General features: G+C 30.3%; 46 protein-coding genes and 1 other annotated feature. Of the genes, 42 read left to right on the top strand and 4 right to left on the bottom strand.

What is annotated here, in order from left to right:
* Window positions 1-218: 218 nt before the first annotated feature.
* The 16 genes from DWZ53_RS07365 (at window position 219) to DWZ53_RS07295 (ending at window position 18,187) form a co-directional block, all read left to right on the top strand.
* Window positions 219-2,939, top strand: a complete 2,721-nt coding sequence (locus tag DWZ53_RS07365; RefSeq protein ID WP_118433072.1) for a vWA domain-containing protein — start codon at window positions 219-221, stop codon at window positions 2,937-2,939.
* Window positions 2,940-3,127: 188 nt separating this feature from the next.
* Entirely contained in the window at window positions 3,128-3,253 is a 126-nt protein-coding gene (locus DWZ53_RS11430) for a hypothetical protein (protein ID WP_255415314.1), read from the top strand.
* Window positions 3,254-3,268: 15 nt separating this feature from the next.
* Window positions 3,269-4,588, top strand: coding sequence for a sensor domain-containing diguanylate cyclase (locus DWZ53_RS07360; protein WP_118433070.1), 1,320 nt, complete (start codon window positions 3,269-3,271; stop codon window positions 4,586-4,588).
* Between the two features lie 84 nt (window positions 4,589-4,672).
* Window positions 4,673-6,616 carry a hypothetical protein gene (locus DWZ53_RS07355; RefSeq protein ID WP_118433068.1) on the top strand — a complete coding sequence of 648 codons (1,944 nt, stop codon included), beginning with the start codon at window positions 4,673-4,675 and terminating at the stop codon, window positions 6,614-6,616.
* Window positions 6,617-6,664: 48 nt separating this feature from the next.
* Window positions 6,665-7,489, top strand: coding sequence for an RluA family pseudouridine synthase (locus tag DWZ53_RS07350; protein ID WP_118433066.1), 825 nt, complete (start codon window positions 6,665-6,667; stop codon window positions 7,487-7,489).
* Between the two features lie 65 nt (window positions 7,490-7,554).
* Window positions 7,555-7,676, top strand: a sequence feature (ribosomal protein L20 leader region).
* Window positions 7,677-7,683: 7 nt separating this feature from the next.
* On the top strand, window positions 7,684-8,241 hold the full coding sequence (gene infC, locus DWZ53_RS07345) for a translation initiation factor IF-3 (RefSeq protein WP_118433064.1): 558 nt from the start codon (window positions 7,684-7,686) through the stop codon (window positions 8,239-8,241).
* Window positions 8,242-8,259: 18 nt separating this feature from the next.
* Window positions 8,260-8,454, top strand: coding sequence for a 50S ribosomal protein L35 (gene rpmI, locus DWZ53_RS07340; protein WP_118433062.1), 195 nt, complete (start codon window positions 8,260-8,262; stop codon window positions 8,452-8,454).
* A gap of 24 nt (window positions 8,455-8,478) precedes the next feature.
* The gene (gene rplT, locus DWZ53_RS07335; protein ID WP_118433060.1) at window positions 8,479-8,838 is read left to right on the top strand and encodes a 50S ribosomal protein L20; all 360 of its coding nucleotides are present in this window, start codon (window positions 8,479-8,481) and stop codon (window positions 8,836-8,838) included.
* Between the two features lie 105 nt (window positions 8,839-8,943).
* Complete coding sequence (locus DWZ53_RS07330) at window positions 8,944-9,363, top strand: PPC domain-containing DNA-binding protein (RefSeq protein ID WP_118433058.1); 420 nt, start codon at window positions 8,944-8,946, stop codon at window positions 9,361-9,363.
* An 8-nt stretch (window positions 9,364-9,371) separates the two neighbouring features.
* The gene (locus tag DWZ53_RS07325; RefSeq protein WP_118433056.1) at window positions 9,372-10,292 is read left to right on the top strand and encodes an aldo/keto reductase family oxidoreductase; all 921 of its coding nucleotides are present in this window, start codon (window positions 9,372-9,374) and stop codon (window positions 10,290-10,292) included.
* Window positions 10,293-10,371: 79 nt separating this feature from the next.
* Window positions 10,372-11,829, top strand: a complete 1,458-nt coding sequence (locus DWZ53_RS07320) for a hypothetical protein (protein WP_118433054.1) — start codon at window positions 10,372-10,374, stop codon at window positions 11,827-11,829.
* Window positions 11,830-11,917: 88 nt separating this feature from the next.
* Entirely contained in the window at window positions 11,918-12,355 is a 438-nt protein-coding gene (locus tag DWZ53_RS07315) for a MarR family winged helix-turn-helix transcriptional regulator (RefSeq protein ID WP_118433052.1), read from the top strand.
* 84 nt (window positions 12,356-12,439) lie between these two features.
* Window positions 12,440-14,170 (top strand): ABC transporter ATP-binding protein, encoded by a 1,731-nt coding sequence (locus tag DWZ53_RS07310; protein ID WP_118433050.1) that lies wholly within the window; start codon window positions 12,440-12,442, stop codon window positions 14,168-14,170.
* Window positions 14,170-16,020, top strand: coding sequence for an ABC transporter ATP-binding protein (locus DWZ53_RS07305; RefSeq protein WP_118433048.1), 1,851 nt, complete (start codon window positions 14,170-14,172; stop codon window positions 16,018-16,020). Before DWZ53_RS07310 ends, DWZ53_RS07305 begins: the two co-directional genes overlap by 1 nt.
* 100 nt (window positions 16,021-16,120) lie before the next feature.
* Window positions 16,121-17,416, top strand: coding sequence for an FtsX-like permease family protein (locus tag DWZ53_RS07300; RefSeq protein WP_118433046.1), 1,296 nt, complete (start codon window positions 16,121-16,123; stop codon window positions 17,414-17,416).
* Between the two features lie 3 nt (window positions 17,417-17,419).
* Window positions 17,420-18,187: an ABC transporter ATP-binding protein gene (locus DWZ53_RS07295; protein ID WP_118433044.1), complete on the top strand. Its 768-nt coding sequence runs from the start codon at window positions 17,420-17,422 to the stop codon at window positions 18,185-18,187.
* 33 nt (window positions 18,188-18,220) lie between these two features.
* On the opposite strand, the gene DWZ53_RS07290 is transcribed toward DWZ53_RS07295, so the two are convergent.
* Both DWZ53_RS07290 and DWZ53_RS07285 read right to left on the bottom strand, forming a co-directional pair.
* Window positions 18,221-18,469, bottom strand: a complete 249-nt coding sequence (locus DWZ53_RS07290; RefSeq protein ID WP_118433042.1) for a hypothetical protein — start codon at window positions 18,467-18,469, stop codon at window positions 18,221-18,223.
* Window positions 18,470-18,508: 39 nt separating this feature from the next.
* A complete protein-coding gene (locus DWZ53_RS07285) occupies window positions 18,509-19,036 on the bottom strand; it encodes a metallophosphoesterase (protein WP_118433040.1) in 528 nt (175 codons plus the stop codon).
* A 75-nt stretch (window positions 19,037-19,111) separates the two neighbouring features.
* On the opposite strand from DWZ53_RS07285, the gene DWZ53_RS07280 reads away from it, so the two are divergent.
* From DWZ53_RS07280 to DWZ53_RS07225, 12 genes are all read left to right on the top strand, one after another.
* The gene (locus DWZ53_RS07280; RefSeq protein WP_118433038.1) at window positions 19,112-19,816 is read left to right on the top strand and encodes an ABC transporter ATP-binding protein; all 705 of its coding nucleotides are present in this window, start codon (window positions 19,112-19,114) and stop codon (window positions 19,814-19,816) included.
* Window positions 19,817-19,818: 2 nt separating this feature from the next.
* Window positions 19,819-23,052 (top strand): FtsX-like permease family protein, encoded by a 3,234-nt coding sequence (locus DWZ53_RS07275; protein WP_118433036.1) that lies wholly within the window; start codon window positions 19,819-19,821, stop codon window positions 23,050-23,052.
* 405 nt (window positions 23,053-23,457) lie between these two features.
* Window positions 23,458-24,915 carry an immunoglobulin-like domain-containing protein gene (locus DWZ53_RS07270; protein ID WP_118433034.1) on the top strand — a complete coding sequence of 486 codons (1,458 nt, stop codon included), beginning with the start codon at window positions 23,458-23,460 and terminating at the stop codon, window positions 24,913-24,915.
* Between the two features lie 122 nt (window positions 24,916-25,037).
* A complete protein-coding gene (locus DWZ53_RS07265; RefSeq protein WP_118433033.1) occupies window positions 25,038-26,456 on the top strand; it encodes a C40 family peptidase in 1,419 nt (472 codons plus the stop codon).
* A gap of 64 nt (window positions 26,457-26,520) precedes the next feature.
* Window positions 26,521-27,990, top strand: coding sequence for an NAD(P)H-hydrate dehydratase (locus tag DWZ53_RS07260; protein WP_118433032.1), 1,470 nt, complete (start codon window positions 26,521-26,523; stop codon window positions 27,988-27,990).
* A gap of 164 nt (window positions 27,991-28,154) precedes the next feature.
* Complete coding sequence (locus DWZ53_RS07255) at window positions 28,155-28,844, top strand: N-acetylmannosamine-6-phosphate 2-epimerase (RefSeq protein WP_118433031.1); 690 nt, start codon at window positions 28,155-28,157, stop codon at window positions 28,842-28,844.
* Window positions 28,844-30,133 (top strand): PTS sugar transporter subunit IIC, encoded by a 1,290-nt coding sequence (locus DWZ53_RS07250; protein ID WP_118433030.1) that lies wholly within the window; start codon window positions 28,844-28,846, stop codon window positions 30,131-30,133. The genes DWZ53_RS07255 and DWZ53_RS07250 overlap by 1 nt, the downstream gene beginning before the upstream one ends.
* Window positions 30,134-30,874 (top strand): HAD-IIB family hydrolase, encoded by a 741-nt coding sequence (locus tag DWZ53_RS07245; RefSeq protein ID WP_118433029.1) that lies wholly within the window; start codon window positions 30,134-30,136, stop codon window positions 30,872-30,874. It abuts the gene before it with no gap.
* Between the two features lies 1 nt (window position 30,875).
* Entirely contained in the window at window positions 30,876-32,354 is a 1,479-nt protein-coding gene (locus DWZ53_RS07240; RefSeq protein ID WP_118433028.1) for a DUF4127 family protein, read from the top strand.
* On the top strand, window positions 32,351-32,992 hold the full coding sequence (locus tag DWZ53_RS07235; RefSeq protein WP_118433027.1) for a GDSL-type esterase/lipase family protein: 642 nt from the start codon (window positions 32,351-32,353) through the stop codon (window positions 32,990-32,992). The genes DWZ53_RS07240 and DWZ53_RS07235 overlap by 4 nt, the downstream gene beginning before the upstream one ends.
* 30 nt (window positions 32,993-33,022) lie before the next feature.
* Window positions 33,023-33,841, top strand: a complete 819-nt coding sequence (locus DWZ53_RS07230) for a MurR/RpiR family transcriptional regulator (RefSeq protein ID WP_118433026.1) — start codon at window positions 33,023-33,025, stop codon at window positions 33,839-33,841.
* 8 nt (window positions 33,842-33,849) lie between these two features.
* Window positions 33,850-35,241, top strand: a complete 1,392-nt coding sequence (locus DWZ53_RS07225; RefSeq protein WP_118433025.1) for a sialate O-acetylesterase — start codon at window positions 33,850-33,852, stop codon at window positions 35,239-35,241.
* A gap of 16 nt (window positions 35,242-35,257) precedes the next feature.
* Here the strand turns inward: DWZ53_RS07225 and pgeF are convergent, their stop codons facing one another.
* A complete protein-coding gene (gene pgeF / locus DWZ53_RS07220) occupies window positions 35,258-36,001 on the bottom strand; it encodes a peptidoglycan editing factor PgeF (RefSeq protein WP_118433024.1) in 744 nt (247 codons plus the stop codon).
* 152 nt (window positions 36,002-36,153) lie between these two features.
* Here pgeF and DWZ53_RS07215 point away from each other — a divergent pair, with 152 nt between their 5' ends.
* From DWZ53_RS07215 to DWZ53_RS07205, 3 genes are all read left to right on the top strand, one after another.
* A complete protein-coding gene (locus tag DWZ53_RS07215; protein ID WP_118433023.1) occupies window positions 36,154-37,356 on the top strand; it encodes an OFA family MFS transporter in 1,203 nt (400 codons plus the stop codon).
* A 2-nt stretch (window positions 37,357-37,358) separates the two neighbouring features.
* Window positions 37,359-38,339, top strand: a complete 981-nt coding sequence (locus DWZ53_RS07210; protein ID WP_118433022.1) for an aldo/keto reductase — start codon at window positions 37,359-37,361, stop codon at window positions 38,337-38,339.
* 80 nt (window positions 38,340-38,419) lie between these two features.
* Window positions 38,420-38,749: a hypothetical protein gene (locus DWZ53_RS07205; protein ID WP_118433021.1), complete on the top strand. Its 330-nt coding sequence runs from the start codon at window positions 38,420-38,422 to the stop codon at window positions 38,747-38,749.
* A gap of 19 nt (window positions 38,750-38,768) precedes the next feature.
* Here DWZ53_RS07205 and DWZ53_RS07200 read toward each other — a convergent pair whose 3' ends face one another.
* Window positions 38,769-40,412, bottom strand: coding sequence for an NFACT family protein (locus tag DWZ53_RS07200; protein ID WP_199589131.1), 1,644 nt, complete (start codon window positions 40,410-40,412; stop codon window positions 38,769-38,771).
* 99 nt (window positions 40,413-40,511) lie between these two features.
* Here DWZ53_RS07200 and gmk point away from each other — a divergent pair, with 99 nt between their 5' ends.
* The 11 genes from gmk to DWZ53_RS07145 all read left to right on the top strand — a co-directional run bounded on the left by gmk (window position 40,512) and on the right by DWZ53_RS07145 (window position 51,387).
* Window positions 40,512-41,075 carry a guanylate kinase gene (gmk, locus tag DWZ53_RS07195; protein WP_118433020.1) on the top strand — a complete coding sequence of 188 codons (564 nt, stop codon included), beginning with the start codon at window positions 40,512-40,514 and terminating at the stop codon, window positions 41,073-41,075.
* Window positions 41,076-41,127: 52 nt separating this feature from the next.
* Complete coding sequence (priA, locus tag DWZ53_RS07190; RefSeq protein WP_118433019.1) at window positions 41,128-43,317, top strand: primosomal protein N'; 2,190 nt, start codon at window positions 41,128-41,130, stop codon at window positions 43,315-43,317.
* 2 nt (window positions 43,318-43,319) lie between these two features.
* Entirely contained in the window at window positions 43,320-44,564 is a 1,245-nt protein-coding gene (gene rsmB, locus DWZ53_RS07185; RefSeq protein ID WP_118433018.1) for a 16S rRNA (cytosine(967)-C(5))-methyltransferase RsmB, read from the top strand.
* Window positions 44,565-44,569: 5 nt separating this feature from the next.
* Window positions 44,570-45,598 carry a 23S rRNA (adenine(2503)-C(2))-methyltransferase RlmN gene (rlmN, locus tag DWZ53_RS07180; protein ID WP_118433017.1) on the top strand — a complete coding sequence of 343 codons (1,029 nt, stop codon included), beginning with the start codon at window positions 44,570-44,572 and terminating at the stop codon, window positions 45,596-45,598.
* A complete protein-coding gene (locus DWZ53_RS07175) occupies window positions 45,598-46,344 on the top strand; it encodes a Stp1/IreP family PP2C-type Ser/Thr phosphatase (protein WP_118433016.1) in 747 nt (248 codons plus the stop codon). Before rlmN ends, DWZ53_RS07175 begins: the two co-directional genes overlap by 1 nt.
* Window positions 46,337-48,238, top strand: coding sequence for a Stk1 family PASTA domain-containing Ser/Thr kinase (pknB, locus tag DWZ53_RS07170; protein ID WP_118433015.1), 1,902 nt, complete (start codon window positions 46,337-46,339; stop codon window positions 48,236-48,238). The genes DWZ53_RS07175 and pknB overlap by 8 nt, the downstream gene beginning before the upstream one ends.
* Window positions 48,239-48,240: 2 nt before the next feature.
* Window positions 48,241-49,116 (top strand): ribosome small subunit-dependent GTPase A, encoded by an 876-nt coding sequence (rsgA, locus tag DWZ53_RS07165; protein WP_118433014.1) that lies wholly within the window; start codon window positions 48,241-48,243, stop codon window positions 49,114-49,116.
* Window positions 49,109-49,759, top strand: coding sequence for a ribulose-phosphate 3-epimerase (rpe, locus tag DWZ53_RS07160; RefSeq protein WP_118433013.1), 651 nt, complete (start codon window positions 49,109-49,111; stop codon window positions 49,757-49,759). The genes rsgA and rpe overlap by 8 nt, the downstream gene beginning before the upstream one ends.
* Window positions 49,756-50,352, top strand: a complete 597-nt coding sequence (locus DWZ53_RS07155; RefSeq protein WP_118433012.1) for a thiamine diphosphokinase — start codon at window positions 49,756-49,758, stop codon at window positions 50,350-50,352. The genes rpe and DWZ53_RS07155 overlap by 4 nt, the downstream gene beginning before the upstream one ends.
* Complete coding sequence (gene crcB, locus DWZ53_RS07150) at window positions 50,352-50,714, top strand: fluoride efflux transporter CrcB (RefSeq protein WP_118433011.1); 363 nt, start codon at window positions 50,352-50,354, stop codon at window positions 50,712-50,714. Before DWZ53_RS07155 ends, crcB begins: the two co-directional genes overlap by 1 nt.
* A gap of 115 nt (window positions 50,715-50,829) precedes the next feature.
* On the top strand, window positions 50,830-51,387 hold the full coding sequence (locus DWZ53_RS07145; protein WP_118433010.1) for a ferritin family protein: 558 nt from the start codon (window positions 50,830-50,832) through the stop codon (window positions 51,385-51,387).
* Window positions 51,388-51,611: the final 224 nt, after the last annotated feature.

Genomic DNA, 51,611 nt, shown 5'->3' with positions numbered 1-51,611 from the left:
ACAAATTTTAAAAAGACTGTCGATAGTCAATTTGTCAACAGTCTGAAGGAACAATCAATTATAGATTGTTCCTTTTGTTCTTTTGCATTTCGCACCCTAAAAACGACATTTCGCGCCAATCATTAAAAATGATTATGGTAGATAGTAAAATAAGAGTGTAATCAGTTTTATGTTTACCAAATAACTTGAAATATAGAGAAAAGAAGAGGGAAAGGAACATGAAAATATATAAAAAACTAATAGCAAGCATACTTACAATGATGATGATTTTTGCTCAAGTGTCTGTAAATGTATTTGCGGATAATGAAGAAGCTAAAATACCATTAGATATTGTACTTGTTTTAGATGTATCCGGGAGCATGGATGATCCTATAGGTAATAGTGGTGTTAAAAGAATTAAGATATTGCAAGATTCAATTAATCAGTTTATTGAAGCCTTTGCAACTAGTAATTCAAACAAAAGTGATAAAAATAAACAAAGTAGAATTTCGATTATTAAATTTGCAGGTAAGAAATGTGATCCAGAAACTAAAGAAGGAAATAACACATACCATGATGGGGCATATAGTTACAATTATACTCAAATTGTAAGTCATTATTTTACAGTAACAAACGAAAATAAAAATCAATTAAAAGATAAAGTAAATGCGATTAGTCCAGCTGGAGCAACACGTAGTGATTACGGTATGGAATTAGCGCAATCATTAATCAATGGTAGTGTTAATGACAATGCAAGAAAAAACGCAAAAAGAGTTGTTCTCTTTTTAACAGATGGTAATCCAACAGATTTTAATAGTTTTAATGGCGAGGTTGCCAATGGAGCTATTAAAGCTTCAAAAGAAATAAAAAAATATGCAGAAGTTTATTCAATTGGTATGTTTACTGAAACAGATCCATCAATTACAGGACCTAAAGGTAATGGTAATTGGACAGAAGAAGTGGCATTCAATGCTTATATGCATGGTGTCTCTAGCAATTATCCAGATGCTGTAGACTATAAAACATTAGGAGATAGAGCAAATGATAGCGGTTACTATATGGGTGTTAAAAATTCTAATGATGCGAATGTAGTATTCAGTAATATTATAAAGGGTTTATTTAGCATGAGCTATCCTAAAGCAGATTATTCTAAGGTAGATAATGCGATAGCCAATGTACCAAGTGATTTAAATAATTATACAGAAGAATCAGTAAATGTATTACAAATTGCGGTTGATGCTGTTATTAGAGAGAAAGATATTACTGAACAAGATATTGTTGATAGTTATGCCGAAGCCATTAACAAGGCCATTACTGGTCTGGTGTTAAAAGGAGCGGATTATACAAAAGTAGATGAAGCAATCACAAAAGCCAATACTCTTAATAAGGATAATTATGTAGACTTTACAAAAGTAACAGAAGCTATCAATGCAGTAAAGCGTGATAAAAAGATTACTCAACAATCTGAAGTTGATGCAATGGCAAATGCTATCAATGCTGCTGTTGGAAATTTAGTCTTAAAAGGGGCTGACTATACAGAAGTAAATAATGCGATAGCTAAAGTACCAAGTGATTTAGAAAACTATACAGAGGAAACTGTAAGAGTACTACAAGATGCACTTAAAGCAGTAAAAAAAGGAAAGAACATAACAGAACAAGAAACAGTAAATAATTATGCTGATGCCATCAATGCAGCTATCAATGGATTGAAATTAAAACCAGCGGATTATAGCAAGGTGCAAGAAGCAAAAGAGAAAGTACCAAGTGATTTAAGTATCTATACAGATGAAACAGTAAATGTATTACAAAATGCACTTAAAGCAGTAAAAGAAGGAAAGAACATAACAGAACAAGAAACAGTAAATAATTATGCTGAAGCGATTAACAATGCTATCGCTGGTTTGGTATTAAAAGGAGCAGATTATACAAAGGTAAATGAAGCAATCACAAAAGCCAATACTCTTAATAAGGATAATTATGTAGACTTTACAAAAGTAACAGAAGCTATCAATGCAGTTGAGCGTAATAAAAATATTATAGAACAGGTAATAGTTGATGGTTATGCAGAGATGATTAACAATGCTATCGCTGGTTTGGTATTAAAAGGAGCAGATTATACAAAGGTAAATGAAGCAATCACAAAAGCCAATACTCTTAATAAGGATAATTATGTAGACTTTACAAAAGTAACAGAAGCTATCAATGCAGTAAATCGTGATAAAAAGATTACTCAACAATCTGAAGTTGATGATATGGCAAAGGTTATCAATGCTGCTATTGATAATTTGATCTTAAAAGGAGCAGATTATACAAAGGTAAATGAAGCAATCGCAAAAGCAAATATGCTTAACAAAGATGATTATGTTGATTTTACAAAAGTAATAGAAGCTATCAATGCAGTAGATCGTAATAAAAACATAACAGAACAGGCAATAGTAGATGATTATGCAAAATCAATTAATAATGCCATTGATGAGCTTGTTAAGAAAAAGAATGATTACAAAATTATAGATGGAGCAAATTCTGTATTTATTAAAAAGAGTGGAAAAATAATAGCACTTAGAATTAATCATGAATTTACAAATAATATAAAAGTGGCTGTAGATGAACAAGAAATAGATAAAGCAAATTATCAAATAACAGAAGGATCAACTATTGTTACTTTTAATGATGAATATTTAAATACATTAACTGTAGGAACGCATGTTGTTAAGATAATATTTATAGATGGAACAGTAACAACTTATTTGACTATAAAAGATAAAGAAACAATAAGTGATGAACAAAAGGATAATAAAACACCAACTGATTCATCAAATAAACAAGAAACAGTTGAAAAGAAAAAAGAAACGAAGAAAGTACAAACTGGTGATAATACTAATAGTATGATGTTTATAAGTTTATTTAGTATAAGCTTGTTAGGAATTTACTGTTTTGTAATGAAAAAATATATTTGTTAAGATAAGGTAAAAAGCAGATTTCATCAATTTGTGAAAATCTGCTTTTGATTTTAAGAATAATTAAGTTAAGATATTATATTTTTATTGATATTTGATTAAAAGAGGTATATATTTTTGATGAAAATTGTCAAAATAAAGGTTTAGGTAAATCAAAAGTGTTAAAATAAAGATGTAATGGGGTGGAAGTTATGAAAAGACAAATCGTTTATAGAACTTCATTTAAATCTTATTTAAAAGTAATGATTGTTTTTGTTGCTTTTATTCTTGTTTGTTCTTTTTCGTTTTTCTTTTATGTTCAAAATGATATTAAATAAAAATCTGTTGACAAAGTGGTAACGAGTACTGAAAAACAAACAGAAAGTTTTAAGTCTTATATTAACGTGCAATATCGTTATTTAGAGGGCATTGGTAATTATATGAGTAGTCAAGATTTATTTTGTGATAATAATCTTAAGTTGCTAAAATCTGTTAAGGAATATACAAAGTTAGAAAATATAGCGATTATTGATCTTAATGGTGAAAGTCATTATGACAATGGTGCAACAAAGAACGTGGCTCATCGTCAATATTTTCAAGAAGCAATTAAAGGAAACAGAGTATTAAGTGATCCTCTTTCTAGTTCTGTTTCTTCTAAGACGCGTGTTATTTTAGCTGTACCTATTTATGATCAACAAAAACAAATTGTTGGTGTTTTAGGTGGTAGCTATGATATAGGAGATCTTAATAAAATCATATTTAAAGAAGTATATGATGGTCAAGGAACAGCTTGTATTATTTCTAAAGATGGTGAATTAATATCTTATGAAGCTATCAATAGCAAAAAATTTATTAACTCATCAAATGTATATGATTATTTTAAACAATATCAAGTTTTATCTTCAAAACAGTTGAGCCGATTTAAGAATAATTTTACTAGTCAAAAAGGTGGCTATGTTGTTATTGAAGGAAATAATAAGAAGAGTTATATGGCTTATTATCCGTTAAAAATAAATGATTGGATGATGTGTTATAGCGTGGATGTGAATAAAGCGAAAGAGCCTTATACATTTATTATTCAAGCAGAATATCAATTGCTAGCAATTGTTATTGTTGCAGTACTGGTATTATTATTTACAATATTTAAACTAAATAATAAGCACCAAAAGAAATTGATTCATATTGCTAAGATGGATGCTTTAACAGGAATAAAAAATAAAGAGACTTTAAAAAGTGAGATATCTACATATTTAATGAGTAATAAAGAAAAAACCAAAGGTGCTTTATTTATGATTGATGTAGATAATTTTAAAACAGTAAACGATTTAAATGGTCATGTTGTTGGTGATGAGGTATTAAAACATTTTGGAACAATTTTAAAAAATTCATTTGATGAACATGATATTGTTGGAAGAGCTGGTGGCGATGAGTTTATTGTCTTTATGAAAAATATAGAAGATGACTCAGTGGTCAAATTAAAGGCAGAAGAACTATGTAATAATATTAGAAGTATTAAAATTCCAAAATTTAAAGGAAATATTTCTTGTAGTATTGGAATTTCACTTTATCCATTGCATGGTTATGATTTTAAAACCCTTTATAGTTTAGCAGATCAAGCATTATATCAAACAAAAGATCATGGCAAAAATGGTTATACATGTTATCAAGAGTAGGGGACATTACGTCCCTTTTATTAATGTGATTTTGAAATTATCATAATTTATGTTAAAATAGACAAATGTAAAAGGAGAAAGATTATGGAACGTGTGTTTTTTATCGGTCAAATTCGTGACGAAGATGAACTGAATAAGTTATCTTTAGCACTTACTGACTTAGAAGAAGTTTCTCATATTAAGGTAGCTAAAAACAGTATTACATTTAATTGTGCACGTCCAGAAAGTGTACAATTACTATTAGATAATTTAAATTATGATTATGTTTTAAAAGAAGAAATTAACTCTAAAAAAAGAAAATATGTTGCACCAGAAAAAAAAGTTGAACAAATCTATATGTTTACTCATCTGGAGACAGAAGAAGAAGCCCAAGAAATTAAAAATGTTTTATCAAAGTATAGTGTTTATGAAAATGTAGAGGTTGATTTTACTAATAAGTTATTAAAATTAACAACAAGCCACAAAAATGCAATTGTTAGAATTAATCGTTTGGTAGAAAAAGTTAATCCTCAAATTAAAGTAGAACAATGGAAAAAACCTTTTAAATCACAAGATTTATTTAATGAAAAATACTTACATAAATATATTCGTATTGCTTTATTAGTAGTAGGAATTGCTTTAGGCGTTGTTGGTAAAACAGATCATGGATTTTTAAGAGGGTTAGGATGGTTAGTTGCTTTAATTGTCATTGGTGAAACAACAATTAAAAGAGCTTTAAAAGATATTAAGAGAAAACGTTATTTAACAGAAAATGTTATTTTAGTCATTGCCTGTTTTGCTGGATGGTTATATCAAGCATATGAAGAAGCTTTATTTGTTGGCGTTTTATACTACGTAGGTAATCAAATTTGTATTCGTGTAATGAATTGGACTATGGATAAGATTGATGATTTGGTTAATACACCGGTGATGGTAAGACGTCGTGACAATAATGAAGATACAATGGTTGATGTAGAAGATATTGATATAGGAGATACGATTGTTGTACGCGTTGGCGAAACTATTCCTCTTGGAGGAACAATTGTTTCAGGTAAAGGAAAGTTAGATGTTTATGCTCTTAATGGAAGTGAAATTCTTCAAGATGTAGAAATAGGACAAGAAGTATTTAGTGGTTCCGTTGTTGAAAAAGGTGAAATCATGGTTAAGGTAGAATATTCATATGAAAGTTCTGCAATGAGCAAAGTTGTTGAAATTGCAACCATGGCTCCACTTACAAAATCACGTACGCACCAGTTAATTGAAAAGGCGTCAGTATTATATACACGTATTTTAGTTGTTCTTGCTCTTATATGCTGTACAATTATTCCATTAATGAATTTACATGATAATATTCATTATTTATATTTAGGAGCGATTATGCTTACTGTCTCAGGAAGTTTTGCATATAAACAAGGAGCTTCATTTAGTGTCCTTGCAGGAATAGGAAAAGCCTTTTCTAAAAAGATCATTATTGAAGAAAATAGTGGGCTTGATGATTTGAATTTATGTCAAACTATTATTTATGATCGATTTGATGGTGTGGAAGTGACACAAGAAGAATTGGATTTATTTGAAAAAATTCAAAATGTGCATAAAAACCTTATTGTTTTTAATGATGGTCCTGTTGACTTGGAAAATAGTCAATATAATATTTACAATAATTTATCTGTAGAAGATAAATTAAAAGTGATGGATGAAGCAAAAGTAATGGGCGAAGTTGCTTATATTGGTGATTGTGATAAAGATATTGCTTTATTACAAAAAGCTTTTGTTGGTATTTCTAGAGGAGGAGTGCATGATAAAAAGGTCATTAAAAATAGTGATATTTTATTAGTTGATTCTACTTTAGAAACAATTATTGATTTATTGAATATTTCTAGAAAACAAAAACATATTATTGTTGAAAATATGATTTTAGGTGTGGTTGTAAGTTTGTTGATTGTAATATGTGGTGTTGTTCAATTTATGCCATGGTGGTTAGCTACAGTCGCTTATGAATTAGAAATCATTCTTATTTTATTGAATACACATCGTCTTATTGAATATTAGAAATCTCTAATGAGATTTCTTTTTTATAAAAAAGGAAATGGAGAAAAGATGAAATATAGAGTAAAAAAAGAAATGGTTTTAATGGATTTTTTGTTAATTCATTATAATCGTAAAAATGTCAAAAACTATTTAAAGTATAAAAATGTATATGTAAATAATCAAAATATAACACAGTTTGATTATTTATTAAAAGTTGATGATACGGTGGAGATAAAAAAAGAGGAATCTTCAGATTTGAAAATATTGTACGAAGATCAAGAATTTGTTGTGATTAATAAACCATCAGGTTTATTAAGTATGTCCGATGGTAAAGAAAAAGAGAAAACAGCGTATCATTTAGTAAGTGAATATGTAAAAAAAGAAAATAAAAAGAATAAGATTTTTATTGTTCATCGTTTGGACCGAGACACTTCAGGTGTATTAATGTTTTGCAAAAATGAAAAGATACGAAATCAATTACAAGAACAATGGAATAAGATTGTTAAAAAAAGAGGATATATAGCTTTAGTTGAGGGTAAATTAAAACAAAAACAAGGTACTATTAAGAATTATTTATCCGAAAGTAAGACCCAGCAAGTTTATATAAGCAGACAAGGTAAACTGGCAATTACTCATTATCGTCAAGTAAAGACAAATGGGAAATATTCATTATTAGAAGTCTTTTTAGATACGGGAAGAAAAAATCAAATTAGAGTGCATCTTTCCTCACTAGGGCATCCTATCGCTGGTGACAAAAAATACGGGGCAACAAGTAATCCAATTAAACGAATGGGACTTCATGCGCATATCTTTTCTTTTCAACATCCAATCAATCACAAGACTTATCAGTTTGAAGCACAAATGCCTGAACAATTCAATCATATTTTTCGTTGATTTTATCATAAAAAACATTGACTTTCATACTATATAGTGATATTATTCATGAGTAAATGAAAAGTAGTGGAAAGAAGAAGTGCCTACTTCTCGCCCGATTGATGATGTCGATGGGCAAATGTCGCTAAGATAATTTATCTTAATGTCAATGTGTGGGTACTTAATGTGCTCACTTTTTATTTAAACTACAAAAAATGGAGGTGGCTATCATTAGCAGATTTGATAACAGAAAACCTAAACAACCTGATGAGTTGGTTAACGAAAAGATTCGTTTCAAAGAGGTTTTAGTCATTGATCAAAACGGAGATCAAGTAGGAGTGAAGTCAAGAAATCAAGCATTAGATATTGCTTATAATGCAAATTTAGATTTAGTATGTGTTGCTCCAGGTGCCAAACCACCGGTTTGTCGTGTTATGGACTTTGGTAAATACCGTTTTGAACAACAAAAGAAAGCAAAAGAAATGAAAAAGAATTCTAAAGTTGTCGCTTTAAAAGAAACACAATTATCAGTAACAATTGATGTTCATGATAAAAATGTTAAATTAAAGAGAACTTTAAAATGGCTAAGTGATGGTAACAAAGTTAAAGTTGCTATTAGATTTAGAGGAAGACAACTTGCACATGTTGATTTAGGTAAAAAGGTTATTGATGACTTTGTTGAAGAATGTGCAGAAGTTGGTCAAATTGAAAAACCAGCTAAATTAGAAGGTCGTACTTTAACAGCTATATTAGCGCCAAAGAAGAAAAAGTAATAGTGGAGGAAATATATTATGCCAAAAATGAAATCACACAGTGGTCTTAAAAAACGTGTAAAAAGAACAGGTAGTGGAAAATTAAAACGTAGCCATGCTTACGTATCTCACTTATCACATAACAAAACTCATAAACAAAAGAAACATTTAGCTAAATCAGGATTAGTAAGTGCTTCAGATTATAAGAGAATTAAATCAAGATTATGTAAATAATCTATCATATAGGAGGAAAATAGAATGGCAAGAGTAAAAGGTGGATATACTACAAGACGTAGAAGAAAAAAAGTATTAAAATTAGCCAAAGGATATTTTGGAGCTAAACATAAATTATACAAAACTGCTCATGAACAAGTAATGCACTCAATGGCATATGCTTACAGAGACAGAAGACAAACTAAAAGAGATATGAGAAAATTATGGATTGCTCGTATCAATGCAGCAGCAAGATTAAATGATATCTCATATTCTAAATTAATGCATGGTTTAAAACTTGCAAATGTTGAAATCAACAGAAAAATGTTATCTGAAATCGCTATTTGTGATCCAAAAGGATTTACACAAATCGTTGAGACAGCAAAAAAAGCTTTAGAAGCTTAAGATAATAAATATATAAATAGGCAATGTATTCAAGGTTAATACATTGCTTTTTTTATTTCATAAATGATTGATAATGTGTAAAATAAAGATAAAGAGGTGAATAAATTGAAATATAAAAGAGTAGATCACACTATTGTTGCTAGAATTGATAAAGGTGAAGAAATTACACAACAGGTAAAAAATATTGCTTTAAAAGAAAATATTAAGTTTGCTCATGTTTCTGCTTTAGGAGCTGTTAATCAATTTACAGTAGGTGTCTTTAAGACAAATGAAAAACAATATCATGCAAATGAATTTGAAGGTAATTATGAAATTGTTTCACTTACGGGAACAATTAATACTTTTAACGGTGAATACTATAGTCACCTTCATATGGCAGCGGGGGATGAACAAGGAAAAGTATATGGTGGTCATCTTAATCGAGCTGTTGTTTCAGCAACTTGTGAGATGATTATACAAATAGTAGACTGTCAAATTGATCGTTTTTATGATGAAGAAACAGGATTAAATTTATTTGATTTGTAGGAGGGTTTATGAAATATTTTACAATACCAAAAACAGATATAAAGGCTTCACGAATTGCTTTAGGATGCATGCGTATTGCTGATAAATCTGTTGAAGAAGTTGAAAAATTAGTACAATGTGCCTTAAACGAAGGTATTAACTTTTTTGATCATGCTGATATTTATGGTGGTGGTAAGTCAGAAGCAATATTTGGTGAAGTTTTGAAAAAACATCCAGAATATCGTAATAAAATGATTATTCAAACTAAATGTGGAATTGTTCCGGGAAAAAGATATGATTTTTCTAAAGAACATATTTTACAGTGTGTCCATGATTCGCTAGAAAGATTACATACGGATTATATTGATATTTTATTACTTCATCGTCCTGATGCTTTATGTGATCCACGAGTTGTTGCTGAAGTATTTGATCAACTGTATCAAGAGGGGAAAGTACGTTGTTTTGGTGTTTCTAACCACACACCATTACAAATTGAACTATTACAGAAATATTCAAAATATCCAATCATAATTAATCAATTACAATTATCTATTGTTCATTCTGTGATGATTGATTCAGGTTTAAATATGAATATGAAAGAGGCTTTTGCTCAAGATAAAGATGGTGGGGTATTAGATTATTGTCGTTTAAATGAAATTACTATTCAACCATGGAGTTCTTTACAAGCCTCTTGGAGCGAAGGAACGTTTATTGATCACCCGAATTATCAAAAATTAAACGATGTTTTATTTAATCTTGCTGATAAGTATCAAACAACAAAATCGGCTATTGCTATTGCTTGGTTATTAAGGCATCCAGCGGGGATGCAGCCTATTGTTGGAACGACTTCAGTTGATCATCTAAGAGAAATTGTAAAAGCAAGTGATATTCAACTTACAAGACAAGAATGGTATGATTTATATTTAGCAAGCGAAAAACCGCTACCTTAAGTAAACGAATATTTCGTTTACTTTCTTTTTTTTTAAGGCAATGTATGATATAGTTAATTTAATACAGGAGGGGAGAAAAATGATGAAATATCTAGAAAAACTAGCGACAAAGAAGAAAATAGTACTCATTTCTACTATTTATAGTGGATTTGTTACGCTTTGCATTTTAATTGGAAACATAAAGACTTCGGGATCAACTTCAAATTTTAATTTATCTGATACTTCTTCTTTAGTTTCGCTAATTGGTTCAGTAGTGACTGTGATTCAAATTATTTTTTATTTATATTTAGTTTTGGCTATCATTATCACAGTGCTATCTGGTTATTATTTCTTTAAAAAGAATAAAAAGGAATATGTAATTTTAACTGAATTTATTTTGAATGCAATTAATACTTTGTTATTATTATTGTCATTAGAGGTATTTAATGCGGCTATTAAAGTGATTAAAATGGCTATAAATGGGAATTACTCGGGATTATTTTCAGCTTATTCATCACTAGGAGCAATGCAAAGCGCAGGACAATATATTCAATATTTTGGTTATATTTCTATTTTAGTATTTATTATTAATGTTTTTGCTATTTTAATGGCAAAAAAAGTGATTAAGGTTAATTTTGTTGATTTTGATTTTAATGAAACAAAGCTTATCGAAACAACTGATGAACCAACTATTTCTGTAGACAGTGAAAAAGCAAAAGAATTAGCTCAAGCTGGTGCCGATCAGGCTAAAGCTGGATTAGAAAAAGTAAAAGAATTTCTTAAGACAAAAAACGGTAAGATTGTTTTAGGAATTGTTGTTGCTGTTGTTGTTTTGTTTGGTGGTTATAAGGTTTATGATAACTATTTTAATAAGACAGCAATTAATATTATGCCTAAAGTTTCATTAGAATATGGGGGAGAAGATGGAACAGGTTATATTAGTGATGTTAATCCAGGAACGATAGATTATGACCACAATGATTATAATGTTCGTTCTTTCGTTAATTCAATCACTTATGATTATGATACATCACATAAGTTAAAAAATGGTGATAAAGTAAAAGTTCACGCTGTATACGATAAAGAAAAAGCGAAAGATTTAAAACTTGATGTAAAAAATGATACGGTCACAGTAAAAGTTAAAGGATTAACTGAAAATTATGCTAAAGCTAAAGATGTACCAGAAAAGATTTTAAAACAAGCTAAAAAAGATATTGAAGCAGAGATGAAAGATAGTTATGAAAATGATTCGTATAGTCAATATCAATATAGTTTAGAATCAGTTTATTTTGCTGGAAGCAAACTAAGAAGTGATCATATTATTGGTATTTATAAAGTAGATGAAACATCAACATTCTTGGATGAAACAGAAACAGAAACTTATTATGTTGCTTGTTATGTAAGTGGTGTTAATTCTGATTATTTAAAAGATGATGATCCATTTGTTTTTGCTGATACTTTATATGATGATTCATTTGAAAAAATAACTGATCCTGCAAAGGTAGAAGATGCCTTAAAGAATAAATTTAAAAATTATGATTTAACAAAATTTAATTAGAATGATGGAAACATCATTCTTTTTCTTTACAAAGATAAAAATATTTGGTAGGATAATGTTCGTAACCGAACAATAAGGAGTGGAAATCATGTATCGTGATCCCGTAGGACATCGTATAAAAACATTAAATAATCTTATTAAGCGCTCTATTGATAAAGTGCTAGGTGGAAGACCAGATCATGCCACAATGATGCATATGTGGATTATTGGTTTTGTACAGGAAAGGCAGGAACAAGGAATAGATACTTTTCAAAAAGATATAGAAAATGAATTTTCTATTAATCGTTCTACTACATCAGAGATGTTGAAACTGATGTGTAAAAAAGGAATGATTAAAAGAGTTCCTGTTGATTATGATGCAAGATTAAAGAAAATTATACTAACAAAACAAAGTTGTGATTTTAATAAACAGTTAGATCAAACAATGCAAGATATTCATCAAAAACTTGTTATTGGTTTAACAGAAGAGGAAATACAAACATTTATTGAAATTACAGATAAAATTATAGAAAATGTAAAACAATAATCAGGATTATCCTGATTATTGTTTACAACAAATAGTTCGTTAACAAACAGTTTGGTTATTTAGGAGAAAAGAGAGGAGAATAATATGGTTCGAACATTAATAAGACAAATAAAAGAATATAAAAAAGATTCGCTACTTACAATGTTATATGCTGCTTTAGAAGTTGTTTTAGAAATTATTATTCCTTTATTAATGGCAAGTTTAATTGACAAAGGAATTGAAGCACAAAATATAAATCAAGTTATAAAATATGGAATAATGATGTTTGTTATTGCAATTGGAACATTATCTTTAGGATTCCTTGCTGGAAATCATGCAGCCAAAGCATCAACTGGTTTTGCTGCTAATTTAAGAGATGCAATGTATACCAATATTCAAACATTCTCTTTTTCAAATATTGATAAATACAGTACAGCCGGTTTAGTGACAAGACTAACAACAGATGTAACAAATGTACAAAATGCATACCAAATGATTATTCGTATGTGTATTCGTGCTCCAATGAGTTTAATATGTGCATTAGCGATGGCTATGATGATTAATTTAAAATTAAGTATGATTTTTGTGGTAGCCATTATTTTTCTTGTAACAGTACTTGTTATTATTATGTATCATGCAACAAAATACTTTAATGATGTTTTTCCTAAGTATGATACTTTAAATGAAAGTGTTCAAGAAAATGTTGTAGGTATTCGCGTTGTTAAATCTTTTGTTAGAGAAAAATATGAAAATGAAAAATTTAAAAAAGCTGCTCAAAATATTTATAAGTTATTTGTAAAAGCTGAATCAGTATTATCTTATAACAATCCAGCTATGTTAGTCGCTGTATATGGATCAATACTTATGCTTTCATGGTTAGGTGCTAAAGCTATTGTAGCTGGTAATTTAACAACAGGTGAATTAACAAGTTTATTTAGTTATATTATGAATATCATGATGTCATTAATGATGTTATCAATGGCTTTTGTTATGATTACGATGTCATTGGCTTCAGGAAGACGTATTGTTGAAGTGATTAATGAACAGTCTGACTTAGTCTCACCAAATCATGCTTTAACTGATGTTAAAGATGGTTCTATTGACTTTAATCATGTTGTTTTTTCTTATAAACATGGTAGTGGAGAACCTGTATTGAAAGATGTTGATTTGCATATTAAAAGTGGTGAAACAATAGGTATCATTGGTGGTACAGGTAGTGCTAAAAGTAGTTTAGTTAATCTTATTTCTCGTTTATATGATGTAGATGAGGGAAGTGTAGAAGTCGGTGGACAAGATGTAAGAAATTATGATCTTGAACTCTTAAGAGATGAAGTTGCTGTTGTTTTACAAAAGAATGTTTTATTTAGTGGTACAATCTTACAAAACTTAAGATGGGGTAATGAATCAGCAAGTGAAGAAGAATGTAAAGAGGCATGTCGACTTGCTTGTGCAGATGAATTTATTGAACGATTTGAAGATGGTTATCAGACTTATCTTGAGCAAGGCGGATCAAATGTATCTGGTGGTCAAAAACAAAGATTATGTATTGCCAGAGCGTTATTGAAAAAACCTAAGATTTTAATTTTAGATGATTCAACAAGTGCAGTAGATACCGCTACTGATGCAAGTATTCAAGAATCATTTAATCAACGTATTCCAGATACAACAAAAATTATCATTTCACAACGTATTTCTTCAGTTCAAAATGCAAGTCGTATTATTGTTTTGAATGATGGTGTTGTAGATGGTTTTGATAGTCATGAACAATTATTAAAGACAAACGAAATTTATCGTACGATTTATGAAACACAAATGAAAGGAAAGGAGGAAGAATAATGAAAGAAGGAACAATGAAACGTTTATTAAAAATGTTATGGAGTCAATATAAAATACATTTAATTATTGTCTTTTTATGTATTGTTGGAAATGCTGTATTTAATGTACAAGGAACAATGTTTATGCAAACTTTAATTGATGATTACATTGTCCCATTATTAAAGAGTTCTTCTCCTGATTTTAGTGGATTACTTCATGCTTTAATAAGAGTAGGATGTTTTTATGGATGTGGAGTTATCTGTGCCTTTTCATTTAACCGTATTATGGTTTATGTAACACAAGGTTTTTTAAGAGATTTAAGAATAAATATGTTTGAACATATGGAATCTTTACCTATTCGTTATTTTGACCGTACACCTCATGGTGATACCATGTCAGTTTATACAAATGATATTGATACTTTAAGACAATTAATCTCTCAATCTATCCCTCAACTTGTATCAAGTTGTATGACAATTTTGACAACATTTATTTCAATGATTATCTTAAATATACCTTTAACAGTATTAAGTGTTGTCATGTTGGGTGTTATGCTTGTTGTTTCTCGTAGACTAGGTTCATTATCTGGAAAATTCTTTGTTAAACAACAAAGTGATTTAGGAAAAGTGAATGGTTATATTGAAGAAATGATTTCTGGACAAAAAGTAGTAAAAGTCTTCAATCATGAAGAAAAAGCAATTGAAGATTTTAGACAACTCAATGATGAATTGAGACAAAGTGCTTATAAAGCTAACAAGTATGCTAATATTTTAATGCCAGTAACAGTACAGTTAGGTAATATTTCTTATATTATTTGTGCAATTGTAGGTGCGATTCTTGCCTTAAATGGTCATTTTGCATTAACGATTGGTACTTTGGTTGCCTTTTTAACTTTAAATAAGAGTTTCAATCAACCAATAGGACAAATTTCTCAACAAATTAATGCAGTTGCCATGGCACAAGCTGGAGCAAAACGTATCTTTGATTTATTAGATCAAGAAAGTGAAGATGATCAAGGAATTGTTACTTTATGTCGTGTAGAAATAGTAGATGGTCAAATGGTTGAAACAAATAAAAGAACTGGACATTGGGCATGGCGTCATCCTCGTAACAACGGTGAAGTACAATTAGTAGAAATGAAAGGTGATATTCGTTTAGAAGGTGTAGACTTTGGTTATTTTGATGATCGTATGGTTTTACACAATGTAGATGTTTATGCTAATCCTGGTGAAAAGATTGCCTTTGTTGGGGCAACAGGTGCAGGAAAAACAACAATTACGAATTTAATTAATCGTTTTTATGATATTCAAAATGGTTCGATTACTTATGATGGTATTGATATTAAATTAATCAAAAAAGATGATTTAAGAAGATCTTTAGGTGTTGTTTTACAAGATACGCATTTGTTTACGGGTACTGTCATGGATAATATTCGTTATGGTCGCTTAGATGCTACTGATGAAGAATGTATAGAAGCAGCTAAGTTAGCCAATGCAGATAGTTTTATTAAACACCTACCTGATGGTTATCAAACTTTATTAAGTGGCGATGGTGCTAATTTATCACAAGGGCAAAGACAGTTATTGGCGATTGCTCGTGCTGCAGTTGCTAATCCACCAGCATTAATCTTAGATGAAGCAACATCATCAATTGATTCACGTACTGAAAAATTAGTACAAGATGGTATGGATAAATTAATGGAAGGCAGAACAACATTAGTTATTGCCCATCGTTTATCAACAATTAAAAATAGTGACTGTATTATGGTTTTAGAACAAGGACATATTATTGAAAGAGGAAACCATCAATCACTTATTAAAGAAAAAGGAAAATACTACCAATTATATACTGGTAAAATAGAAATGGATTAACATAATGAGACTATAATTTAACATATTATAGTCTTTTTTATTTAGTGTTGATTGCGCTTACAAATGATTATATAATGAAAATATGTGTCAGGAGGAAGATATGGGTACTTTTAAGTTTTCGATGACGATATTGAAAAAAGAATTTAAGAAAAGTATTATATTTGGTTTGACTATGCTTTTTTCAATATCGATGTCATTAGTGTTTTTTGATATTATTAATAATCCTCATCTACAAGATACAGTAAAGGCAAATGGGGGAACAACCTTTGCAACAATGCAACTACCTTTTGCTTCTTCATTATCTTTTGTTATTATTTTGTTTTGTGGATTTATGATTTTCTTTGCAAATAATTTTTATTTATCAAAGAAAACAGGAGAGATTGCTATTTTATCAATGTCAGGATTAAGTAGTTTTCAATCAACTTTATATTTAATTTATCAAACCTTTGCTTTAATTTTAATAGCTTTACCTTTAGGTATACTTTTAGGACAAGGTTTAACGATTATTATGCATTATTGGATATATGATTATTTAAATATTCATGCTTCTCTTTTTTATACACCGGTGATGACTTACATTCAAACAGTTATTTTTGTATTGGTGATGATGTTTTTATTGTGTGTACTAGAAAGTGGTTTTATTTATCGACATGATATACAATCTTTATTAATGGAAAATAAGGAAATGGAGTTTAAAGATCGTCGTATTATTAAATTTCCTTATGTTGTTTATGGGATTTGTTATATAGGTGGAATTGTTATGATGTTTACAGAACCTCACCAATCTACCTCTTATATTGTACCGACATTTTTAGGTATTTATGGTGCGATAGGTTTACTTAGATATGTTTTAGCTAAATTTATTAGAAAGTTGAAAGAAGGTCCATTACTTACTAAAAAATATGCTTTGATTTATACATCTAATTTATGTCAGTCAATTCAACAAGCCTATTTACTTGTTGCTTTATTAGTGGGTTCTATTACGTCTATGATGACTATTATTATGTCATGTAGAAATTCATATCGTGAGTTTGTTGTTGCTATTATGGGATATGTAGTTGTGATTGTACTACTTACGGTAAGCGTCATTTATAAGTTTTTGATGGAAGCACAAATGAGAAAAGGTTTATTTTATAATTTATGGAAAGTAGGTTATACAAAGTGTGAATTAAAAAAGATTGCTAGAAATGAAGTTGTTTATTTTTACTTATCTTTATTTTTAATACCATTTGTTTATATTGTAATTATATTAGGACGTTTTGTTTATTTTGATCATATTTCATTATGGTTTGTTTTGATGATGACGTTATTTTACATGATACCTTTAATCTTATCGACAATATTTACTTATATTCAATATAAAAAATCTGTAATTGATACAATTCAAGGGAGATAAAAAATGAAAAAAGAAATTATACATGCGACACAGGTTACGAAAATATATGGTATAGGGACAAGTCATCCTTATACGGCACTTCATGATGTTTCATTATTAATGTATGAAGGTGAATTTGTTTGTGTCATGGGACCTTCGGGTGCGGGGAAATCAACATTTATTAATAATTTATCAACAATTGATATACCTACTAAAGGAACAGTTTATATTCAAGGAGAAGAAGTAAGACAAATGTCTCCTAAACAAATGGGTGAATTTCGTTATAAGAATTTAGGCTTTATTTTCCAAGAGTTTAACTTATTAGATTCTCTTACAATCTTTGAAAATATTGCTGTACCACTTACTTTAGCTAATATGAATCATGAAGAAATTACTCAAAGAGTTCATGATGTAAGTCGTAAATTAGATATTGAAGCAACTTTACATAAATACCCAAGTGAATGTTCTGGTGGACAACGCCAAAGGGTGGCGATTGCAAGAGCTTTAGTGACACATCCTAAAGTCATTGTAGCTGATGAACCTACAGGTAATCTTGATAGTAAAAATTCTCATGAGATTTTATCTTTGTTCAAGCAATTAAATGAAACAGAAGGTGTTTCTATTTTGATGGTTACTCATGATCCTAAAATTGCTTCTTATTCTTCTAAATTGTTATATATTAAAGATGGGATGATTGATAGTGAAATTAAAAGAGAAGGATTATCACAAAAAGAATACTTTTATAAGATTGTTGATTTAAATTCTAATGAATCACAAGAATTATTTGAATAATAAAAAACCAATTCTACATAAAGAATTGGTTTTTTAATCGAACTTTGATAAAACAATTAAATAAAAGGGATTGTCATCTTGTGGAATGACTTTTAGCCATTTGGTACTTAAATATTGATTGATAAGAGTAATAATATCATCTAACGGATAGTCATTACCCAATTGTTTTAATTCTAAACCACATGAGGCACAACCCCCAATTGTATGAACATTATAATCAATATTGTGTTCTTTTAATAATTCATTAATTTCTACAATCATATTAAAATCAACTACATTCATATTATTACCTGCTTTCATTATAGTATTATATAATTTGTATTATTTTTTAAACAAAGAATGGAACAATGATTTTTTTTCTGGCTTTTTAAAAGGATTACAAACTTCTCTGGTTTTGTAATTATAATAAGTGACTTGTTTACTTTGACTATCGAAGATGCAGTAAGTAGGATAACGATACAAGCCACGAGGAAAAGCTAGACTACCAGGATTAATATAGGTTGTATGTTCATCTTGGTAAAGATAAGGAATATGTGTGTGACCAAAACATACAACATCTATTTGGTGAATAGCTGCATAGTCTTGTAGAAGGTGAATAGATTGGTCAACTTGGTAATGGTGACCATGAGTAATAAAAAAGCGAAGTTGATCAATTTCAATGATTTGTTCTAATGGGGAATAACGGTCGTTATTACCACGGACATGAATGATTTGAGGTAAATCATTTTCTTGATAAGTCATATAAATATCACCGCAATGAATAATATAGTCAACATTTAATTGTTGAAAAAAAGATTCTAACTGTGATTTTGGAATCATGTGACTGTCTGATAAGATACATACTTGCATAGGTCATTTCCTTTCGTGAATTTGCTTTCTATGATATAATATTATCATCTTTTATATATGAAAGCGAGTGATGAGATGGCTCATTTTATATCATTTGAAAATGTAAGAAAAACTTATAAAGTAGGAGATGTTGAGATTCATGCAAGCGATGGTGTTGACTTTTTTCTAGAAAAAGGTGAATTTGTCGTTGTCGTTGGTCCTTCTGGCGCTGGTAAAACAACGATTCTTAATCTTCTTGGAGGAATGGATAAGCCTACCAGTGGGAAAATGATGGTTGATGGTGAAAATGTAGCTTTGTATGATGAAAAGAAATTGACGCAATATCGGCGAGATGATATTGGTTTTGTGTTTCAGTTCTATAATCTGGTTCAAAATTTAACGGCATTAGAAAATGTTGAATTGGCTTCCCAAATATCTAAAGAGCCTTTAGATCCAAAGATGGTTTTAGAGCGCGTTGAACTTGCTCAAAGAATGAATAATTTTCCTTCACAGTTATCCGGTGGAGAACAACAAAGAGTCGCGATAGCGAGAGCAATTGCTAAAAATCCTAAATTATTACTTTGTGATGAACCGACAGGAGCATTAGATTATTTGACAGGTAAAGCTATTTTAAAATTACTGAGAGAAATGTGTGATTCTTATGGTATGACTGTTATTGTTATTACGCACAATAGTGCATTAGCACCGATGGCTGATCGTGTTATTCATTTAAAAAATGGTCGAGTAGATAAAATGTTAGAAAATGATCATCCAGTACCAATTCAGGAAATTGAGTGGTAGATATGAAGAAAAGAGCTTATGTTAAAAATCAAATAAGAATCATTTCTAAGACAAAAGCTAGATTTTTATCTATTTTCTGTATTGTATTTTTAGGTGCTGCATTTTTTGCCGGATTGAGGCAAACGCCTCTTATTATGCAAGAAACCATGAACCATTATTATCGCCAGTATAACTGGAGTGATCTCAATTATATTGGTACATTAGGATTTGACCAAGAAACGATTTCAAAAGTAAAGAATATTAAAGAAGTAAAACAAATTGATTATGGTATGCGGTTTGATGCTTTAATGAAATATCAAGATCAAACTAAAGGAGTTACTGTTTATACAAGTGATCATTTTGATAAAGGTGTTTCTCTTCCTGAATTAACAAAAGGAAGATTGCCAAAAAAAGATAATGAAATATTATTAGATGCTTATCTAGCTAAACAAAAAAATATTTCTTTAAATCAAAAAATGACTTTAGAAAGTCAATATGGTAAAAAGGAATATCGAGTTGTAGGGCTATGTAATGATACGCGTTATACTTGTAACTTTGAAAGAGGAACAAATAGCTTAGGTGATGGTAATAATAGTGGCTTTGTTTTAATGAAAACAGTTGGTAATGAAATGATGGCATTACCACAGTCTTTATATGATTTATATGATGGACAAGTTGTTTATAATGATTTACGAATACAGATCAAAGGGAGCGAACGTTATCGTATATTTACTGATCAGTATGATGATTTTATTAAACAAGTTAATAAAAAGATAAAAAAAGTACTGAATCAGCAATATCGCTCGTTCTATAGTCAACTTGTAAGTGACGCTAATGATCAATTGACAGATGGTAAAAATGCATATGAAAATGGATTAAACCAATATTTACAAGGTGTGAGTCAGTACCAACAAGGAAAAGAACAATATGAACAAGGATTAAAACAATATCAAGATGGTTATCGTCAATATCAAACAGGATATAATCAATATTTAAGTGGTTTGAAACAGTATCAGGATGGTTTTAATTTATTTCAAGAAAAGAAAAAGGAATATCAGAAGGGATATCAAGATTATCAAACGTATAGTAAACAATTAAGTCAGTATGATCAGGCTTTACAAGCCTTAAATAATCAATGTGGAAGTTATCAAAATGTTGTCAATCAAGTTAATCAATTAAAAGAAGCTATCGCTAATCCTAATTTGGATCAACAAACATTACAAATCTATCAAGCACAGTTAAAACAATTAGAAATAGCAATGGCATCATACGAACAATTAGCAAGTCAAAGTCAAAATATAGAAACTTTAAGAGCTAAGTTGCCTACTATAAAGAAAACATTAGATCAAAGTTTACAGACAATTAATCAAACGGAAAAGACTTTTGTAGAAAAAAAACAACAGTTAGAACAAGCCAAAATAAAATTGGACACGAGCAAAAAAACATTAGATGCCTCAAAACAACAATTAGATCAAGCTAAAAAACAATTAGATGAATCTAAAATTGTTCTTGATCAAACAAATGAACAATTAAATAATGCTGAAAAGCAGTTAGATCAAAGCGGTGAGCAAATAAAAGACATCCCTCAAGGAAAAGTTGTAACATTAACTAAAAATGAAAATGCTGCTATATTAAGTTATAAAGCAAATTGTCAATCTATAGAATCTTTATCAATATTATTTCCGATGATTTTCTTTTTAGTAGCTGCTTTAGTTTCACTTACGACCATGACAAGAATGGTAGAAGAACAACGTGTACAAAGTGGAACTCTCAGAGCTTTAGGGTATGATAAAAAAGATGTGATTAATCAATATTTAATTTATGCTTTTCTAGCAACGTTTTTTGCATGTGGTTTAGGGATTGTTTTTGGTACATATTTCTTCCCAGGTATTATTGTTTATTTATATCGTATTATGATGTTTGATGTAGGAGCTTCAACACGTATTATATTTGATGCTTTAACATGTGTTGAAACATTTGCTATTTCTGTTTTGATTACGTTAGTAGCGACGTTTATGGTTTGTATGCAAGAACTTTATGAAGTTCCAGCTCAATTGCTTAGACCTAAAGCACCAAAGAATGGAAAGCGTATTTTATTAGAAAGAATTGGTTTTATTTGGAAAAGATTATCATTTAATCAAAAAGTGACTATGCGTAACATTTTCCGATATAAAAAACGTTTCTTTATGTCAGTAGTAGGGATTGCTGGTTGTAGTGCTTTGATGGTAGTTGGATTTGGTTTAAAACAATCTATTTCTCCACTAGCAAGCGAACAATATCAAAAGATGTGGGTCTATGATGGGGTTGTTAATTATGATAGTCATTTAAATAATGAACAATTACAACAGGCTCAAAGTGATTTTAAACATTTTAAGCATATTAAAGAAACAATGAATATTTTTGATAAAACGGTTTCTGTTGGACAACAATATGCAACCATTGAAATACCACAAAATCCTAAGAGATTTAAAGATTTCATTAAAATGACTAGTTTTGAAACAGGCAAAACTTTAACCTTAAATAATCAAGGTGTGATGATTAACGCTAAATTAGCAGAGTTATTAGATGTAAAAACAGGTGATCAAATGACACTTACTCTTAACAATAAAGAGTATAGCGTTAAAATAGCAGGGGTATATAAACTTTATTTTAGACATTATGTTTATATGACGCCTGAGTATTACAAACAAATAACAGGTGAAGAGGTGACATATAACAGTCAATACTTTACTTTAGATAAAGATACGCATCAAAGTGAAAAGAACTTAACTTATCAAGTTGATCATCATCAAGGCATGACTTCAATTCAATTTGTGAAAGGAATATCAGAATCATTTATTACACAAATGGAAAGTATTAACAGTGTTGTCTTCATTCTTATCGTTTGTGCTGGTGCCCTTGCCTTTATTGTTCTTTATAACTTGACAAATATTAATATTCAAGAAAGAAAAAGTGAAATAGCGACGATTAAGGTTTTAGGATTTTATCCAAAAGAAGTTTATGATTATGTATTTAGAGAAAATACAATCTTATCCTTAATAGGTTCGCTTTTGGGGTTATATTTAGGAAAACTCATTCATAATTATTTAATTAAAACAGTCGAAGTCGATATGGCTATGTTTATCCGTAGTGTTCATTTTACAAGTTATATTTACGCTATGATTTTAACCTTTATTTTTACTTTCTTTATTGATTTTGTCATGAGAAAAGTATTAAAGAATATTGATATGGTTGAATCATTAAAGAGTATTGAATAGTGAGGCTGATGCGAGTTGATCTCGTGTCAGCTTTTTTTAAATAATGAAATATAATGATGTTTTGAATATAAAATGATGTAAATAAACAAACATTTTTTATTATTGGTTATATGTAAAATAATTCAAATTTTTAAAGTTTACAGATGCTAAAATTCCACTTTTTTCATGAAAAGTAAGCATAAACTAACAAGAAAATAATATTTAGGGTTTAGTAAAATATAGTTTTGGATATACTAAAATTAAGAAAAAATTACTAAAAATTTCAAAAAATTTTAATTTTCTAAAGAGCTTGCTATGACTGGGTTTTGGCGGATTTACTAGGGCTTGAGGCGGTTGCAAGGGTGGATTTATGGCTTGAAGTGTGGTATATTAGTAAATGGATATATTATTGAAAGGAGGCAACGAATGGATAGAAATATTAAGATGAGACTGAATAAAATTATTCAAGAGAGAGTCATCAAGAGAAAAGCAATGTTTATTCCAATCGCTGGCGTAGCAACATTTATGTTAGTTGGGTATGCTGCAGTTGATAAAGAAAAGCCGGTCATTACATCTGATCAAATCGAAGTACCTTATGGTGAAGTATTTGACGTTGATGCAGTTGACGTAACAGATAATCATGATAGCCGTGATCAAATCACAGTTAAGGCTAACACAGACTCATTAGATGTTAATCAGTTAGGGACATATAATGTAGATGTCACTGCAACTGACCAATATTCTAATGAAACAACAAAAACAGTAAAGGTAAAAGTAGTGGATCAAGTTGGTCCTAAGATTGAAACTCTTGGTTCTAATCAAGGGTATGTCGTATCAGTTCCAGTTAATGGAAGCAAAGATTTAGCAAGTTATGTAAAAGCTACAGATAATGTGGATGGTGATGTTACACCATTTATTGAAGCTGATAAAGAGTTAAATACTTCTGCTTTAGGTACGCAAACAATTACATTAAAAGCAACAGATACTTCTGGTAATGAAACTGAAAAAACTGTAGAGTTTGCAGTTGCAGATACAGAAGCTCCAGTTATTAATTTAACTAATGGAGAAAATGTTACTATTAATTACGGTAGTACATTTGATTTAAATCAATATGTACAAGTTACTGATAACTTTGATACAGTATCTCCTGTAGTTGAAGGATCAGTAGATACAAAAAAAGATGATGGTGTGCAAACATTAACAATTACTGCTAAAGATAATTCAGGTAATGAATCTAAAGCACAATTAAATGTCACTGTAAAAGATACAGAAGCACCACAAATTTCATTATCTAAATCATCAGTGACTGTGAATGCTGGAGATTCATTAGATTTAGCTAGTTATTTAGCATCAGCTACTGATAATAAAGATGGTGATTTAAAATCTAAAGTTAATATTCCAACTGTTAAAACTTCAAAAGCAGGAAGTTATACAGCTACTTATACAGTAAGTGATGCAGCAGGAAATCAAGGAAGTGCTTCATTAACGGTTAAAGTTAATGCTGTAAGCAAAGGAATTGCTTTCTCTGGTAATGTATCAAGTAGTAACCGTTATGGTTCAACTGTTGTTGCAGCAGCCTATTCTAGACTTGGATGTCCATATGTTTATGGTGCATCAGGGTCAAATTCATTTGACTGTTCAGGTTTAGTTATGTGGTGCTATGGAAAAGCGGGTAAATCATTACCACACTCTTCAGGTGCACAAAAAGGTTCAGGAAGTGTTATTCCTGTATCACAAGCACAACCGGGAGATATTTTATGGCGACCAGGGCATGTAGCTATCTACATTGGTGGGGGTAAATATATCCATGCTCCTACTACTGGAGATGTTGTAAAAATTGCTTCAGGTGCCAGTGGTTTCAGTTGTGCAATTAGACCAAACTAATATAATAAAAATACTCAGTCATTTATGATTGAGTATTTTTTTGTTTAATTCAAGCAAATTTGCTTTTTTATTTTATTTATGTTACTATGGCCAATGGATATATTATTGAAAGGAGGAAACGAATGGATAGAAATATTAAGAAGAACATAAAAAATTATGTTGAAGAAAAGATTATGAAACGTAAAATGATGTTCTTGCCTATCGTTGCTGTAGCAACTTTTATGTTAGTAGGATATGCTGCAGTGGATCGAAAAAAGCCTGTTATTGTGTCTGATCGAATAAGTATTGCTTATGGTGAAAAGTTTGATACAGATGTCATAGATGTTACTGATAATCATGATTCAAGAGATATGATTCAAGTTACTGCTGATACAAGTTCATTAAATGTTAAGCAGTTAGGAACTTATCAAGTTGAAGTGAATGCAGTAGACCAATTTAATAATCAAGCAACAAAAACTATTGAAGTAGATGTTGTTGATGAAGTCGCTCCAGAATTTGAAGTATTAGGATCTGGAGAGGGATATGTTGTAGAAGTACCAATTAACGGAAGTAATGATGTTACAAGTTATATTCATGCGAGTGATAATGTAGATGGTGATGTTACACCATTTATCGAAACAAATAAAGAATTAGATGCTTCTGTTGCTGGTATGCAAACAATTGATTTAAAAGTAAGTGATACCAGTGAAAATGAAATAACAAAAACATTTACATTTGCGGTATCTGATTTAGAAGCCCCAGTTATTTCATTAAAATCTGGGCATGATGTAGTATGTGATTATGGTAGTCAATTTAATCTAAACGACTATATGACAATTACTGATAACATAGATGAAACAGTCAATCCAGTGGTAGAAGGTACAGTTGATACATCAAAAGAAAATGAAGTACAAAAAGTAAAAGTCACTGTTCAAGATCAAGCTGGAAATAAAGCTGAATCATATTTAAATGTTACAGTAAAAGATATTTCAGCTCCTGTTATTTCTTTGAGTCAAAGTCAAATCAAAGTAGACAAAGGGGCAACTGTTGATTTAAACAGTTATTTAACATCAGCTATTGATAATAAAGATGGTGATGTTAAATCTCAAGTGAAGATTGATAGTTTAGATACATCTTCAACAGGTTCTAAAACTGTCAATTATACGGTAAGTGATAAAGCTGGAAATAAAGCAGTCGTACCATTAACAGTTGAAGTGACTTTTTCCGGTGAACAACTTGTTAAAACAGCTACATCTAAACTAGGAACACCTTATGTGTGGGGAGCAACAGGTCCTACATCATTTGACTGTTCTGGGTTTACACAATGGGTATACCGCCAACATGGTATTTCCATTCCAAGAACATCTGGTGCTCAAAAGAGTGCTGGTAAAACAATTAGCTTATCTGAATTACAGGTAGGAGATATTGTTTGGCGTTCTGGTCACGTAGGTATTTATATAGGTGGAGGTCAATATATCCATGCTCCAACTTCTGGTGATGTTGTTAAAATTTCTAATATGTCATCAGGTAAATTTACTTGTGGTGTAAGATATACAAATTAAGATAAAGAATTGCGAGTTCGCAATTCTTTTTTTTATGTTAAAATAAGGAAAAGAGGTGTTAAGGATGAATGTAGCAACAGCAAAGCAATTAAAACAATATGATCAGGCATTATTGGATTATGGTTATACCATTGAAGAATTAGTTGATAAAGCAAGTGATGCTTTATTACCTTATTTTTTAGAATATCAAGTTCCTATTATTATGTGTGGACCAGGAAATAATGGTGCTGATGGTATTTCTTTAGGAATAAAATTATACAATAGAGGTAAAAAGGTAAAATTGGTTTTAACTGGAAAACCTGAAAAATTATCAAAAGCAAATGCTTATTATTTAAAAGAAGCCAATGAGATAGAAATGATACAATTAGATGAAAATAATTTAGATAAGCTAAATCATTATCTCAATGAAGGAGATGTCATTGTTGATGCTTTATTTGGATTTGGATTAAATAGTGATTTAAGAGGTATTGCAAAGACATTAGTAGATCAAATTAATCAGGAATTCGATGGCGATGTGATCGCTATTGATATTCCTACAGGATTAAATCCGGATACTGGAAAATCATATAATACTTGTATTTGGGCAACGAAAACAATATCATTAACAGCATTAAAACAAGGTTTTTTAAATGAAGATAGTAAAATGTTTACAGGTGATGTTTATGTTGAAACTTTGGATGTTGTAAGTAAGGAAGATGAAGTAGGTTTAGCTAAAATTATAGATGAAAAGTGGGCTCGCTATCATTTAAAACCACGTTTATTTAATGGACATAAGGGAACTTATGGTAGAGTTTTACACATGACAGGGTGCAGTCATTATCGAGGAGCAGCCATGCTTGCAGGTCGAGCTTCACTGATGTGTGGCAGTGGCATTGTTACTGTTTATTCGGATTTATCAGTTATAGATTCTTTAGCTTCATTTGCTCCTGAATGTACATCAGTTGTACGTCAAGATTATTTTGACAGACATGTTCTTGATGATAAAAATGCAGTATTGGTAGGAAGTGGACTTGGATTAAATGAAGTAAGTGAGCAGTTGTTTTTAAGTTTAATGGATGCCAGTTCATTACCTATGGTTATTGATGGCGATGCTTTGACTTTATTAGGAAAACATCCGGAATTTTTAAAGGGAGAGCATGCATCTTATATTTTGACTCCTCATTTAGGAGAATTTGCCCGTTTAACAACAATTTATGATGATGTAGCATTAGTAGAACAAGCTAAACAATATGCTCAAGAAAAGCAAGTTATTCTTGTTTTAAAAGGACCCAACACCATTGTTACTGATGGTAAAGTGGTCTATCGTAATGCTAGTGGTAATAAAGCAATGGCTTCTCCTGGAATGGGAGATGCTTTAGCAGGAATTATTGTAAGTTTATTAGGACAAGGATATAGCCCACTTGTAAGTGCTGCGTTGGGTGTTTATATTCATGGTTTATGTGGTGATGAGGTAGCTAAAAACCAATATACAGTTTTATCTAGTCAAGTCATTGAACAAATTCCTTATATAATGAAAAGAATACTTCAAGATTAAAAAGAACATAAAATGTTCTTTTTTTTTTGAAATCACTTTCATGAATAAGTCAAAGAAATATTGAAAAAAGGTAAAAAGATTGAAAGTAAAATCAAGAAAAGGCTATTTTATTGAGGATATAATTTTATCCGTTTATGATGAAATTACAGGAAAGGAGAGGAAAGATGATTAATCAAATTAATAAGCATTTAATTGTTTCATGCCAAGCACTTGAAGATGAACCACTACATTCATCAATGATTATGGCAAGAATGGCATTAGCAGCTTATCAAGGTGGAGCTAAAGGAATTCGCAGTAATTCTGTAAGTGATATATTAGAAATCAAGAAAATCGTTGATTTACCAGTCATCGGTATAATTAAAAGAGATTATGATGATAGCGATGTTTATATAACACCAACATATCAAGATGTTGATGATTTAGTTAAAACTGGTTGTGAAATTATAGCGATGGATGCTACAAGTAGTACACGACCTGGTCAAATAAGTTTAGATGAGTTCTTCAAAACAGTAAAAGAAAAATATCCTCATCAATTATTTATGGCTGATTGTAGTACAATTGATGAAGCAATCCATGCTGATCAATTAGGTTTTGATTTTATTGGGACAACACTTGTTGGTTATACAAAACAAAGTACAGGTGATCATATCGAAAAAGATGATTTTAAGATTATTAGAGAGATTTTAAAACAAGTTAAGCATCCTGTTATTGCTGAGGGGAATATTGATACCCCACAAAAAGCAAGAAGAGTTTTAGAATTAGGATGTTATAGCGTAGTTGTAGGTTCAATTATTACAAGACCACAAATTATTACAAAAAGATTTACAGATGAAATAGAAGGAGGAAAATATTAATGAATGAATTAATGGATAAATTATCACAAAAGATGTTACCATTTGCTGAAGCTTTATCAAAAAATAGATATTTAGGAGCAATTCGTGATGCTTTTGTAACAATTATGCCAATTATTATTGGATGTTCTTTATGTACATTACTTAATTGTGTATTTTTAGGAAAAGGAAATTATTTCGATCAATGGTTTGGTTTTCAAGGAAATGAAATTGTATCAATGTTAGGTTCTATTGGAAGCGCAGGTATGAATATCATGACATTACTTGTTGTCTTCTTAATTGCTAGAAATTTATCTAGATCTTATGAATTAGATGCAGATACAATTTCAGTTACCGCAGTTGTTGCTTTTTTAACAATTACAGTATTTGGAAGTGATGCCAAAGCTGGTGAATATATTAGAACTTATTATTTAGGAGCAGCCGGATTGTTTACAGGATTCATAGCTTCTATTTTAACAGTTGAAATCATGAGAAAATTGATGTCAATTAAGGCATTAGTTATTAAAATGCCAGATTCAGTACCTACTGGTATTGCTAGAAGTTTCAATGGAATGATTCCAGTTATCCTTACAATGTTTATTTTTGGATTAGTAAGATTACTTACAAATGCCTTAGGTTATCCATTAAATGATTTGATTTTCAATTTCTTACAACAACCACTTGCAGCTATCGTTACATCACCTATTGGATTAGTTGTTATTTATATTTTCTATATGTTATTATGGGGGTTTGGTATCCATTCAGCTTATATTATTGGTCAACCAATTTTAGAACCAATCTATTTAGCTAACTTAACTGCTAACGTAGCTTTAATTTCTAAACATGCAGCAGCAACAAATGTACTAACAAAACCATTTACTGATTCATTTATGTTTATGGGTGGAGCAGGAAATATGATTGCTTTAGTGCTTGCTATTTTAATTGTTTCAAAACGTAAAGATTATCGTCAAATTGCAAAATTAGGATTTGTTCCTTCATTATTTAATATTTCTGAACCTATCATGTTTGGATTACCAGTTGTTATGAATCCAATTTTAATTATTCCTATGGTTCTTGTTACTTTAGTTGGCTTAGGTATTGGTTATATTGCTACTATTACTGGATTTATGGGATATACATACGTTATGACTCCATGGACTACACCACCTTTAATTGGAGCGTTCTTATCAACAGGTGGTAGTATTGGAGCGTTAATTACTGCAGCAGTTGTATTAGTCTTATCTGTACTTATTTATATGCCTTTTGTAAAAGCAATGGATAAAGCAGAAGAAAAATTGGAAGAAGAAGCATAAATGAAAGTTGTCGTTTTTGATTTAGATGGAACTCTAATCAATGCTTCTAATGAAGTGATTCAAGGAGAGAAAACAATTTCTCTCCTTAGAAAGCTCCAATCACTTCATTATCATCTTGCCATTTGTACAGGAAGATTAGATCATGATATTGTTTTTATTAATGAAAAATATAACTTAGGGATTAATGAAAGAATATCACAAAATGGTGCAGTATTTTATCAAGGGAATCATCAAGAAGCCCATTTATTAGATAAATCAGCAGCACTAGAAATTAATGAATTATTAAAATCATATGATGTAAGAGTTGAAATGAATACCATTTCTAATCGTTATTGGAATAGTCCTCGTGATCCAGATTTTCCTAAAGAATTTTATGATTCATCAATTATTAAAGATGATTATTCAAAGATTATTCCTTATCAACCTGTTGTTTTATTTTTAGTTGTAGGAACAACTCCACAACTTAAAGAAATTCAAACAATTATTAAAAGTAAATTTAAAAATGTAGATGCTATTTTGACAAGTCAAACTTCTTTAGAAATCGTACCGCAAAATATTTCTAAAGGAAATGCTATTGCTAAAATGTATCCAGATGCTACGGTCTATGCTATTGGTGATAGTGAAAGTGATTTATCAATGAAAGATCATAGTAAAGAATTTTACTATATTGGTGAAACAACATCAGATGTCAATCAAGTAAAAGATATTGCTGAAGCATTAGAAAAGATATTGGAGGATTAAAATGAAAGTTTTATATTTGCCTTTAGATGAAAGACCATGTAATTATATTTATCCACAAATGATTGCTTTGTCTAATAAAGAAATTCAATTAAATATTCCTAATTTAGATATTCTTCCAAAAAAGAAAACACCAGCAATATTTGAAAACATTGAACAATTTTTATTAGAAAATGTTTTAGATCAAGATGCTTTAGTCATTTCTTTAGATATGTTACTTTATGGAGGACTTATTCCTTCAAGATTGCATCAGTTAGATGTTGATCATCTAAAAACAAGATTAGAAATATTAAAAAAATTAAAACAGCTTAAACCTGATTTAAAAATTTACGCTTTTGAATGTATCATGCGTTGTCCTCAATATAATTCAAGTGAAGAAGAACCAGATTATTATGAAGAATACGGATATGCTTTATTTAAGAAAAAATATTTACAAAACAAACAGGAAAGAATGTCACTGGATGGAAAAGAGGAACAAGAATTTAACACATTAGAGATTCCTCAGGATATTTTAGATGATTATGAATTAAGAAGACAAACTAACTGTCAAATGAATCAATTGACATTAGAATACTTAAAAGATGGAATTTTAGATTTTCTCGTCATTCCTCAAGATGATTCTTCACCTTTTGGTTATACAGCTATTGATCAAAAGAAAATATTAGAAAAAATTAAAGAAGACCATTTAGAATTTAAAACGATGGTCTATCCCGGTGCAGATGAAGTGGGATTATCTTTAATGACAAGAGCCTATAATGAATATTGTCAAAGAACACCTAAAATCTATCCGTTTTACGCATCAGTATTAGGTCCTTCTATTGTACCTTTATATGAAGATAGACCAATGTTAGAAAGTTTAAAATCTCATATTTTAGTTACGGGAGCAAGACTTACACATGATGCTAACCAAGCAGATATGATTTTAGCAGTTAATTGTCCTGGTAAAGTCATGCAAGAGTCATTTGATAAGAATAAAGATGTTTCTTATTCTTCATATCGTAATTTAATGAATTTTGTTTTACAAATTCAATCATTTATTCAAGAAGATAAAGATGTAGCGTTAGTTGATAGTGCTTATGCTAATGGAGGAGATCTTGAATTAATTCATTATTTAGATGAACTTGATCTATTAGATTCTTTAAAAGGATATGCAGGGTGGAATACAAACTGTAATTCTACAGGTACTGTTTTAGCACAAGGACAATTAGGACATGATGCTACAGCTAATACAATCTACCATTTAATAGAAGATGTTTTTTATCAAGCTAAGGTACGACTTCAAGTGATTGAAAATGATTTAGTGGAATTAGGTTTATCATATTATGATTTTAAAGATCAACAAGATGAGGTTGAAAAAAGAATTGGTGAGGCTTTACTTAAAGAATATTGTAAATTAAATGTTTCTCATAAATATCCAATTAAACATATTGAAGTATCTATGCCTTGGAAACGTATGTTTGAAATAGGAGTTAAATTTAAATGAGAGAAGAAATGAAATACAATCCTTGTATTTATCAATTAAGAGAACCAGCATTAAAGAGAATGCTAGATATTATTCATTTACAAAAACAATCACAAAATAATGGTATTGTCTTTTTTGGGGATTCGATATTTGAATTTTATGATTTAAAAAAGTATTTTCCTGATAAAGATTATTATAATTGTGGTATTGCTGGAGCAACAACTGATGAATTAATGTGGATTGTAGATGAAGCTGTGATTAAATTTCAGCCTTCAATGGTCTTTTTACATGTTGGTACAAATGATATGGGTAATACAGTAATGCGTTCGTATCGAGAAATTGCTTTGAATATTTCAATGATTGTCAATTTAATCAAGAAGAATTTACCAACTTGTAAGATTTATGTTCTTTCACCATTACCATGTCTTGAATCTCTACAAGATTTTAATCATGCAAATGGTGTGAGATCAAACTTATTTATTGAAAAATTATACCAAACATTACCTGAATATGTTGAATGTGCAGGGTTTATTGATATATATCATGATTTTTTTACTGAGGGTAAGGTAAATAAATCTTTATTTAAAGATGGTCTTCATCCTAATGATGATGGTTATCATATTCTAACAAAAAGATTAAGTAATACTCTTTGTGTATGATAGAATATAAACAATAAGGGGTGTTATATAATGAATCAGTATTTAAAAAGTACAAAAACAGTAATAAAAGAAAAATATGAATTTTTTACACAAGTTGAAAAGGTGATAGCTGATTATTTTTTGGCTGGTGATATAACGGATTTTTCAATTAAAGGTGTCGCTAACAAATTATTTGTTTCTGAAGCTTCGTTATCTAGATTCGCTAAAAAAATGGGATTTAAAGGCTATCGTGAATTTGTGTTTTCCTATAATGCTAATTTAAATGAAAGTAATCGGTTAGGACAACTAACAGAATTTACTATTCATAAATATCAAGAGGTACTAGAGAGAACATATCAAATTGTCGATAATAATCAAATGATTCGAGTTGCTAAACTATTAGATTCAAGTCGAAGAGTATTTGTTTATGGAGTGGGCTCAAATTTGTTAGTAGCTAGAGAGTTTTGTTCACGTTTTATTCGCTTAGGTTTGGATGTAGAGGCTTTAAATGGTGGTGGAGATATTGTTTTAAACTTGCCAAGAGTAACCAGTGATTGTTTGGTTTTAGGTATCTCTATTTCTGGAAGTACCGCAGAGGTAATGGATGGATTACGTGCGGCTCATAAAAAAAGAGCGACAACAGTATTATTAACTTCTGTTGTTAATGCTACTAATGATGAATTTACGGATGAAACAATTAAATTAGCACATATGAAAAATATAACTGTTTCTCATATTATTTCACCACAATTACCAGCTTTAATTATGATGGATATTATTTATACTCATTATTTAAATCATAATAAATCTGATAAATTGGAATCATTAAAGGAAATATTAGATCAAATAGATTATAAATTTGAAAAGTAGGTGTTGTTATGAAAATAGATTATCCTTTTTCTAATCATATGGTTTTGCAAAGAAATAAACGCATAATAATTTCTGGACAATCTGATGATAGAAAAGTGGATATGATGATATGTGGTAAAAAATACACAAGTCAAGTGGACCATCATCGTTGGCAAATAGAAGTTCAATTTGACTTTTACGGGGGACCCTATGAAATGATTTTTAATAGTGGTGATGAAACAATTGTCTATGATGACATTTTAATTGGTGATGTCTTTTTGGCAGCAGGACAATCTAATATGGAAATGACATTATCACAAACAGATGAAAAACAATTACCAGTTTATAAAGATCATGTTCGTTTTTTAAATGTGCCACAATATAGTTATCCTTTTAATCAAAAAGAACAAACGTGGCAAAAGTTAACTAAAGATAATAGCGGTGAGTTGAGCGCTATTGCTGCTTTTTTTAGTTATTATCTTCAAGTTGATGTTCCTCTTGGTATTATTTCCAATAATAAAGGGGGAACGAGTGCATCTTGTTGGATGAGTGAAACTTACTTAAAAAAAGATGAAGAAATAAAAAAAGTATATTGGGATGATTATTATGATGGACTTCCTTCTATTGAACAACAAAAGAAAAATGCAATAGAGTATTATCAGTTATTTGATAATTACCAAGAAAAGTTTAAACATTATCAAAGTGAACATAAAGAAATGAGTCTATCACAAATAAAAAATAAGATTGGTCATACCCCATGGCCACCTCCTAAAGGGATCTATGATTTTGGACAGCCTTCAGGATTGTATGAACATATGTTTAAAAAGACACTGAATTATCCCATTAAAGCTATTTTGTATTATCAAGGAGAAGAAGATAGTTCAAGATATATGTATTATCAAAAGCTATTAAATCTACTTATTGAAAATTGGAGAGAAGATTATAAAGAATGCGTCCCTTTCATCATTGTCCAATTACCTGAATATCAAAATAGTCATTTTAGTGAAATACGTCTTGCACAATGGCAAGTATCCAAAGAAAAAGAAAATACTTATCTTGTTGTTTCGTTATTAACAGGGAATCCAACGTATATTCATCCAACAAGAAAACAAGAACTTGCTAAACGTATTGCAATGAGTGTTGAAAAAAATATTTATCATCACGTTGCTTCAGTTTCACCAAAAATAAAAAATATTGAACAACAAGATGAAGTTATGATTTACTTTGATCAATTATTAAAACCTGGGCAAGTTCATATAGTTGTGGATCAGCATATCGTTACTGGCATTATTGATAATAGCTATATAAAAATACCGGTATCATCTTATTATGAAATAGACTATGCTTTAGATGATTGTCCCCAAGTTGAAATTATGAATCTTGATGGTTTACCATGTTCACCATTTGTATTAAAAAAGTAAGAAACTTTTAAGTTTCTTACTTTCTTTTTATTAATGTTATATTTCTTTGACCGTCTTTATTTTTACGATGTGAAAAGAATAAGTCATTATTTTCAACAGTACAATAATCACTGACTTGAATATTTTGTTCTAATACTCCAAGATTAAGTAATTGTTGTTTATTTAAGCCTTTATTATCAAGTAAGTAATGAATATCGTCAGTTTGATTATAAAAAGGCGTTGTATCGAAGTTCATCTGTTTGACCTGATTGATAACATCATCTTGAACTTCTAAATGCTTTTTAGAAATACATGGTCCAATTAAACAATACATATGTTGAGGTTGACAGTTTTCATGTTCGATTAGGTAGCGAACAGATTTATCTACTATTTGTCTTACAGTTCCTAACCAGCCAGAGTGAATAGCACAAACGATTTTCTGATCTTGGCAATATATAAGAACAGGGGTGCAATCTGCGTGAAATGATAAAAGAAAGAGATTTGGATCACGACTATAAGTTGCATCTACTTCATATAATTTGTCTGTTTGTATCAACATATTGGTTCCACCATCTTTTAAAAATACTTGTTGAAGATGAGTGGAATGTGTTTGACGGGGAGCCACCATATGTTCTAAGTCACTATGAATAATTGCTGCTAGTTCTTGACGATTTTGTAAGACTTGTTTTTTATTAGGATTATTTAAAGAGATATCACCTAATTCTCTTGTTGTTGTGTATGCTTCTACATCAGGATGTAGATTCCATTTAATTACTTTCATATATCCTCCGTTTCTCTATTCTATTTTAACGTATTTATATTTTAAAAACCTATAGATTTTATCTATAGGTTTTGTCAAAAAAGTGTATTAGATTATTCTGATATCCCTTTATATAATTACATTGCGAAATTTTTTACAAGGAGTAGGGATTTATGAAACAAAGAAAAATTGTATTTACTGCAGCGTTTATTATGATCTTTTGCTGTAGTGCTTCAGCAGCTTTTAGTGTTTTTTCAAAACCATTACAAGTTGCGACTGGTGGAGATGCATCGCAAGTTGCATTAACACTTACGATCTACCAAACATTTATGGCTATCTTTGGTATTTTATCAGGTAAAATTGTTGATAAAAGTGGTCCAAAAAAATTAATGTTTATTGGTGGTATTGTTTTTGGATTAGGTTGGGCATTAACTGCATTTGCTTCTTCTATTCCAATGTTGTATTTAACAACAGGTTTTATTGCTGGTGCAGGAAATGGATTATTGTATAATCCTTCACTTAACATGGCATTAAAATGGTTTCCAGAAAAGAAAGGAACAATTTCTGGATTACTATTAGCTTCTGCTAGTGTAGGTCCATTAGCGTTATCTAAAGTTGGTGCGATTTTATGCCAATCAATGGGAACAACAGGATTTATTTACATTGGTGTTGCTTATGCAGTGCTTGTTTGTATTTCTTCATTATTTGCAGCTGTTCCTGATGCCGGATGGACACCTGATGGTTATACACCAGCTGCCATGGCAGCTAACAATTCTGCAAAGGACTATACACCTAGTGAAATGCTTAAAACAAGCAAATTCTATGTCATGTTGATTTTATTTGCTTTATCTTGTACAGCAGGAATCATGATGATTGGTTCTTTATCAACTATTGCACAAACTCAACTTGGAGTAGATCCTATTGTAGCAAGTAACTTTGTAGCGATTAACTGTATTGCTAATTTATGTGGTCGTTTGATTATTGGTAAATTCTGTGATCAAGTTGGTGAAGCTAAAACTCTTGTTGGTATTTTAATCATTACAGCGTTATCTTTATTTGGATTAAAATTAGCTGGATCTAATATGGCATTCTTTATTGTTTGCTTAGTATTATTAGGTGGTACTTTTGGTGGGGTATTAGTTGTTTATCCACCATTAACTGCTAAAAACTTTGGTATGAAAAATCAAGGGATGAACTATGGAATTATGTTCTTTGCTTATGCTATTGGATCTTTATTAGGACCACAAATTGCTGCTAAATTTGTTGATGTATCAGCAGGATTCATGGCATATGGAAATGTTTATATGGTAGCTATTGGGGTTGCGATTGTGGCTATTATTTTAGATGTCGTATTAATTAAAAATATGGAGGCTTAAAAATGGAATATACACGTATAAAAGGATTAGATAAACCAGTTTCTAAATTAATTATGGGAACTGCTTGGTTTAATAAAGAATATAAAGAAGAAATTTTTCAAATGTTAGATTTATATATTGAAAAAGGGGGAACAGTGATTGATACTGGGCGTTTCTACGGGGCTCATTATCAAGGTAAACATGCTTGTGAATCTGAAAGAATCTTAAAAGAATATTTTGATTCACGTGGTAATAGAGACCAATTAGTTATTATGGATAAAGCATGTCATCCTATTATTACTCCAGATGGAGCACATCATCCAGAATACTGGCGTGTAAAACCAGATATCATTACTGATGATTTACATTACAGTTTATTACATACAGGATGTGATCATTTTGATATTTATTTACTACATCGTGATGATCCTAGTGTACCTGTTGGAGATATCATGGACCGTTTAGAACAACATCGTAAAGAAGGGTTGATTACAACTTATGGTGTATCTAACTGGGAACAAGATCGTGTAGAAGCAGCCATTGCTTATTGTAAAGAAAAAGGATATCAAGGATTATCAGTAAATAACCCATCTTATTCTTTAGGACATGTTGCTAAAACAAGATGGCCAGGATGTGTTTATGCTGATGATCAATATGCACGTTGGCATAAAGATAAAGATATTACTTTATTCTCTTGGGCAGCACAAGGTCATGGATTCTTTGCTGATATTTATGATGAAAATGCACCTCAAGATATTAAAGATGCTTTCTTTACAGAAGAAAACTTTGAAAGATTAAATAGAGCTAAAATTTTAGGTAAAGAAAAAGGTGTTCCTTCAATTAATATTGCATTAGCTTATGTATTAAATCAAGGATTTGATATTTGTGCGATTATTGGTTCACGTGATCGTAAAGAATTTGATTCTTGTTTAGAAGCTTCACAAATTAAATTAACTGAAAAAGAAGTGGCTTATCTTTGCTTAGAAGCTGATGATTACAAATAAGATCTCATAATGAGATCTTTTTTTCCTAAACGCCTAGTTTCATTCATTATTTATCATAAGATACATTAGGAGGTGTTTTGATGAACTGTAATCAAAATTGTTTTAAAAGTGGTTGTAATCAAACATGTCAAAGCTGTCAATCTTGTTCAAACTTTAATAACTGGAATAATGGACAAGGTTGTAACAATGATTGGAACACAAACTGGAATTCTAATTGGAACGGTAATTGTCCAAGACCACTTGTAGCACCAACAAGAGTTTGTACGACTTGCCAAAATCAATATGTTGAACAACCGGTCATTTGTCCTATTGAATGTCGTCGTGTCAACAATGTTGTTTTAGTACCAAGATATTATCCCCGTTATTTCCAAACTTCCTTTGTTCAAAGTAATAATAATTCTGTATTCTAAAAAAATAGATGCTTTGCATCTATTTTTGTTTTAATTCATTTAAAATATTTGGATCTGGATCAATATATATTGTTTTATAGTGATCTAAGATGACTTTACCAGGTTTACTGGCAGCTGGTTTTTTTAATGTTTTAATAAGTGTGTAATTGACAGGAACACTGCTTGAATTCTTTCCTTTTGAAAATAAGGCAGCAATATTAGCAGCAAGACGAATTGTATATTCATCTAAATCTTGTTTTCTTACGATAACATGACTTCCGGGCATATCTTTAACATGAAACCACGTATCATAGCGATGAGCATATTTAAAAGTTAAATAATCATTTTGGAGATTATTTTTTCCAATACAGATTTCGATATTATCTTTAGTAAGATAACTTTCAAAATGAGGGATGCCCTTTTTACGAATCGTATTTTTCTTCTTTTTCTTTTTTAAATACCCCTCGTTTTCTAATTCTTCTTTTATTTCTAAGGCATCATAATAAGAAGCGTGATCCATGGCTGTAAGTAATGAATCAAAGTAATCAATTTCTTTTTTAGTTAAATCAATTTGTTCATGAAGGACTTGAATAGAATTTTTTGCTTTTTGATAACGATTATAATACTTTTGTGCATTGGCTTTAGGATCTAGTTTAGGATCTAAATCAATCAGTATTTTGGTATTATCGTAATAGTTATCTACTTCTATTTGTGACATTCCCTTTTTTATAAGATGTAATGAACTATAAAGCAAGTCTCCTTTTATACGATATTCATCACTATTACAAGAGTCTTCTAAAGTACTTTCTAGTTTTTTTAGTTTTGTGACATTTTTTTGATATTCATTCGAGATAATTTTATATAAATTACTTGTTTGTTGTTTGATCCTTTCTTTTTGATCAATGAGATTAAAATGTTGATCTAAACCTTTAAATAAAGGATATGCTGTTGTTTTACCATTTAAATGAGTTAATTCAATTAAATGAAAATATTCTTTATCGTTGACGTTGCTTAGATATATTGTTTGTGAATTTTTGATTTCATTCATAATATCTTTAAAATCAGCACCTTGATCGTGACGATAGAGTATTTCTCTAGAAAGAATAGGTGACATCCCTTGGTACACACGTGTTAAATTATTGTCTTCTATAAAATCACTTGAAAAAGGATTTAATTTATGTTGAATAACAGGAGGTAATTGATATGTGGCTCCTGGTTGTAAAAAACGTTCACTATTCATGCTTGGTGTAATACGTTTGATACAATCAACAATCTTTCCGTTTTGTCGACATAAAATAATGTTGGAATGTTTTCCCATAACTTCAATGTAGAGATAGTATTCATCAAGATCTCCTAACTCGTTATGACAATGCAAGGTTATTTTCATGATTCGGTCTAATTCGATTTGTTCAATCGCTTTAACATAACCACCTTCTAAATATTTTCTAAAGAGCATAGTTAAGGTATTAGGTGATTCAGGAGTTGGGTATTCTAATTCAGTTAATTGAACACGAGCATACATCGGATGACATGAAATCAGTAATTTATAGTTTTGTCTATTAGCACGAATTGTAAAAAGTAATTCGTATTTAGATATTTGATATATTTTATTAATTCTTCCGGTTATAATGGTTGTATTTAAATCATCGATAATGCGATGCATCATAATTCCGTCATAAGCCATATTTTCTCACCCCATGTAACTATAACATATTATGAATTTAATTGACATTATCTCTTTGATATTGTAGGATAAGTTTTATAAAAAGAGGGAGTGAACATAGTGAAAAGAGGCATGCTAATTATCTTAAGTGGTCCTAGCGGGGTAGGAAAAGGGACTGTAAGAGAAGAGTTATTTAAAGATGAAAGTTTAAATCTAGCTTATTCAATTTCGATGACAACAAGAAAACCACGTCCTGCAGAAAAAGAAGGGGTTGATTATTTCTTTGTTGATGAAAAGACATTTACTCAAAAGATTGCTGATGGGGGCTTAATTGAATGGGCTAAGTTTGTAGGAAATTATTATGGAACTCCTAAAGACTATGTTGAAGAATTATTAGATGAAGGAAAAAATGTAGTATTAGAAATAGAAGTACAGGGTGCTTTACAAGTGATGAAAAAATGTCCTGATGCGCTTACTATTTTCTTAGTACCACCTTCAATGGAAGAATTAGAAAGAAGAATTCGTGGACGTCGTACTGAAAGTGAAGATATTGTCATGGAGCGTTTAAATAAAGCACGTAAAGAGATTGCGACTAAAGATCAATATAAATATGTAGTAGAAAATGATGATATTATGGCGGCTAAAGAAAAGATTGCTAAAATAATTAAAGAGCACAAAGCATAAGCATTAACTTGTGCTTTTTTATATTCAAAATAGAGAAAAAGAAGGTGATGAAATGTATATTTTGAAAGTATTAGTTGAATATGCTAATCAAAGTTTAGATACAACTTTTGATTATTTATCCAACCAATATGTAGAAACAGGATGTCGTGTGGAAATATCTTTTCGTCATCGTTCAATTGTTGGTTATGTAGAAATGTGTAGTGAAACTTCTCTTACACAAGATGAGTTAGAAAAAAGTCAGGGCTTTAAATATCAGTATATTAAAAGTGTTATTGACCAAAAACCATTATTAAATAAAGAATTATTACAGTTAGCTGATTACCTTGCTAAATTAACACTTTCACCTAAAATTGCTGTATTACAAGCAATGTTACCAATTCAATTAAAACCTAATAGTACGCAAGGTAGTGGGATTCGATATGAAAAATATGCTGTTTTTAAACAAGATAAATTAGTTAAAACTGTAAAACAGCAAGAAGCTTTAGCGTATATGAAAGAACATAAAAAAGTGAAAGTTAAAGATAGTCCATATAGTAAGGCTATTTTAGATAAGTTGGTTGAACAAACTGTAATTGAATATATTCAAGAAGAAGTTAAACGTGATCCTTTTCAAGATGATATTGAAATGAGTCAGGCATTAAAATTAAGTGATGATCAACAAAAGGTATTATTTCATATAAGTCAAAAACTAGGAACTTATTTTACTTGTTTAATTCATGGGGTAACGGGTTCTGGTAAAACTGAAGTTTATCTTCAACTTGCAAGTCAAGTGATAGAAAGACAACAATCAGTTTTAATGATGGTTCCTGAAATTGCTTTAACACCGATGATGGTTACTGCTTTTAAACAAAGATTTGGTAAAAAAGTAGCTATTATTCATTCTAAATTAAGTTCGGGTGAACGTTATGATGAATACCGAAGAATTGAAGAAGGTCAAGTGATGGTTGTAGTAGGTGCAAGAAGCGCCGTGTTTGCACCACTAAAAAATATCGGTTTGATTATTATGGATGAAGAACATGATGCCAGTTATAAACAAGAAAGTACACCGCGTTATTTGACTAGCCAAGTAGCAAGAAAAAGAGCATTATATCATCACTGCCCCCTTGTTTTAGGAAGTGCAACACCGTCTTTAGAAACCTATAGTCGCGCTTTAAAAGGGGTCTATGATTTGTGTGAACTACCACACCGTATTAATCAAAATCCTTTACCAGAAGTAGAATTGATAGATATGGCTCAAGAAATAAGAAAACATAATTATTCTTTGTTTTCATCAAAAATGAAAACAGCGATTCAATCATGTTTGGAAAAAGGGGAACAAGTTGTTCTTTTATTAAATAAAAGAGGCTATGCCAGTTATATGCGTTGTTTAGATTGTGGCGAAGTTGTTAAATGTCCTCATTGTGATGTAACTTTAACATATCATAAAGCTACTCAAAGGTTGACATGTCATTATTGTGATTATTCTATGCCTGTTAGTCATACTTGCCCTCATTGTCACAGTAAGCAAGTGAAGATGGTGGGTTATGGTACTGAAAAGATTGAAGAACAGATAAGTCAATTATTTCCACTTGCAAGAGTGCTGAGATATGATGTAGATACAACGCGTAAGAAAAACGGACATCATCGTTTATTGAAAGAATTTGAAGAAAATAAAGCGAATGTGTTAGTAGGAACACAAATGATTGCTAAAGGATTAGATTTTCCTAATGTGACTTTTGTAGGTGTATTAAATGCTGATATTTCTCTTAATATTCCTGATTTTAGAGCGAATGAAAGAACGTTTCAATTATTAGAACAAGTATCGGGTAGAAGTGGTAGAGGAAGTAAGCAAGGAACAGTGATGATTCAAACTTATAATCCTGAACATTTTGTTTTACAGTGCGTTAAAGAACATGATTATCAAAAATTTTATCAAAAGGAAATGAAAATAAGAAAATTAAGTCATTATCCTCCATTTGCTCATTTAGTTACTTTAACGATAGAAGGTAAAGATGAAAATGAGGTCAAACAAAGTAGTCAAAGAATTAAAACTTATTTAGAAAAAGAATTAACAGAAACGGTGTTAGGACCTGCTCCTTGTATGATTTATCGTATGAGTGATGAATATCGTATGCGATTAATGATTAAGACGACAAAGAGTCAGATGCTTTATCCGGTATTATCAAGGGTTAATGATTTTTATAATAAAAATAAAAGAAAGGTTAGAGTTATATGTGATTTTAATCCATATACAATGTTATAGTTATGGCAAGAATTCATGCATTTGAAATTTTAAATCAATATTATATTGATCAAAGTTATTTGAACATCACTTTAAATCATGTGTTAAGTGATAGTAAACTATCAAGAAAAGATAAAGATTTATGTACTCATATTGTTTATGGGACAATTCAAAATCAATTATATATAGAGTATTTATTAAAACCTTTTATTAAGGGAAAAAGAGTAAAAAGGAAAATCAAGACAATACTTTATATGTCTATATATCAACTAGAATTTTTAACAAAGATACCTCATTACGCTATTATTGATGAAGCGGTCATAATAGCAAAAAAAGAAAATTATCATGCCGGAGATTTTGTTAATGCAGTATTAAGAAATTATCTTCGTCAACCTAAACCAACACTAGAGGGATTAGAACCTTTACAGCGACTTTCAATTGAGACAAGCCATCCTCTTTGGTTAGTTAAGATGCTAGTAAGTCAATATGACTACAAAACAGCAAAAAAAATATGTATTGAAGATAATGGAACACCTCAACGTATGGCAAGAGCCAATACATTGAAAACTTCGGTTGATCAGATTTTAGAAAATGAAGATTACCAAAAAGGTAACTTATCAAATGTAGGTGTACTTTATCGTCATGGTAATATCGCTAATACTAAAGAGTATCAAGATGGTTTGATTACTGTACAAGACGAATCAAGTCAGTTGGTAGGAACTTTATTGAATCCTGAAAAAGGAAGGCGAGTATTAGATATGTGCTGTGCTCCAGGAAGCAAAACGACACATTTAAGCGCAATTATGGAAAATACGGGTGATATTGAAGCTTATGATTTGTTTGCACATAAAATTGAACTTGTAAAAAAGAATTGTCAAAGATTAGGGGTAAACAATGTGCATTTACATGTACAAGATGCTTTAGAAATTGATGAGCCAGAAGCTTCATTTGATGCTGTTTTGTTGGATGCCCCTTGTTCAGGGCTAGGTGTTTTAAAAAGAAAGCCAGAGATTAAATATCATCCTAGTGATGCTATGGATGAGATTATTGTATTGCAAAGAAAATTATTAGAAAAGGCATATTATTTGTTGAAAAATAATGGTAAAATGGTTTACAGTACCTGTACAATCAATAAAAAAGAAAATGAAAAGATGATTGCACAGTTCGTAAAAAAACATCCCAATATGAAAGTAATTGAGGAAAAATTAATTCTCAATTATCAATATCATAGTGATGGATTTTATATGTGTAAGATGATAAAGGAATAGAAAAAATGAAACATTTATATAATCATTCATTAGAAGAGTTAACAGAGTATTTTCAAACAATTAATCAAAAACCATTTCGTGCTAAACAAGTTTTCAAATGGTTATACACGAAAATGGCATTTGATTTTGATGATATGAGTGATCTTTCTAAAGATTTAAGAGAACAATTAAAACAAGAATGTGTTATTGATACATGTTTAATTAGTGAAAAACAAGTATCGAAAGATGGAACGATTAAATATTTATTTAAATTAGCTGATGGGAGTTTAATTGAATCGGTACTTATGATTCATGATTATGGTCGTTCATTGTGTGTGACTAGTCAAGTTGGATGTAACATGCAATGTCGCTTTTGTGCAAGTGGTTTGTTAAAGAAACAAAGAAATCTAACTGCTGGAGAGATGGTTAACCAGATTATGGCGGTCATGAAAGATACAAATCAAAGAGTATCGCATGTTGTTGTTATGGGAACAGGGGAACCGTTTGATAATTATGATGAAGTGATGAAGTTTGTAAGAATTATTAATCATCCTCAAGGATTAGCTATTGGAGCACGTCATATTACCATTTCAACATGTGGTTTAGTTCCTAAAATTGAACAATACAGTCATGAGGGAATTCAAACTAATTTAGCGATATCTTTACATGCACCTAATGATGAAATTCGTGATCAACTTATGCCAATTAATAAAGCTTATCCAATGGATCAATTAAGACAAGCAGTTAAAGATTATATTAAAGAAACGAATCGACGGGTCACTTTTGAGTATATTATGTTAAAAGATGTCAATGATACATTAGTTTATGCACGTCAATTGGCTCATTATATGAAGGGGCTTAATGCTTATGTTAATTTAATTCCATATAATAGTGTAGATGAAAATGGTTATCAGCCAAGTCTTCATGATACAGTTGAAGAATTTAAAAGTGAATTATTGAGATTAGGAATTAATGTAACTGTAAGGAAAGAACACGGACAAGATATTGATGGAGCGTGCGGTCAACTTAGAGCTAAACGAAGTGGGGTGAAATAATGGAATTTTATGCTAATACCGATATTGGAAAAATGAGAGTAAAAAATCAAGATCAAGCAGTAGTTATTCACAATTATAAAGATCAGATTTTAGCCTTAGTGTGTGATGGTATGGGAGGTCATAAAGCAGGAGAGATTGCAAGTTATGTAGTGAAAGAACATGTTCTTTCATGCTTTCGTTGTAATCCGCCATTTATTTCAAGAGAAGAAGTGTTAGAATGGATGCAAGACACGGTTTATGAAGCACATCAAATTGTTAAACGTATGGCTGATATGGATGAAGATACCAAAGGAATGGGAACAACTATTGCGATGGCGGTCATTGATGAAAATCAAGCTTATCTTTGTCATGTAGGAGATAGTCGTATTTATATTAATAATCAAGAAGAAATTAAACAGGTAACAAAGGACCATACTTTTGTTAATGAACTCGTTGATCGAGGAGCTATTAGTTTAGAAGAAGCAAAACATCATAGTCAAAAAAATGTTTTAACTCAGGCTATTGGTGTTGATATGGAAATTAAACCAACAATTTCTACTATTGATATTAGTCACTATGATTTAATGATTTGTAGTGATGGATTGTATAATGCTATTGATGATAGTGTTATTCATGAAATCTTAAATCAAAAAATTTCGGTACAAGCCAAAGTGAATGAATTAATTGACCGTGCTAATCAAAATGGTGGACATGATAATATTGCTGTTGTTATTGTGGAACATAGAGGAGGAAAGGTAAATGAATAAAATCATTGCAGACCGATATGAGATTATTGATTTAATAGGTCAAGGGGGCATGGCTGATGTTTATTTAGCTAAAGATACGATTTTAAATCGTACTATTGCTATTAAAATATTAAGAACATCACTAGCTAAAGATCCTGTATATATTACTCGTTTTCAAAGAGAAGCAAGTGCAGCTGCTGCATTATCAGATAAGAATATTGTTGAAATCTACGATGTAGGTGAAGAAGGTAATCAATATTATATTGTGATGGAATATGTTCCGGGAACAACTTTAAAAGAATTGATTTTAAAACGTGGTGCTTTACATATGGTAGAAGCAGTAGATATTATGAAGCAAGTTGTAAGTGGTGTAGCTAAGGCTCATCAACTGGGTATTATTCATCGTGATTTAAAACCTCAAAATATTTTAGTAACGGATACGGGTACGGCAAAAATTGCTGATTTTGGTATTGCATCAATTCAATCGTTGACACATGTAACTCAAACTGATGTGATTATGGGTTCTTTACATTACTTAGCACCAGAATTGGCTCGTGGTGAAAAAGCAACAGCGCAAAGTGATATTTATGCTTTAGGAATAGTCTTTTATGAATTGTTAAGGGGTGAGGTCCCATTTAATGGTGAATCACCAGTAAATATTGCACTTAAACATATGCAAGAAGATTTACCTTCATTAAGAGAATTTAATCCAAGTATTTTACAATCTGTTGAAAATATTATTATTAAAGCGACAGCTAAGAATTTAAACGATCGATATCATAGTGCAAAAGAAATGCTGGCTGATTTACAAACTTGTTTATCAAGAAAAAATGAAGAAAAGCTAGAATTTTATCATGATATCAATGATGAACCAACAATTGTAGTTGGTCAAAATGAAATATTTGATCAAGAAGAACCAGAACATCTTCAAAGAGAAAAGTCAGAAGATAAAAAAAATAAAAAGAAAAAATCTTTACTTCAAAGAATTAAAGAGAAAGATTTAAAAGTGATCATTCCTTTAGCAGCAGGAATAATTGCAGTATTATGTTTGCTTATGTATTTTATTTTATTTGCCGGAGGCAATGATAATACAGTTATGCCTGATTTGACAGGATATACGAAAGAAAAAGCACAAAAGATATTAAGTGAATATGATGTTAAAATTAGTGATACTGTTTATAAAGAATTATCAGATAAATATACAAAAGGAAAGATTATTGCGACAAATCCAAAGTCAGGAACAACAATTAATAAGGGGGATACTGTTACTTTAACAGTATCTAAAGGAAAGTATATTGTTGTTGGTAATTATATAGGAATGACTTATGATGAAGCAAAGATAAAACTAAAAAAACATTTTAATGTAGAAAAAGAAGAAGCTGTTTCTAGTCAAAAAGCAGGAACAGTTATTGGCCAAAGTTTAAAAAGCGGTTATAAACAAGATCCAACCGAAAAAGATCGCACTATTGTTTTAACAGTATCAAAGGGACAATATACTGTTTTGGATGACTATACAGGTATGACTTATGATGGTGCAAAGGCAAAATTAGAAGCACTAGGTTTTGTTGTTTCAAGAAGAGATGAAGTTTCTGATGAAACAGCAGGAACAGTTATTAATCAAAATCTTGCTGTTGGTTATCGTGTAGATCCATCAGATAAAAATCGTCATATTACGTTAACTGTATCAAGTGGTTATAGTCAAACGGTTCCTTCGGTTAATGGGCTTTCTTATAGTGATGCAAAAAGTAATCTTGAAAATTTAGGTTTTGTGGTTACATTATCACCAACACAGTTCCCGGATGATGGCAGTGTTGATGAAACAATGAAAGGAAAGGTATATAAACAAAGCGTATCAGCAGGTACGAAAGTAGATAAGAAAGGAACAACAATTACTATCTACTATTATCAAGAATAAATATGAAAAAAGGACGAATAGTTAAAGCATTAGCGGGGTTTTATTATATAGATGATGGAAAAGAAGTGATTCAATGCCGTGCCCGTGGAAAATTTCGTAAGGATGATATAAAGCCAGTGGTTGGAGATTATGTTGATTTTGAAGATCAACATGACGGAGATGGTTACATTATGAAAATAGGTGAACGTTATAATTTTTTAGTACGTCCACCTGTTGCTAATGTAGATCAGGCATTATTGGTTTTTTCTAGACAAGAGCCAGAATTTTCAACAATGTTATTAGATAAATTTTTGTTGCTGATTGAATATCATCATATTAAACCTATTATTGTTGTATCTAAAATGGATTTAGAATGTGACGATCATATAGAAGAAACTATTGATGCTTATCAAAAAGCAGGATACCAAGTTATTAAAACGAGTTCAAAAAATAATGTTGGACTTGAAGAAATAAAAGCAGTGTTTAAGGATAAAGTAACTGTTATTACAGGTCAAAGCGGAGTGGGGAAGTCCAGTTTGCTTAATGCTTTAGATATACATTTGAATCTAGAAACAAATCAAATCTCAAAGGCTCTAGGTAGAGGAAAACATACAACTAGACATGTTGAATTGTTGAAAATGTATGATGGTTATGTTGCTGATACTCCTGGATTTTCATCATTGGAATTATATATGGAACCAACAGATGCAGCTAGAGCTTATCACGATTTTGATGAATATAGTCAAAATTGTAAATTTAGAGGGTGTCTTCATGATAGTGAACCACAATGTGGGGTTAAGCAAGCTGTTGAAGAAGGTCTTATATCTAAAGAAAGATACGAACACTATTTAATTTATTTACAAGAATTAAAGAAAAAGAAGGAGAAACGATATGGTTAAAATTGCACCATCTGTTTTATCAGCAGATTTTACGAAATTAAAGGAAGAACTTGATTCAATTAAAGAGGCAGGAGCATCATGGGTTCATTATGATGTGATGGACGGACATTTTGTTCCAAATATTTCTTTTGGATATAGTATTTTAAATGATATTTCTAAAGTAACGGACTTGTTTTTAGATGTTCATTTAATGATTAGTCAGCCTCGTCTTTATGTTGACCAATTTATTAAAAGTGGTGCATCACTTATTGTTTTTCATTTAGAAGCAATGAATAATGAAAATGATGTTAAAGAATTAATTGATTATGTTCATAAACAAAATGTACAGGTTGGAGTAAGTATTAAACCATTTACACCTGTTGAAGCGCTTCTTCCTTATTTACAAGATTTAGATTTAGTTTTAGTCATGTCTGTAGAACCGGGATTTGGTGGTCAAAAATTTAATCCAAGTGCATTAGATAAAATTGAAAAATTAAAAAATATGAAAGAAAATCAAAACTATCATTATTTAATTGAAGTAGATGGTGGAATTAATGAAGAAACCGGATTAATGTGTAAAGAAAAAGGCGTAGATGTACTTGTTGCCGGAAGCTATATCTTTAATAGTGATAATTATAAAGAAAAAATAGATTCATTAAAATGAAAATAGGTATTTGTGGTTCAGTATATGATGGTGTTCCTTTTGATCAAACAATAAGTTATATTGGCGTTGATCAAGGAACATTACATTTAGTTCATCAGGGAATAATGCCAATCATGGCTATTGGTGATTTTGATTCTCTTGAAGATAAAAAAATATTAGAAACGTTAAAGATTAAGACACTTCCTCAAAGAAAAGATGTAACAGATACACATGCGGCGGTTGAATATGCATTAGAAAAGAATTATGATGAGATACAATTATATGGTGTAACTGGAAAAAGAATCGATCACTTTATGGCAATTATTGCTTTATTAAAACAATATCAGGATAAAGAAATTGTTGTTTATGATCGCTATAACAGTATTAAAATTCTTATGCCCGGAAGGTATTGTATTAATAATAGACAATATAAATATTTTTCGCTTTTTGCATTTGAAGATACATACATAGATATTGAAAATGCTCAATATCCATTGAAACATTATCTTTTAAAAAATAATGATCCACTCTGTGTATCTAATCAAATATTAGAGGGCGGAGCCTATATTCAAAATAATTGTCCAATATTACTCATTGAATCGAGGGATAAATAATGAGCTATTTGTATGTTGCATTAGGTGGTGCTTTAGGAAGTGTTTTACGTTACGCCTTTGGTAAAATTAAATTTGATGGTGTATTTCCAATACAAACAATGTGTATCAATATAGTAGGTTCTTTATTGATAGGTGTGATAACTGGTTTTATTTTGAAAGATCATCAAGATTCAACTTTTTTGATTTCTTTTTTTAAAGTGGGATTTTGTGGAGGATTTACAACTTTTTCCTCATTTTCTTTAGATTGCATTACGTTAATGCAAAAAGGATATTGGTTTCAATCTTGCCTATATATTATTTTGTCTTTAAGCATATCTTTTATTGTATTATATGGTGCAATGGAGTTTGTGACATCATTTTAGATAAATCATCATGATTTATCTTTTTTTATACCTTCTTTATTGACAAATTAATTAATAGGAGCTATACTTAAGTGGTAATGATTCCTATTAAGGAAATGAAAAGGAGAAATGAAATATGGCAAAATTTGTATGTACAGTATGTGGATTTGTTTATGAGGGAGATGTGTTACCAGAAGGATATACTTGTCCAGTATGTAAAGCACCAGCAGATAAATTTATTAAACAAGAAGAAGGAGAAATGGCTTGGGCTGCTGAACATGTAGTTGGGGTAGCTAAAGATGTAGATGAAGATATTAAGGCAGATTTAAGAGCTAATTTTGAAGGAGAATGTTCTGAAGTAGGAATGTATCTTGCAATGGCTAGAGTTGCTCATCGTGAAGGATATCCTGAAATTGGATTGTATTGGGAAAAAGCTGCTTATGAAGAAGCAGAACATGCAGCTAAATTTGCAGAATTATTAGGTGAAGTTGTAACTGATTCAACTAAGAAGAACTTACAAATGAGAGTTGAAGCTGAAAACGGAGCAACAGCCGGAAAAACAGAATTAGCAAAAAAAGCAAAAGCATTAAACTTAGATGCAATTCATGATACAGTTCATGAAATGGCTAGAGATGAAGCAAGACATGGAAAAGCATTCGCTGGATTACTAGCTAGATATTTTGGTGAAAAATAAGAAAGTAAATAAAATGATCAGGAAATAATGAAGTGAACCGAAAAAGTTGGACAACTTAGGAGGTTCACTTCAATAATCCCTGATTTTTTTATTTGTTGAAAAATAAAAAACAATGATAAAAAGGGGATTTTTTAAAACAAAAGGAAAAAAGGTAAAAGAAAAGGATAAAAAAAGGGGAAAAAGAGTAGACAAACAAGAGAAAAGATGGTAGTATAAACGAGCAC

This window comes from Coprobacillus sp. AF33-1AC (assembly GCF_003475785.1).
Classification (GTDB): Bacteria; Bacillota_I; Bacilli_A; order Erysipelotrichales; family Coprobacillaceae; genus Faecalibacillus.
Note: the sequence above shows the minus strand (reverse complement) of the source record. Positions and strands in the feature narration are given on the sequence as shown.

Bases quoted from the DNA above. Each gene is read 5' to 3' on its own strand.
- DWZ53_RS07365 (WP_118433072.1), top strand. From the start codon at position 219: ATGAAAATATATAAAAAACTAATAGCAAGCATACTTACAATGATGATG.
- DWZ53_RS11430 (WP_255415314.1), top strand. From the start codon at position 3,128: ATGAAAAGACAAATCGTTTATAGAACTTCATTTAAATCTTATTTAAAA.
- DWZ53_RS07355 (WP_118433068.1), top strand. From the start codon at position 4,673: ATGGAACGTGTGTTTTTTATCGGTCAAATTCGTGACGAAGATGAACTG.
- DWZ53_RS07350 (WP_118433066.1), top strand. From the start codon at position 6,665: ATGAAATATAGAGTAAAAAAAGAAATGGTTTTAATGGATTTTTTGTTA.
- infC (WP_118433064.1), top strand. From the start codon at position 7,684: ATGGAGGTGGCTATCATTAGCAGATTTGATAACAGAAAACCTAAACAA.
- rpmI (WP_118433062.1), top strand. From the start codon at position 8,260: ATGCCAAAAATGAAATCACACAGTGGTCTTAAAAAACGTGTAAAAAGA.
- rplT (WP_118433060.1), top strand. From the start codon at position 8,479: ATGGCAAGAGTAAAAGGTGGATATACTACAAGACGTAGAAGAAAAAAA.
- DWZ53_RS07325 (WP_118433056.1), top strand. From the start codon at position 9,372: ATGAAATATTTTACAATACCAAAAACAGATATAAAGGCTTCACGAATT.
- DWZ53_RS07320 (WP_118433054.1), top strand. From the start codon at position 10,372: ATGATGAAATATCTAGAAAAACTAGCGACAAAGAAGAAAATAGTACTC.
- DWZ53_RS07315 (WP_118433052.1), top strand. From the start codon at position 11,918: ATGTATCGTGATCCCGTAGGACATCGTATAAAAACATTAAATAATCTT.
- DWZ53_RS07310 (WP_118433050.1), top strand. From the start codon at position 12,440: ATGGTTCGAACATTAATAAGACAAATAAAAGAATATAAAAAAGATTCG.
- DWZ53_RS07305 (WP_118433048.1), top strand. From the start codon at position 14,170: ATGAAAGAAGGAACAATGAAACGTTTATTAAAAATGTTATGGAGTCAA.
- DWZ53_RS07300 (WP_118433046.1), top strand. From the start codon at position 16,121: ATGGGTACTTTTAAGTTTTCGATGACGATATTGAAAAAAGAATTTAAG.
- DWZ53_RS07295 (WP_118433044.1), top strand. From the start codon at position 17,420: ATGAAAAAAGAAATTATACATGCGACACAGGTTACGAAAATATATGGT.
- DWZ53_RS07290 (WP_118433042.1), bottom strand. From the start codon at position 18,469: ATGAATGTAGTTGATTTTAATATGATTGTAGAAATTAATGAATTATTA.
- DWZ53_RS07285 (WP_118433040.1), bottom strand. From the start codon at position 19,036: ATGCAAGTATGTATCTTATCAGACAGTCACATGATTCCAAAATCACAG.
- DWZ53_RS07280 (WP_118433038.1), top strand. From the start codon at position 19,112: ATGGCTCATTTTATATCATTTGAAAATGTAAGAAAAACTTATAAAGTA.
- DWZ53_RS07275 (WP_118433036.1), top strand. From the start codon at position 19,819: ATGAAGAAAAGAGCTTATGTTAAAAATCAAATAAGAATCATTTCTAAG.
- DWZ53_RS07270 (WP_118433034.1), top strand. From the start codon at position 23,458: ATGGATAGAAATATTAAGATGAGACTGAATAAAATTATTCAAGAGAGA.
- DWZ53_RS07265 (WP_118433033.1), top strand. From the start codon at position 25,038: ATGGATAGAAATATTAAGAAGAACATAAAAAATTATGTTGAAGAAAAG.
- DWZ53_RS07260 (WP_118433032.1), top strand. From the start codon at position 26,521: ATGAATGTAGCAACAGCAAAGCAATTAAAACAATATGATCAGGCATTA.
- DWZ53_RS07255 (WP_118433031.1), top strand. From the start codon at position 28,155: ATGATTAATCAAATTAATAAGCATTTAATTGTTTCATGCCAAGCACTT.
- DWZ53_RS07250 (WP_118433030.1), top strand. From the start codon at position 28,844: ATGAATGAATTAATGGATAAATTATCACAAAAGATGTTACCATTTGCT.
- DWZ53_RS07245 (WP_118433029.1), top strand. From the start codon at position 30,134: ATGAAAGTTGTCGTTTTTGATTTAGATGGAACTCTAATCAATGCTTCT.
- DWZ53_RS07240 (WP_118433028.1), top strand. From the start codon at position 30,876: ATGAAAGTTTTATATTTGCCTTTAGATGAAAGACCATGTAATTATATT.
- DWZ53_RS07235 (WP_118433027.1), top strand. From the start codon at position 32,351: ATGAGAGAAGAAATGAAATACAATCCTTGTATTTATCAATTAAGAGAA.
- DWZ53_RS07230 (WP_118433026.1), top strand. From the start codon at position 33,023: ATGAATCAGTATTTAAAAAGTACAAAAACAGTAATAAAAGAAAAATAT.
- DWZ53_RS07225 (WP_118433025.1), top strand. From the start codon at position 33,850: ATGAAAATAGATTATCCTTTTTCTAATCATATGGTTTTGCAAAGAAAT.
- pgeF (WP_118433024.1), bottom strand. From the start codon at position 36,001: ATGAAAGTAATTAAATGGAATCTACATCCTGATGTAGAAGCATACACA.
- DWZ53_RS07215 (WP_118433023.1), top strand. From the start codon at position 36,154: ATGAAACAAAGAAAAATTGTATTTACTGCAGCGTTTATTATGATCTTT.
- DWZ53_RS07210 (WP_118433022.1), top strand. From the start codon at position 37,359: ATGGAATATACACGTATAAAAGGATTAGATAAACCAGTTTCTAAATTA.
- DWZ53_RS07205 (WP_118433021.1), top strand. From the start codon at position 38,420: ATGAACTGTAATCAAAATTGTTTTAAAAGTGGTTGTAATCAAACATGT.
- DWZ53_RS07200 (WP_199589131.1), bottom strand. From the start codon at position 40,412: ATGGCTTATGACGGAATTATGATGCATCGCATTATCGATGATTTAAAT.
- priA (WP_118433019.1), top strand. From the start codon at position 41,128: ATGTATATTTTGAAAGTATTAGTTGAATATGCTAATCAAAGTTTAGAT.
- rsmB (WP_118433018.1), top strand. From the start codon at position 43,320: ATGGCAAGAATTCATGCATTTGAAATTTTAAATCAATATTATATTGAT.
- rlmN (WP_118433017.1), top strand. From the start codon at position 44,570: ATGAAACATTTATATAATCATTCATTAGAAGAGTTAACAGAGTATTTT.
- DWZ53_RS07175 (WP_118433016.1), top strand. From the start codon at position 45,598: ATGGAATTTTATGCTAATACCGATATTGGAAAAATGAGAGTAAAAAAT.
- pknB (WP_118433015.1), top strand. From the start codon at position 46,337: ATGAATAAAATCATTGCAGACCGATATGAGATTATTGATTTAATAGGT.
- rsgA (WP_118433014.1), top strand. From the start codon at position 48,241: ATGAAAAAAGGACGAATAGTTAAAGCATTAGCGGGGTTTTATTATATA.
- rpe (WP_118433013.1), top strand. From the start codon at position 49,109: ATGGTTAAAATTGCACCATCTGTTTTATCAGCAGATTTTACGAAATTA.
- DWZ53_RS07155 (WP_118433012.1), top strand. From the start codon at position 49,756: ATGAAAATAGGTATTTGTGGTTCAGTATATGATGGTGTTCCTTTTGAT.
- crcB (WP_118433011.1), top strand. From the start codon at position 50,352: ATGAGCTATTTGTATGTTGCATTAGGTGGTGCTTTAGGAAGTGTTTTA.
- DWZ53_RS07145 (WP_118433010.1), top strand. From the start codon at position 50,830: ATGGCAAAATTTGTATGTACAGTATGTGGATTTGTTTATGAGGGAGAT.